This is a genomic window from Cupriavidus sp. 05T42, assembly GCF_056396345.1.
In genome coordinates this window covers 278,876-334,381 of record NZ_JBFTLH010000005.1, presented here as the reverse complement: position 1 = coordinate 334,381, position 55,506 = coordinate 278,876, and the positions used below count along the sequence as shown (strand labels likewise).

Annotated in this window: 52 protein-coding genes, 1 tRNA gene and 1 riboswitch; of the genes, 24 read left to right on the top strand and 29 right to left on the bottom strand. The window is 67.1% G+C overall.

Annotation, left to right across the window (positions count from 1 at the left end; all coding sequences use genetic code 11):
* The first annotated feature begins 97 nt into the window (after positions 1-97).
* Together AC1EJR_RS09500 and AC1EJR_RS09495 are read left to right on the top strand one after the other, a co-directional pair.
* Positions 98-1,207 carry an acyltransferase family protein gene (locus AC1EJR_RS09500; RefSeq protein WP_441591920.1) on the top strand — a complete coding sequence of 370 codons (1,110 nt, stop codon included), beginning with the start codon at positions 98-100 and terminating at the stop codon, positions 1,205-1,207.
* Between the two features lie 55 nt (positions 1,208-1,262).
* Entirely contained in the window at positions 1,263-1,856 is a 594-nt protein-coding gene (locus AC1EJR_RS09495) for a DUF1415 domain-containing protein (protein WP_092292271.1), read from the top strand.
* A 24-nt stretch (positions 1,857-1,880) separates the two neighbouring features.
* Here the strand turns inward: AC1EJR_RS09495 and AC1EJR_RS09490 are convergent, their stop codons facing one another.
* A complete protein-coding gene (locus AC1EJR_RS09490; RefSeq protein ID WP_092292273.1) occupies positions 1,881-2,723 on the bottom strand; it encodes a class I SAM-dependent methyltransferase in 843 nt (280 codons plus the stop codon).
* Positions 2,724-2,985: 262 nt separating this feature from the next.
* On the opposite strand from AC1EJR_RS09490, the gene AC1EJR_RS09485 reads away from it, so the two are divergent.
* From AC1EJR_RS09485 to AC1EJR_RS09470, 4 genes are all read left to right on the top strand, one after another.
* On the top strand, positions 2,986-4,599 hold the full coding sequence (locus AC1EJR_RS09485; RefSeq protein WP_092292275.1) for a DUF342 domain-containing protein: 1,614 nt from the start codon (positions 2,986-2,988) through the stop codon (positions 4,597-4,599).
* A 190-nt stretch (positions 4,600-4,789) separates the two neighbouring features.
* Positions 4,790-5,245 carry a response regulator gene (locus tag AC1EJR_RS09480; RefSeq protein WP_441591923.1) on the top strand — a complete coding sequence of 152 codons (456 nt, stop codon included), beginning with the start codon at positions 4,790-4,792 and terminating at the stop codon, positions 5,243-5,245.
* A gap of 296 nt (positions 5,246-5,541) precedes the next feature.
* On the top strand, positions 5,542-5,820 hold the full coding sequence (locus AC1EJR_RS09475) for a type II toxin-antitoxin system RelE/ParE family toxin (RefSeq protein ID WP_454756900.1): 279 nt from the start codon (positions 5,542-5,544) through the stop codon (positions 5,818-5,820).
* Between the two features lie 13 nt (positions 5,821-5,833).
* Positions 5,834-6,124, top strand: a complete 291-nt coding sequence (locus AC1EJR_RS09470; RefSeq protein ID WP_092292279.1) for a HigA family addiction module antitoxin — start codon at positions 5,834-5,836, stop codon at positions 6,122-6,124.
* A gap of 101 nt (positions 6,125-6,225) precedes the next feature.
* Here AC1EJR_RS09470 and AC1EJR_RS09465 read toward each other — a convergent pair.
* Together AC1EJR_RS09465 and AC1EJR_RS09460 are read right to left on the bottom strand one after the other, a co-directional pair.
* Positions 6,226-6,301: transfer RNA gene (locus AC1EJR_RS09465), tRNA-Thr, on the bottom strand.
* A 179-nt stretch (positions 6,302-6,480) separates the two neighbouring features.
* Positions 6,481-7,548, bottom strand: coding sequence for a porin (locus tag AC1EJR_RS09460; RefSeq protein ID WP_092292281.1), 1,068 nt, complete (start codon positions 7,546-7,548; stop codon positions 6,481-6,483).
* Between the two features lie 680 nt (positions 7,549-8,228).
* Here AC1EJR_RS09460 and AC1EJR_RS09455 point away from each other — a divergent pair.
* The 6 genes from AC1EJR_RS09455 to AC1EJR_RS09430 all read left to right on the top strand — a co-directional run bounded on the left by AC1EJR_RS09455 (position 8,229) and on the right by AC1EJR_RS09430 (position 13,873).
* Complete coding sequence (locus AC1EJR_RS09455; protein ID WP_092292283.1) at positions 8,229-9,065, top strand: NAD-dependent epimerase/dehydratase family protein; 837 nt, start codon at positions 8,229-8,231, stop codon at positions 9,063-9,065.
* A gap of 52 nt (positions 9,066-9,117) precedes the next feature.
* Entirely contained in the window at positions 9,118-9,975 is an 858-nt protein-coding gene (locus AC1EJR_RS09450) for an SMP-30/gluconolactonase/LRE family protein (RefSeq protein WP_255370759.1), read from the top strand.
* Positions 9,976-10,106: 131 nt separating this feature from the next.
* Entirely contained in the window at positions 10,107-11,075 is a 969-nt protein-coding gene (locus AC1EJR_RS09445) for a TRAP transporter substrate-binding protein (protein WP_369823397.1), read from the top strand.
* A 148-nt stretch (positions 11,076-11,223) separates the two neighbouring features.
* Positions 11,224-11,673: a TRAP transporter small permease gene (locus AC1EJR_RS09440; protein WP_092293275.1), complete on the top strand. Its 450-nt coding sequence runs from the start codon at positions 11,224-11,226 to the stop codon at positions 11,671-11,673.
* Positions 11,664-12,947 carry a TRAP transporter large permease gene (locus AC1EJR_RS09435; protein ID WP_092292289.1) on the top strand — a complete coding sequence of 428 codons (1,284 nt, stop codon included), beginning with the start codon at positions 11,664-11,666 and terminating at the stop codon, positions 12,945-12,947. The genes AC1EJR_RS09440 and AC1EJR_RS09435 overlap by 10 nt, the downstream gene beginning before the upstream one ends.
* Positions 12,920-13,873 carry an aldose 1-epimerase gene (locus AC1EJR_RS09430; RefSeq protein WP_477113004.1) on the top strand — a complete coding sequence of 318 codons (954 nt, stop codon included), beginning with the start codon at positions 12,920-12,922 and terminating at the stop codon, positions 13,871-13,873. The genes AC1EJR_RS09435 and AC1EJR_RS09430 overlap by 28 nt, the downstream gene beginning before the upstream one ends.
* Positions 13,874-13,940: 67 nt before the next feature.
* Here the strand turns inward: AC1EJR_RS09430 and AC1EJR_RS09425 are convergent, their stop codons facing one another.
* A complete protein-coding gene (locus AC1EJR_RS09425) occupies positions 13,941-14,957 on the bottom strand; it encodes a class 1 fructose-bisphosphatase (protein ID WP_092292291.1) in 1,017 nt (338 codons plus the stop codon).
* A 93-nt stretch (positions 14,958-15,050) separates the two neighbouring features.
* A complete protein-coding gene (gene pepN / locus AC1EJR_RS09420; protein ID WP_477146988.1) occupies positions 15,051-17,762 on the bottom strand; it encodes an aminopeptidase N in 2,712 nt (903 codons plus the stop codon).
* A 183-nt stretch (positions 17,763-17,945) separates the two neighbouring features.
* On the opposite strand from pepN, the gene AC1EJR_RS09415 reads away from it, so the two are divergent.
* Positions 17,946-18,671, top strand: coding sequence for a DUF4136 domain-containing protein (locus AC1EJR_RS09415; RefSeq protein ID WP_441591933.1), 726 nt, complete (start codon positions 17,946-17,948; stop codon positions 18,669-18,671).
* Between the two features lie 183 nt (positions 18,672-18,854).
* Complete coding sequence (locus AC1EJR_RS09410; protein WP_092292297.1) at positions 18,855-21,176, top strand: NADP-dependent malic enzyme; 2,322 nt, start codon at positions 18,855-18,857, stop codon at positions 21,174-21,176.
* 130 nt (positions 21,177-21,306) lie between these two features.
* On the opposite strand, the gene AC1EJR_RS09405 is transcribed toward AC1EJR_RS09410, so the two are convergent.
* From AC1EJR_RS09405 to AC1EJR_RS09370, 8 genes are all read right to left on the bottom strand, one after another.
* A complete protein-coding gene (locus tag AC1EJR_RS09405) occupies positions 21,307-21,552 on the bottom strand; it encodes a hypothetical protein (protein WP_092292299.1) in 246 nt (81 codons plus the stop codon).
* A 183-nt stretch (positions 21,553-21,735) separates the two neighbouring features.
* Positions 21,736-22,353: a hypothetical protein gene (locus AC1EJR_RS09400; protein ID WP_477113002.1), complete on the bottom strand. Its 618-nt coding sequence runs from the start codon at positions 22,351-22,353 to the stop codon at positions 21,736-21,738.
* 49 nt (positions 22,354-22,402) lie between these two features.
* Positions 22,403-23,080, bottom strand: coding sequence for a VIT1/CCC1 transporter family protein (locus tag AC1EJR_RS09395; RefSeq protein ID WP_092292303.1), 678 nt, complete (start codon positions 23,078-23,080; stop codon positions 22,403-22,405).
* A gap of 236 nt (positions 23,081-23,316) precedes the next feature.
* The gene (locus tag AC1EJR_RS09390; protein ID WP_092292305.1) at positions 23,317-24,432 is read right to left on the bottom strand and encodes a porin; all 1,116 of its coding nucleotides are present in this window, start codon (positions 24,430-24,432) and stop codon (positions 23,317-23,319) included.
* A gap of 145 nt (positions 24,433-24,577) precedes the next feature.
* Positions 24,578-25,099: a 2-oxo-4-hydroxy-4-carboxy-5-ureidoimidazoline decarboxylase gene (gene uraD, locus AC1EJR_RS09385; protein WP_092292307.1), complete on the bottom strand. Its 522-nt coding sequence runs from the start codon at positions 25,097-25,099 to the stop codon at positions 24,578-24,580.
* Positions 25,096-26,040 carry an allantoinase PuuE gene (gene puuE, locus AC1EJR_RS09380; RefSeq protein WP_092292309.1) on the bottom strand — a complete coding sequence of 315 codons (945 nt, stop codon included), beginning with the start codon at positions 26,038-26,040 and terminating at the stop codon, positions 25,096-25,098. The genes uraD and puuE overlap by 4 nt, the downstream gene beginning before the upstream one ends.
* Positions 26,041-26,268: 228 nt before the next feature.
* Positions 26,269-27,675 carry a nucleobase:cation symporter-2 family protein gene (locus AC1EJR_RS09375; RefSeq protein WP_092292311.1) on the bottom strand — a complete coding sequence of 469 codons (1,407 nt, stop codon included), beginning with the start codon at positions 27,673-27,675 and terminating at the stop codon, positions 26,269-26,271.
* Between the two features lie 171 nt (positions 27,676-27,846).
* Positions 27,847-28,593, bottom strand: a complete 747-nt coding sequence (locus AC1EJR_RS09370) for a GntR family transcriptional regulator (RefSeq protein WP_441591938.1) — start codon at positions 28,591-28,593, stop codon at positions 27,847-27,849.
* Positions 28,594-28,948: 355 nt separating this feature from the next.
* Between AC1EJR_RS09370 and uraH the strand changes: the two genes are divergently transcribed.
* Together uraH and AC1EJR_RS09360 are read left to right on the top strand one after the other, a co-directional pair.
* Entirely contained in the window at positions 28,949-29,302 is a 354-nt protein-coding gene (uraH, locus tag AC1EJR_RS09365; protein ID WP_092292315.1) for a hydroxyisourate hydrolase, read from the top strand.
* Between the two features lie 31 nt (positions 29,303-29,333).
* On the top strand, positions 29,334-30,542 hold the full coding sequence (locus AC1EJR_RS09360) for a urate hydroxylase PuuD (RefSeq protein ID WP_092292317.1): 1,209 nt from the start codon (positions 29,334-29,336) through the stop codon (positions 30,540-30,542).
* A gap of 128 nt (positions 30,543-30,670) precedes the next feature.
* Here AC1EJR_RS09360 and AC1EJR_RS09355 read toward each other — a convergent pair whose 3' ends face one another.
* The 7 genes from AC1EJR_RS09355 to xdhA all read right to left on the bottom strand — a co-directional run bounded on the left by AC1EJR_RS09355 (position 30,671) and on the right by xdhA (position 40,282).
* Entirely contained in the window at positions 30,671-31,249 is a 579-nt protein-coding gene (locus AC1EJR_RS09355) for a TMEM165/GDT1 family protein (protein WP_092292319.1), read from the bottom strand.
* A 63-nt stretch (positions 31,250-31,312) separates the two neighbouring features.
* A riboswitch (yybP-ykoY riboswitch) is annotated at positions 31,313-31,520 on the bottom strand.
* 68 nt (positions 31,521-31,588) lie between these two features.
* Positions 31,589-32,758, bottom strand: coding sequence for a fatty acid desaturase (locus tag AC1EJR_RS09350; RefSeq protein ID WP_092292321.1), 1,170 nt, complete (start codon positions 32,756-32,758; stop codon positions 31,589-31,591).
* A 150-nt stretch (positions 32,759-32,908) separates the two neighbouring features.
* Positions 32,909-34,231 (bottom strand): guanine deaminase, encoded by a 1,323-nt coding sequence (gene guaD, locus AC1EJR_RS09345; RefSeq protein WP_477110257.1) that lies wholly within the window; start codon positions 34,229-34,231, stop codon positions 32,909-32,911.
* A 57-nt stretch (positions 34,232-34,288) separates the two neighbouring features.
* Complete coding sequence (locus AC1EJR_RS09340) at positions 34,289-35,344, bottom strand: adenosine deaminase (protein ID WP_092292325.1); 1,056 nt, start codon at positions 35,342-35,344, stop codon at positions 34,289-34,291.
* Positions 35,345-35,392: 48 nt separating this feature from the next.
* A complete protein-coding gene (gene xdhC, locus AC1EJR_RS09335; RefSeq protein ID WP_454756907.1) occupies positions 35,393-36,403 on the bottom strand; it encodes a xanthine dehydrogenase accessory protein XdhC in 1,011 nt (336 codons plus the stop codon).
* Between the two features lie 13 nt (positions 36,404-36,416).
* Positions 36,417-38,762, bottom strand: a complete 2,346-nt coding sequence (gene xdhB, locus AC1EJR_RS09330; protein ID WP_092292327.1) for a xanthine dehydrogenase molybdopterin binding subunit — start codon at positions 38,760-38,762, stop codon at positions 36,417-36,419.
* Positions 38,763-38,776: 14 nt separating this feature from the next.
* The gene (gene xdhA, locus AC1EJR_RS09325; RefSeq protein ID WP_092292329.1) at positions 38,777-40,282 is read right to left on the bottom strand and encodes a xanthine dehydrogenase small subunit; all 1,506 of its coding nucleotides are present in this window, start codon (positions 40,280-40,282) and stop codon (positions 38,777-38,779) included.
* A gap of 277 nt (positions 40,283-40,559) precedes the next feature.
* Here xdhA and AC1EJR_RS09320 point away from each other — a divergent pair, with 277 nt between their 5' ends.
* Complete coding sequence (locus AC1EJR_RS09320) at positions 40,560-41,507, top strand: LysR substrate-binding domain-containing protein (protein ID WP_092292331.1); 948 nt, start codon at positions 40,560-40,562, stop codon at positions 41,505-41,507.
* A gap of 13 nt (positions 41,508-41,520) precedes the next feature.
* Here the strand turns inward: AC1EJR_RS09320 and AC1EJR_RS09315 are convergent, their stop codons facing one another.
* On the bottom strand, positions 41,521-42,351 hold the full coding sequence (locus AC1EJR_RS09315) for an ABC transporter substrate-binding protein (protein WP_477113000.1): 831 nt from the start codon (positions 42,349-42,351) through the stop codon (positions 41,521-41,523).
* Positions 42,352-42,496: 145 nt separating this feature from the next.
* Here AC1EJR_RS09315 and AC1EJR_RS09310 point away from each other — a divergent pair, with 145 nt between their 5' ends.
* The 7 genes from AC1EJR_RS09310 (at position 42,497) to AC1EJR_RS09280 (ending at position 49,292) form a co-directional block, all read left to right on the top strand.
* Positions 42,497-43,594 (top strand): substrate-binding domain-containing protein, encoded by a 1,098-nt coding sequence (locus tag AC1EJR_RS09310; RefSeq protein ID WP_477112999.1) that lies wholly within the window; start codon positions 42,497-42,499, stop codon positions 43,592-43,594.
* Positions 43,595-43,677: 83 nt separating this feature from the next.
* Positions 43,678-44,259 (top strand): DUF4126 domain-containing protein, encoded by a 582-nt coding sequence (locus AC1EJR_RS09305; protein ID WP_092292335.1) that lies wholly within the window; start codon positions 43,678-43,680, stop codon positions 44,257-44,259.
* Between the two features lie 30 nt (positions 44,260-44,289).
* On the top strand, positions 44,290-46,854 hold the full coding sequence (locus AC1EJR_RS09300) for an ABC transporter permease (RefSeq protein WP_092292337.1): 2,565 nt from the start codon (positions 44,290-44,292) through the stop codon (positions 46,852-46,854).
* A 30-nt stretch (positions 46,855-46,884) separates the two neighbouring features.
* Entirely contained in the window at positions 46,885-47,307 is a 423-nt protein-coding gene (locus tag AC1EJR_RS09295; protein WP_092292339.1) for a group II truncated hemoglobin, read from the top strand.
* Complete coding sequence (locus tag AC1EJR_RS09290; protein WP_477112998.1) at positions 47,294-47,893, top strand: DUF924 family protein; 600 nt, start codon at positions 47,294-47,296, stop codon at positions 47,891-47,893. Before AC1EJR_RS09295 ends, AC1EJR_RS09290 begins: the two co-directional genes overlap by 14 nt.
* 104 nt (positions 47,894-47,997) lie before the next feature.
* The gene (locus tag AC1EJR_RS09285; RefSeq protein ID WP_092292343.1) at positions 47,998-48,711 is read left to right on the top strand and encodes a TetR/AcrR family transcriptional regulator; all 714 of its coding nucleotides are present in this window, start codon (positions 47,998-48,000) and stop codon (positions 48,709-48,711) included.
* Positions 48,708-49,292, top strand: coding sequence for an LOG family protein (locus AC1EJR_RS09280; protein ID WP_441591958.1), 585 nt, complete (start codon positions 48,708-48,710; stop codon positions 49,290-49,292). Before AC1EJR_RS09285 ends, AC1EJR_RS09280 begins: the two co-directional genes overlap by 4 nt.
* 51 nt (positions 49,293-49,343) lie before the next feature.
* On the opposite strand, the gene AC1EJR_RS09275 is transcribed toward AC1EJR_RS09280, so the two are convergent.
* From AC1EJR_RS09275 to AC1EJR_RS09240, 8 genes are all read right to left on the bottom strand, one after another.
* Positions 49,344-49,799, bottom strand: coding sequence for a diacylglycerol kinase (locus tag AC1EJR_RS09275; protein ID WP_092292347.1), 456 nt, complete (start codon positions 49,797-49,799; stop codon positions 49,344-49,346).
* Entirely contained in the window at positions 49,756-50,844 is a 1,089-nt protein-coding gene (locus tag AC1EJR_RS09270) for a glycosyltransferase family 4 protein (protein WP_092292349.1), read from the bottom strand. The genes AC1EJR_RS09275 and AC1EJR_RS09270 overlap by 44 nt, the downstream gene beginning before the upstream one ends.
* Before the next feature lie 53 nt (positions 50,845-50,897).
* Positions 50,898-51,893, bottom strand: coding sequence for a UDP-2,3-diacylglucosamine diphosphatase (locus AC1EJR_RS09265; protein ID WP_092292351.1), 996 nt, complete (start codon positions 51,891-51,893; stop codon positions 50,898-50,900).
* A gap of 72 nt (positions 51,894-51,965) precedes the next feature.
* On the bottom strand, positions 51,966-52,982 hold the full coding sequence (locus AC1EJR_RS09260; protein WP_477105061.1) for a lipase family alpha/beta hydrolase: 1,017 nt from the start codon (positions 52,980-52,982) through the stop codon (positions 51,966-51,968).
* Positions 52,979-53,548 (bottom strand): RDD family protein, encoded by a 570-nt coding sequence (locus AC1EJR_RS09255; protein ID WP_454756912.1) that lies wholly within the window; start codon positions 53,546-53,548, stop codon positions 52,979-52,981. Before AC1EJR_RS09255 ends, AC1EJR_RS09260 begins: the two co-directional genes overlap by 4 nt.
* Positions 53,549-53,628: 80 nt before the next feature.
* Positions 53,629-54,438: a DUF3106 domain-containing protein gene (locus AC1EJR_RS09250; RefSeq protein WP_441591965.1), complete on the bottom strand. Its 810-nt coding sequence runs from the start codon at positions 54,436-54,438 to the stop codon at positions 53,629-53,631.
* A gap of 1 nt (position 54,439) precedes the next feature.
* Entirely contained in the window at positions 54,440-54,880 is a 441-nt protein-coding gene (locus tag AC1EJR_RS09245; protein ID WP_092292359.1) for a DUF3619 family protein, read from the bottom strand.
* The gene (locus AC1EJR_RS09240; protein ID WP_092292361.1) at positions 54,877-55,443 is read right to left on the bottom strand and encodes an RNA polymerase sigma factor; all 567 of its coding nucleotides are present in this window, start codon (positions 55,441-55,443) and stop codon (positions 54,877-54,879) included. Before AC1EJR_RS09240 ends, AC1EJR_RS09245 begins: the two co-directional genes overlap by 4 nt.
* Positions 55,444-55,506: the final 63 nt, after the last annotated feature.

Genomic DNA, 55,506 nt, shown 5'->3' with positions numbered 1-55,506 from the left:
ACAGCGCCCCGGCACCACGACCGTGCGCGGACGTGCGGTGGCGCACAGCGGGCGCTCCCGGCGCCGGCCAGACTCGTGCGAAACAGGGGAGGCTTCCATGAGCTCAGCACCGCGCAATCCCACCATCGACATGTGCAGGGGCATCGGCATCGCGCTGGTGGTCTTCAGCCATGCCTGGGCCTTGCCCGATCCGGTGTATCGGGCGATCTACTCGATGGCCTTTCCCGCCTTCCTGCTGCGGGCCGGGCTCGTGTTCCAGCCCTCGCGGGCGGTGGCCGCGCCGGCCTCGCACCTGTGGGGCAAGTTCATGCGGCTGGTGGTGCCGGCCTGGGGCATGGGGCTGGTGCTGGCGGTACCTTACATCGTCGCGTGGGCGCTCGGCCGCTTTCCCCACGATGAGTTCACCATGCGCTTTGTCGGCACCATGACCGGGTCCGCCATCAACGAATGGAATTTCCTGAGCACGCCGCTGTGGTCGCTGTTCTGCCTGTTCTGGCTGGACGTGGTGGCCACCGCGCTGTCGCGGCTGGGCCCGAGCGTGGCCGGGGCGCTGATGACCAGCGTTGGGCTGGTCTGGATCGTCTTCACGCAGGGTGGCGGTACGTGGTCGGACGTGAACCCGGTGGAGTGGCCGTTTTCGCTGCGCAACGTGGGCTGCGCCATGGTGTTCTACGGCGCCGGGCTCTGGATGGGCGGCGGCAAGGGGCCCCGTGCCGCGGCGGTGGGGCCGATGCAGTTCACGCCGGCCTCGCTGACCATGCGGCGCGCCCTGCTGCTGGTGGTCACGCTGGCGGTCTGGGTGCTGGCCGTCCGGCATGCGCCAGATGTATTGAATGTGTCGCGCAACCGCATCGGCACCACGCCCATGGCGATGGCGATGACGTTGCTCGCAGCCTTCGCCGGCACCGCGCTGCTGTGGCAGGTGGTGGTGCTGCTGCCGACCTCCCGCGCGGTGGTTTGGCTCGGCACGCATACGCTGCCCGTGTTCGGCTTCAACTACCTCGTCAACAAGATCGTGTTCGAGACGGCCACCCGCGCCGGCGTGGAAGTGGCGCGGCTGGGCAACTGGTGGTGGGTGCTGGCGCTGATCGAGCTGGGGCTGCTGTGCGCCATCGCCTGGATGCTGGATCGCATGGGGCCCATCGGCGACCTGTTCAATGGCCGGCCGCTCAAGCGGGTGGGGCGAGAAAAGGCGCGCATGGCCTGACTTGGGAGGCAGGGGCGGGGCGTAGAATGGCGCTTTGCCAGCCGCTGTCCCCGCCATGCCTGCCTTTCCTGATTCCGCCGATGCTGCCGATGCCACCGATGCCCAGATCGTCGAGGCCGTGCGCCATTGGCTGTCGCGCGCCGTCATCGGCCTGAACCTGTGCCCGTTCGCCAAGAGCGTCTATGTGAAGGATCAGGTGCGCTACGTGGTCAGCCCGGCCATGGGGGCGGAAGACCTGCTCGAGGAACTTGAGGGTGAACTGCGCGGGCTGGCGGACGCCGATCCGGCACAGACCGACACCACGCTGCTGATCGTGCCGCACGCGCTGGCGGACTTCCTCACCTACAACGACTTCCTGTATTTCGCCGAGCGCCTGCTGCGCAGCCTGCGGCTGGCCGGCACACTCCAGATCGCCAGCTTCCACCCGGACTACCAGTTCGAAGGCACCGAGCCGGACGACATCGAGAACTACACCAACCGCGCGCCGTATCCGATCCTGCACCTGCTGCGGGAAGACAGCATCGCGCGCGCCGCCGAGGCGTTTCCGGACGCCGCCGATATCTACGAGCGCAACCAGGCCACCATGCGGCGGCTGGGCGTCGACGGCTATCGGCAGTGGATGTCGGAAAAATCCCAAGACGAAGGCTGACCCCAGCCTGCCCGGGCGGCCCCGTCAGGGCGCGGTGAAGAACCGCTCGCCCATTTCCTCGAGTCCCAGCGTTTCCAGCACGTTCTGGAGCCGGTCGGCCGCCCGCTTGCGCGGCAGGTCCTTGTACTGGGCGATGATCAACTCGTTTTTCATCGAATGTTCCCAGCCCACCAGTTCGGTCACGCTGACCTGGTAGCCGTGCGCCTCGAGCTGCAGGCAACGCAGCACATTGGTCACCTGACTGCCGAACTCGCGCGTATGCAGCGGATGGCGCCAGATCTCCGTCAGCGGATTGCCGGCCAGCAGCTTGCCCTTGTGCTTGCGCAGCACGCTGGCCACCTCGGCCTGGCAGCACGGCACCAGCACGATGTGGCGTGCCTGCCGGGCCAGGGCGAAGCGGATGGCATCGTCCGTGGCGGTGTTGCACGCGTGCAGCGCGGTCACCACGTCCACCGTGGCGGGCAGGGCGGGCGAGGTGATGGATTCGGCTACCGACAGGTTCAGGAACGACATGCCCGGGAATTCCGCGCGCGCGGCCAGCTCCTGTGAGCTTTTCACCAGCTCCTCGCGGGTCTCGATACCGTAGATGTGCGAGTTCTTGCCCTGTTCCTCAGGCAGATCCTTGAAGAACAGGTCGTAGAGGATGAAGCCCAGATAGGACTTGCCGGCGCCATGGTCCACCAGCGAGACGGCGCCGCGCGCGTCCGCCACCTCGCGCAGCAGCGGCTCGATGAACTGGAACAGGTGGTAGACCTGCTTGAGCTTGCGGCGGCTGTCCTGGTTCATCTTGCCGTCGCGCGTCAGGATGTGGAGTGCCTTGAGCAGCTCGATGGACTGGCCGGGACGGACTTCGTAACTATTGGACATGGAGGGCAAAACCTGCGGCGGGGGACATCGGAGGGCGACAGTTTACCGAAATCCCGCCGCCCGGCCCGTCATCGCCCGATTTCCGGGGGGCTCAGCAGGAGTGATACCCCACTTTTGTGGGCTAAAGTTCACTCCGCCCGCTGCCGTTGATCAAAGATCGACGACAAGCAGAGTTGGCGGCAGCAAACGGCGATCCTTGCGGAAGGATCGGGGCCACGGCCCGGCCGGACTGCCATCGCCTGCCACACAGAAGCGGGGACACATGACAGCCGACGCCGGACTACGCCTGGAACTGAGCCAGCCAGGGGACCACGTACGCGCGTGCTTTGCACCGGAGCCGGGACGCCTGCCGCCCGACCGCGCCACCCTCGAAGCCAGCCTCGAGGAACATGGCTGGCGCGGCGCGCGGCTCGACCAGGGCGCGGTGAACGCCTTCCTGACCCAGTGCCAACTGGCTGACGGCGAGGTCGACGGCGTGATCGGCAGCCTGCTCGACGGGGCCTTCGAACTCGAAATCACTGCTGACAAGCTGTCCCTGCTGCTGACGCTGATGCCGCCCGAGGGCGGCCGGGCGATCAATATCGAGGACATTGCCGCCGCGGCGACCTCGATGAACGTGGTGGCGCTGCTCGACAAGGCGGCCATCGAAGTGGCGCTGGAGGCCGGCAGCTGCGAAGGGCGCGAAATCGCGCGCGGTGTGGCGCCGGTGCAGGGCCAGGCAGCGCGCTTCGACAGCCTGGTGCAGCCGCGCAAGCCCGCGCAGACCGAGAACGAGGACGACCGCTTCGACCTGCGCGACCTGGGCAGCCTGCTGCTGGTGAACCCCGGCACGGCGCTGATGCGCCGCACCCCGGCCCGCCCGGGCCAGGACGGCATGGACATCCTGGGTAAACCGATCCCGGCTGACCCGATGATCGATACGCCGTTCGCCGCGGACCTGACCGGCGTGGCCATCGACCCCAACGACCCGCTGCTGCTGCTGGCCGTGATCGCCGGATCGCCGCGCGTCCTGCCGAGTGGCGTGATCGTGAGCCCCGTAGTGGACGTGGAGGCGGTGGACCTGCACTCCGGCAACGTCACGTTCGACGGCTCGCTGCGCGTGTCGGGCGACATTCGCACCGGCATGTCGGTCCGCGTGACCGGCGACGTGGTGGTCAGCGGCACGATCGAGGCGGCGCACGTGGAAGCCGGCGGCGACGTCATCGTCAAGGGCGGCATCATCGGCAAGGCCGAGACCGCGCACGGCGCCGATTCTGGCGAGATTGCGAGTGTGCGCAGCAAGGGCGCGGTGCATGCGCGCTATATCCAGAATGCGATTGTCGAGGCGGCTACCGAGGTCGTGGTGGAAAGCGGCATCCGCCAGAGCGACGTCTCGGCGGGCGAGCGCGTCACGGTGGGCAGCCCGACCGGCCAGGGCAGCATCAGCGGCGGCCGCACACGCGCGCTGGCCAGCGTCAGCACCGCCATGCTAGGCGCGCCAGCCGGCACGGCCACGACGGTGCAGGTGGGCCTCAACCCGTTTGCCGACCAGCAGAAGGCGGAGTTGGAGGAGCAACGGCGCAAGATCCTGGAGGAGCAGGCCAAGCTCCAGCAACTGGCCGCGTTTTTCGCGAAACATCCAGAGCGCGCCGTCGGCGACATCCGCGAAAAAGCGCGCGCGACGATGTACAAGATCAACCGAGATTTGTTCGAACTGGACGCCGAGATCGCCAAGCTGACCGAGCAGATGAAGCCATCCGACGAGGCGGTGATCGCCGTGGGACGGCGCATTCATGGCGGCGTGACGATGCAGGTGGGCCACAAGATCCTCAAGGTGATGGAGGACAAGACCGGTGGCCAGGTGCGCGTGGTGGACGACCGGATCTCGGTGACCTGACCGGCGTGGTGTTACGGCGGATTGGGCGGACGTTACGGCTGTCGTAACATCGGTACGGCGCCGCCGGCGCGCTTTCCCGGCGGCGGTCTTCCCTTGTCCGGCAAGGGTTTGCGGGCCGATCGGCTTGCCCTTCTTCCTTTGGCATGGCCCTTGCGGATGGCTCCCCGGCAAGACCAACGGGGAGACAGCCATGCGCGCGATCATCATCGACAGCCAGCCGCTGGTGCGGATCGGCATCCTGCGGATGCTGGAGCACCTGCCGGACATCGGTCCCGTCCTCAGCATCGACCCGGAGGCCGTGGGGACGCTGGCGGTGGCCGACGAGCGGGTGCTGGTGGTGTACGGCATGTCGAGCGAGTCCACCGACAACTGGGCGCTGCTGCGCCGGCTGCATCGCAGGATGCCGCAGGCGCGCATCCTGCTGCTCTCCGACAACATCTGGCTGCACGTGCCGTCATCGCTACAGGTCTGCGGGGTGATGGCGCACGCGCCGAAATCGGCCTCGATCGAACGGCTGGAGGCAAGCATCCGGCACCTGCTGGGCGACACGGGCGCCATGCCCCAGCCGGCACCCCGCTCGGAAGCCTGGCAGCCGCTGCATCCACCCCACGCCATCGTCGTCCCGGCGGCGCGCCGAGCATGCTGAACGACGCCCGCTGAACCACGCTCACCATGGCGGGAAATCTGGACTAAGCTGGAAGCGTGTCCTGGGGTGCCGCAGGATCCGCGACAGCTAGTTCCGGGCAGCGAATGAAGACGCGGTCCAGCACACTGCGAAGGCGTTACGCGGAACCGGATCACGAGGCACTGGAATCAGAAAAGCCAACCTGCTAGCGGGTTGGCTTTTCTTTTTGGCGGGTCGCGAACGTGGCGATTGAGAGGAGATCTTTGCGTTACGTAACCCTAGGGGTTACACTCTCCGCCGACGATTGCCGTCTCACCATGATTCGCTCATTTGCGCACAAGGGTCTCGAACGCTTCTTCACCACAGGCAGCACGGCGGCGATTCCCGCGATGCACGCCAAGCGGTTGCGGCTGATCCTGGCGCTGCTGGACGGGGCAGCCTCGGCGCGCGATATGGATGCGCCCGGCTTGCGACTGCACGCGCTCAAGGGCGACCGCGCGGAGCTTTGGGCCGTGACGGTGCAGGCGAACTGGCGGGTGACCTTCCGGTTCGAGAACGGGGACGCGCACATCGTCAACTACATTGACTATCACTAGTGAGAGGGGCGCCATGCGCATGCACAATCCACCGCATCCGGGCGAGTTGCTTGCGGAGCTTTGGCTCGAACCGCTGCGGCTGACGATTACCGATACCGCCGCGGCGCTCGATGTTTCGCGGAAGACGGTTTCCGAGATCGTGAATGGCCGGGCTGGCATCACGCCGGAGATGGCGGTTCGGCTTGAACTGGCGTTCGGCAAGAGCGCCGAGTCTTGGCTCGCGCATCAGGCCGCGTACGACCTGTGGCAGGTGGACCAGTACCGCAGCGAGCTGCGCGTGCGCTCGCTCCAGCCCGCGACCTGAGCTTCGCCCCAAGTGCGCCGCCCATGAAAAAACCCGCAGCGCTTGCGCGGTGCGGGTTTTTGAAGGCGACGCGGAAAAACTGGCGTCGCCGGTAATGCTGTTGGTGCCGAAGAGAGGAATCGAACCCCCGACCTTCTCATTACGAATGAGCTGCTCTACCGACTGAGCTACTTCGGCAACACCGTTGAGTGTTTGCAGCGCCTTGCGTTGCTTGCGAAACAATCGAACTGAGCCCGCAATCTTAGCGGTGAGTTTTGGGTTTGGCAAGACCCCTGTGCAGATTTTTTGCGCGATTCTTGCTGTGGCAACGCCGCCGGAACAACACGGAAAGCCGGCGGCGCGCCACAGGCGTCACATCAGAACTTGTGGCGCAGGCCTGCCATCACGCCAACCCGGCTGCCGTGGCCGTAGAAGGGGGTCTGGAAGGTGGACTGGCCGCCCAGCGTGCGCCAGGCGTCGGTCAGGTTCGTGTAGTCGGCTTCGAGGTACACGTCCGTGCGCTTGCTGAACGCGTAGTCGAGCATCAGGGCGCCGGTGAAGCGGTTGCCGGAGTCGTCGCCGTGCTTCAGGTGGTCGTAGGTGCCGGTCGCGATCACGGACCACGCGTTGGTGAACGCGTATTGCAGGCCCAGGTAGCCGGCTTGGTTCTTGTAGCCGGCGTTGTCGACGTTGCTGTTGGTGTAGCCGAGGTAGACCGTGGCCGGGCCGACCTTGTAGGTGCCGCCGAGCGTCCAGACCTTCTGGTCGCTTACGGGTACGGCCACGCCGTAGTACGCCGCCGTGTCGCGCATGATCTGGTAGCCGCCGCCGACCATGAACGGGCCCGAGGCGTAGCTCACGCTGGCGCCCGTGGAGGACGAGTTCGAGAAGCTGCCCGCCACCTCGCCGAAGGCGTGCTGCGCCGCGATCGAGAACCCGCCGAACCGGCCCGAGTACTTGATCATGTTGTCCTGGCGCACGCCGCCGGTGTAGTTGCCGCCCTGGAAGCCGACGATGGCGAGGTTGGCCAGCGCCATCGCGTCGTAGCTGGCGATGACTTCGTGGATCACGGTGAACTGGCGGCCCAACGTGACCGTGCCGAAGTCGCCCTGCAAGCCGACGTATGCCTTGCGGCCGAACAGGCGGTTGCCTTGCAGGCTCTGGCCGGCGTCGGGCGAGAAGCCCGATTCGAGCACGAACAGCGCCTGGTAGCCGCGGCCCAGGTCTTCCAGGCCGTACATGCCCCAGCGGCTGCCGGTAAGCACGCCGTCGGTCATCTGGACCTTGCCGTTGCCGGCGGCGGATTCGTTCGAGGTGTAGCGGATCGTGGTATCGACAATGCCGTACAGCGTGACATTGGATTGCGCGTGGGCGGGCGCCGTGGCGCCCAGTGCGGCGGCGCCGAGTGCTGCGGTAGTGAAGAAGGGCGCGAGGGCTCGCTTCATGGTTTGCGTCTCCATCCTGGCTCGTTATCGGTTGTTGTTGCGGAATGGCCGGTGCCTGTTTCTTTGTGGACTTCTGCGACGTCCTTGGCTCAGGCGTTGACCTGCACCGGCGTGGCGTGAAGGCAGCCCCGGACTGGCTATCCGGGGCGCCGGGACCGCTGATTTCCGGGGTTGGGAAAGGCAACCCAAGTCGTCAGATGTCCTATGACATCGTACCTTACAGAAAAATAACATCGCAAGACATAGGACGAGACATTAGTCAGCGCGCAACACTAGAGCCGCCTGTCAGTTTTGCGGGAGGATGGTCGGATGGCAGACATTTCGGCATCTCCGTCGAGATGCCGTCGTCGATGCAGGGACGATGCACGAAAGCCTGGACGCTGCCGATGGATTTGAGCCAACCCATATGGATGGCCGATCTCCGGTCGATGGGTCTCGCCGGCCCCTGTCAAAAGACACCGTTTTCAAAGCACCAAAATCATCCTAAACCCCAATACGCGCCAATCCGTTTCAGTTGTCTGCAAACTAAAACTTCTAGGGAATTCACTGACGTTGCACCGCCTTGACCGCAGGTTGACGGACGATTAGATTCCAGTCACGTTGTATGACGACAGATCAATCAACCTATCCACATATCCCGCGAGGCCCTTGGCGGGGCCACGCCAGCGCATCCCGAACCTATGTCCCTCGCCCCCAAAGATCCGCTCGACGGTGTCGTCACCCGTTGCCATCGCATCCTGCTGACCGGCGCGGCCGGCAACCTCGGCAAGGTCCTGCGTGACCGCCTGAAGCGCTATGCCGATGTGGTGCGTATCTCCGATATCGCCGACCTCGGCCCGGCAGGCGCGCAGGAAGAAGTCGTGCCCTGCGATTTGTCTGATCCCAAGGCCGTCCACGCGCTGGTGGCGGGCGTCGATGCCATCGTCCATCTGGGTGGCGTGTCGGTGGAGCGTCCGTTCGAGGAGATCCTGCCGGCCAATATCCAGGGCACCTACCACCTCTACGAGGCGGCGCGGCGCCATGGCGTGCGGCGCATCGTGTTCGCCAGCTCCAATCACGTGATTGGCTTCTACAAGCAGGGCGAGGTGCTCGACGCCGATTCGCCGCCGCGCCCGGACGGCTATTACGGCGTGAGCAAGGCGTTCGGCGAGCAGCTGGGCAGCTTCTATTTCGACCGCTACGGCATCGAGACCGTGGCGCTGCGCATCGGCTCGTCGTTCCCGGAGGCGAAGGACCGCCGCATGCTGGTCACCTGGCTCGGCTACGACGATCTGGAGCAGCTGATCAAGCGCGCGGTCTTCGTGCCGGAAGTGGGCTTCACGATCGTCTACGGCGCCTCGGCCAACCGCGATAGCTGGTGGGACAACAGCAAGGCGGCGCGGCTCGGTTTCCGGCCGGTGGAGTCGTCGGAGCAGTTCCGGGCCAAGGTGGAATCGGTGCCGCCGCTGCCGGCGGATGATTCGGCGGGCTGGTACCAGGGCGGCGCCTTCGTCAAGGCCGGCCCGTTCGGGGACTGACGCCGTGAGCGACCAAGTTTCGCAAGTCACCCCGATCGAACGCATCGGCAACATGCGCTGCGGCGTGGGCGAAAGCCCCGTCTGGCACGCCGCCGAGGCCGCGCTGTACTGGACCGATATTCCCGGCCGCACGCTGTGGCGATACGACCCGGCCAGCGGGCAGACCGACCACTGGAGCCTGCCCGAGATGGCCGGCTGCATGGCGATGACGCCGGACGGCGGCTGGCTGCTGGCGATGGAGACCGGGCTGTTCCGTGTGGCCCGGCTGGTGCCGGGGCAGGCCACACCGTCGCTGCAACGCGTGGCCACGGTCGACCATGCGCGCGCCGGCATGCGTTTCAACGATGGCCGCTGTGACCGCCAAGGCCGCTTCTGGGCCGGCACGATGGTCATGGACATGTCGCTGGCCGCGCCCGACGGCAAACTCTATCGCCATGACCCCGCCACCGGCGCACTGGACGTCATGCGTGACGAATTGATCACCCCCAACGGGCTCGCCTTCAGCCCCGATGGCCGCACCATGTATCTGTCCGATTCGCACCCCGCGCGGCAGGCCGTGTGGGCGTACGACTACGACACCGACACCGGCACGCCGACCAACCCGCGCCTGTTCATCGACATGAACCGCTACCCGGGCCGCCCCGACGGCGCCGCCGTGGATGCCGAGGGCGGCTACTGGATCTGCGGCAACGACGCCGGGCAGGTCCACCGTTTCACGCCCGACGGCCGGCTGGACCGGTCGCTGGCGGTGCCCGTGGCCAAGCCGGCGATGTGCGCGTTCGGCGGCGCCGGGCTGGACACCCTCTATGTCACGTCGATCCGCACCGATGACACCGATCCGCTCTCGGGCGCGGTGTTCGCGCTGCAACCGGGCGTGCGCGGCCTCGAGGAGCCCACGCTGCGCGCCTGACACCCGTATTGCCGTATCACCGCATTGCTTGCCCGCAAGCCCCAAGTCTTGAAGTCTTGATCGAAAAACTACAAATCCGGAGGCACTTCATGTTTTCTACCCAACTCCCGCGCGCCCGCCTGGGCGCCCTGATGGCCGCCATGGCCGCCGCTGCTGCCACCTTGGCCACCGTGGCGATGCCGATGGCCGCGCAGGCCGCGGACATGCGCTCGGCTGACATCCACCCCGAGGACTACCCGACCGTGCAGGCCGTGCGCCACATGGGCGAGTTGCTCAAGCAGCGTTCCAATGGCCGGCTGACGGTCAAGGTGTTCGCGCAGGGTTCGCTTGGCAGCGAGAAGGATGCGATCGAGCAGACCAAGATCGGCGCGCTCTCGATGGTCCGCGTGAACTCGGCGGCCATGAACAACATCTGCGAGGCGACCATCGTCCCGACGATGCCGTTCCTGTTCCGCTCTACCGACCACATGCGCCACGTGCTGGACGGCCCGATCGGCGACGACATCCTGAAGTCGTGCGAGAAGAACGGCTTTATCGGCCTGGCCTGGTATGACAGCGGCTCGCGCTCGATGTACACCACCAAGCGCCCGATCCGCACGCTGGCCGATGCCAAGGGCATGAAGATCCGCGTGCAGCAGTCGGACCTCTGGGTCTCGCTGTTGGAGGCGATGCACGCCAACGCCACGCCGATGCCGTGGGGCGAGGTCTACACCGCGCTGAAGACCGGCCTGGTCGATGGCGCCGAGAACAACTGGCCCAGCTACGAAAGCTCGCGCCAGTTCGAGGTGGCCAAGTACTACTCGCTGACCGAGCACTCGATGGCGCCCGAAATGCTGCTGTTCTCGAAGGTGATGTGGGACCGCATGTCCAAGGATGACCAGGCGATGGTCCGCCAGGCCGCCAAGGACTCGGTGCCGTACATGCGCAAGCTGTGGGACGAGCGCGAGCTGAAGTCGCGCAAGATGGTGGAGGCCGCCGGCGTGCAGATCATCAGCGTCGACAAGACCTCGTTCCAGGCCGCGATGAAGCCCGTCTACGACCGCTTCATCACCAGCGCCCAGATGAAGGACCTCGTGCGCCGCGCGCAGGATACGAAGTAAGGGCCCCATCATGCTTTCGTCTTCCCCCACCCCGGCCACGCCGGTGGACGGCACGCCGGGGCCCGCTCCGGCGCCTGTCACCAGCCCCGCTGGCCCCGCCGGCGTCAACTTCTACACCCGCTTCTGCGCCACGCTGGCCCGCGCCTGCATGGCGCTGGGCGTGACCGGGCTCGTGCTGCTGGTCCTTGCCGTGCTTACGCAGGTGTTCGGCCGCTACGTGCTGAACGACACGCCCACCTGGGCCGAAACCATCGCCATGCTGCTCGTGCTCTACGTGACGATGCTCGGTACGGCCGTGGGCGTGCGCGACGCCGGCCACATCGGCCTGGAGTCCCTGCTGGTGCTGCTGCCCGAACGCATCCGTACCAAGATCGAGCTGCTGATCCACGTGCTGGTCGGCACCTTCGGCGCGGTCATGGCCTACAACTGCGCGCTGCTGGCGCTGTCCGTGGCGGACTACAAGCTGCCCACCCTCGGCATCTCCGAGGGCTGGCGCTATCTGCCGCCGGTGATCGCCGGCGCGCTGATCGTGCTGTTTTCGATCGAACACATCATTGCGGTGCTGAAAGGCACGGAAGTGGAGCCGGCATGGCACTGATCATTCTCTCCATCAGCTTCTTCGGCCTGCTGGTCCTTGGCGTGCCGGTGGCGTTCTCGATCGGGCTGTCGGCGGTCATCACCATCCTGTACGAGGGCCTGCCGCTGGCCGTGGTGTTCCAGCAGATGACCTCGGGCATGAACGCGTTCTCGTTCCTGGCCATCCCGTTCTTCATCTTCGCCGGCGAGCTGATGCTGTACGGCGGCATCGCGGACCGCATCGTCAACTTCGCCAAGTCGATGGCCGGCCATGTGCGCGGCGGGCTGGGCATGTCGAACGTGCTGGCGTGCACGCTGTTCGGGGGCGTCTCCGGCTCGCCGGTGGCCGATGTGTCGGCCATGGGCGCGGTGATGATCCCGATGATGAAGCGCGAGGGCTACCACGCCGACTACGCGGTCAACGTGACCACGCACGCGGCGCTGGTCGGCGCGCTGATGCCGACCAGCCACAACATGATCATCTACACGCTGGCGGCGGGCGGGAAGGTGTCGATTGCCGCGCTGATCCTGGCCGGCGTGCTGCCGGCGCTGATCCTGACGATCTGCAACCTGGCCGCCGCCTACTTCGTGGCGCGCAGCCGGGGCTATCCGGCGGGCAAGTTCCCGGGCTGGGACATCGTCGGCCACTCGCTGGCGGCGGCGCTGCCCGGGCTGTTCGTGGTGGTGCTGATCCTGGTGGGCATCCTGTCGGGCGTGTTCACGGCGACGGAGTCGGCGGCGGTGGCGGTGCTCTACGCGCTGGCGCTGACTGTGCTGGTCTACCGCTCGCTGACGCGCGAGCAGTTCGTCAAGGCCGCGGCCAAGGCGGTCAAGACCACCGGCGTGGTGCTGCTGCTGATCGGCATTTCCGGCACCTTCGGCTACCTGATCAGCCTCTATGGCGTGGCCGAGCTGACCGGGCAGTTCCTGAGTTCGCTGTCCACCAGTCCGTGGATGATCTTCCTGATGGTGAACGTGATGCTGTTCATCCTCGGCACCTTCCTGGACATGGCCGCGACCATCCTGATCTGCACGCCGATCTTCCTGCCCATCTGCCAGCACTTCGGCATGGGGCCGGTGCAGTTCGGCATGATGATGCTGATCAACTGCGCGCTGGGGCTGAACACGCCGCCGGTTGGCACGACGCAGTTCGTCGGCTGCGCCATCGGCGGGGTGTCGGTGGGGCAGGTGATGAAGACGATCTGGCCGTTCTACGGGGCGCTGCTGGCGGCCCTGCTGATGGTCACCTACGTGCCGGCGTTCTCGATGTGGCTGCCGGACCTGCTGCTGAAGTGAGCGGCTGGCTGACCCCCGGCGCACTGCACACCGTGCGCGCGGGCGCCCACGTCCTGACCGTGGCGCCCGCCGCCGGTGGCCGCATGGCCGCGCTGACCACCACGCGCGCCGATGGCACCGCCATCGACTGGCTCGCACCCATGCCGGCCGAGGCGCTGCGCGAGGGCTTCGAGGCCCGCGCCTGGCCCAAGGCCGGCAGCTATCCGCTGCTGCCGTATTCGAACCGCATCCGCGATGGCCGCTTCCGCTGGCAGGGGCGCGAGGTCCAGTTGCCGCCGCATCCGGGCCAGCCGCACGCGATGCATGGCTTCGGGCACGTCCGGCCGTGGCAGGTGGTGGAATCTCAGGAAAATGCGATCACGCTGGCGCTCCAGCATCCGCCCGGCACCGACTGGCCCTGGGCCGTGCTGGCGCGGCAGTCGCTGGTGCTGGACGAGGCGGGCCTCGCCGCCGCGCTCGACATCCGAAACGTGGGGGATACGCCGATGCCGGTGGGCGGCGGCTTCCATCCGTTCTTCGCCCGGCCGCCCGGTCTGCGTATCCAGTTCGATGCGGCCCACGTCTGGCCGGCGGACGGTGACGGGGTGGCCACGGGCCGTGCGGCCATCGGGCGGCGCGAGGCCTTCCTGCGCGAGCGTCATCTGCCCGATGCGGACCTCTCCGTCTACTACAGCGGCTGGAAGCGCCAGGCCACACTGCGACGCGCGGACGGCGCCACGCTGACCCTGCGCGCCGCCGAGCCGCTCGAGCATCTGATCCTCCATGCGCCCGGCGGGTGCGACTTCGTCTGCCTGGAGCCGGTCTCGCACGTGGCTGACGCCGTCAACCTGTGCGCCCGGGGCTGGGAGGGCACCGGCCTGCGCGCGCTGGCGCCCGGGGAGTCGGTCACGTTCCGCATGCAGTGGCTCATCGAGGTGCCGCGCTGATATGCAAACAGGGCGCCGGAGCGCCCTGTCTTGTCCTGCATCCCCCTATATATAGAGAGGGACTGGCTTACGCCTTGCCTTCGGCTTCCCGGTGGGCGCGCGTGATGCGGTCCACCTCGTTCTTCGAGCCGAGCACCACCGACACGCGCTGGTGCAGCTGCGTCGGCTGCACGTCCAGGATGCGGTCGTGGCCGTTTGTGGCCGCGCCGCCGGCCTGTTCGACCAGGAACGCCATCGGGTTGGCCTCGTACATCAGACGCAGCTTGCCCGGCTTCTCCGGCTCGCGCTTGTCCCACGGATAGAGGAACACGCCGCCGCGGGTCAGGATGCGGTGCACATCGGCCACCATCGACGCCACCCAGCGCATATTGAAGTTCTTGCCGCGCGGGCCTTCCTCGCCGGCCAGGCATTCGTCGATGTACTCGCGCACGGGCGGGGCCCAGTGACGCATGTTCGACATATTGATCGCAAATTCCTTGGTGTCTTCGGGAATCTGCACGTCCGACTGGGTCAGCACGAAGCTGCCAGCCTCGCGGTCCAGCGTGAACATGTGCACGCCGTTGCCGACCGTCAGCACCAGCGTCGTCTGCGGGCCGTACACGGCATAGCCGGCCGCCACCTGATGCGTGCCTGGCTGCAGGAAGTCCTGCTCGGTCACGGTCTGGCCCGGCTTGGGCATGTGCAGTACCGAGAAGATCGTGCCGATCGACACGTTCACGTCGATATTCGACGAGCCGTCGAGCGGATCGAACAGCAGCAGGTACTCACCCTTCGGATAGCGGTTCGGGATCTCGTAGAACGAGTCCATTTCCTCCGAGGCCATCGCCGCCAGGTGGCCGCCCCACTCGTTGGCGTCGAGCAGCACTTCATTGGCGATGACGTCCAGCTTCTGCTGGGTCTCGCCCTGCACGTTGCCGGTGCCGGCCGAGCCGAGCACGCCCGCGAGGGCGCCCTTGCTCACGGCGTTGGAAATGGCCTTGCAGGCGCGCGCCACCACCTCGATCAGCAGCCGGAGCTCCGGCTGGATCGTGTTGTGCTTGCGCTGCTCCTCGACCAGATAGCGGGTGAGGCTGATGCGTGTCATGTGGTTCTCCTTCGATGGCCGCAATTCTACATGTCTGCCGCTACGGACATGGCAGTTTTACGAATGGTTGCCGCTCCGTCCTCACCCCCGGGGTCAGGCAGCCAGCGACTTGCCGACGATCTCCCGCACGTCGCGCGAGAGCGTCTGGCACGCCGCCACGCGCTCCAGCGCGGCGCGCATGCGGTCCCGCAGCGGCAGCGCGTATTTCTGCCAGCGATCCATCACCCGCGCCAGCCGGGCGGCCACCTGCGGGTTGATGGCGTCCAGCGCCAGCACCTGATCGGCCCAGAATTCGTAGCCGGAGCCGTCCTCGGCATGGAACTGCGCCGGATTGCCCGAGCAGAAGCTGAAGATCAGCGAGCGCGCCCGGTTCGGGTTGCGCAGGTTGAAGGCGGGATGGTCCATCAGCGCGCGCACAGTGTCGATGGTGCGCTTGCCGGCGTGCGGGCCCACGTCGCCACGCTGCATGCCCTGGAGCGAGAACCATTTGTCGATGACCAGCGCATCCTGCTCGAAGCGCTGGTAGAAGTCCGCCAGCGCGTGCTCGCGGCCCGGCGCGAAGCTGTTGACCAGCGCCGAGAGCGCCGCGGCGCGGTCGGTCATGTTGTCGGCCTGCTGGTAGTGGGTGTCGGCCAGCGCCTGCATGGCGGCGTCGCCGCTGTCGGCCAGATAGCCAAGCGCGAGGTTGCGCAGCGCGCGGCGGGCCATCGCGTCCGCATCGGGGCTGTACGGCCCCGGAGTGGCGTTGGCTTCATATGCGGCCAGCCACTCGCGTTGCAGCGCGCTGGCCAGGCCTTCGCGCATGAACAGGCGGGCATGGTGGATCGCGGCCGGGTCGGCCACGCCCATCCGCTCGGCCAGATAGGCTTCGGCGGGCAGCATCAGCGCCTGCTCGCGGAACGCCGGGCTCAGCGAGCCGTCCGTCAGCACAGCGCGGAAGGCGGCCACCAGCGCCGGATCGAGCTTCAGTTCGCGGCCGGCCTGCACCTCGCCCACCAGTTTCAGCAGCGCGCGCGTGGCCAGGCGCTGGCCGGCTTCCCAGCGGTTGAAGGCGTCGCTGTCGTGGGCCAGCAGGAAGGTCAGTTCGGCATCGGAATATTCATAGTCGACGATGACCGGCGCCGAGAAGTCGCGCAGCAGCGAGGGCAGGGGCGCCTTGTCGCCGCGCGGCAGCCCGGTGAAGCGGAAGGTCTGCTCGGCCTGCGTGAAGTCGAGCACGCGGGTGGTGCCACGCGGGGTGGCTTCCCCGGCGGACTCGCCTTCGAGGTGCAGCGGCAGGTCGGCGCCATCGGCCCCGATCAGGCCCACCGCGAACGGGACGTGGAACGGCTGCTTCTCGGGCGTGCCCGCGCGGGTCTCGATGCCGACCTTGGGGCAGCGCTGGGTCAGCGTCAGCGCCAGCGTGCCGGCGGCGCCGTCCCACGCGGTCTTCACGCTGACCACCGGCGTGCCGGCCTGGCTGTACCAGAGCCCGAACTGGGTCAGGTCGCGGCCGTTGGCGTCGGCCATGGCGGCGCGGAAGTCGTCGCAGGCCACGGCCTGGCCGTCATGGCGCTGGAAGTACAGGTCCATGCCCTTGCGGAAGCCGTCGCGGCCCAGCAGGGTCTGGTACATCCGCACGACTTCGGCGCCTTTCTCGTAGACCGTGACGGTGTAGAAGTTGTTGATTTCCTCGTAGCTGTCCGGGCGCACCGGGTGGGCCATCGGGCCGGCATCCTCGGGGAACTGCACCTGGCGCAGCACGCGGACGTCCTCGATCCGCTTCACCGCGCGGCCGGATTCGGAGCCCATCATGTCCGCCGAGAACTCCTGGTCGCGGAACACCGTCAACCCTTCCTTGAGCGAGAGCTGGAACCAGTCGCGGCAGGTCACGCGGTTGCCGGTCCAGTTGTGGAAGTACTCATGCCCCACCACCGACTCGATATTGGCGAAGTCCACGTCCGTGGCCGTCTGCGCATTGGCGAGCACGTACTTCGTATTGAAGATGTTCAGGCCCTTGTTCTCCATCGCGCCCATGTTGAAGTCGCTCACGGCGACGATCATGAAGCGGTCGAGATCGAGTTCCAGGCCGAAGCGGCGCTCGTCCCAGCGGATGGCATGGATCAGGGAGTCCATGGCGTGGCGGGTCTTGTCGAGGTCCTGCGGCTCCACCCAGACCTGCAGCAGCTTTTCCTTGCCCGATGCGGAGGTGATGCGTTCCTCGATGCAGGCCAGCTTGCCGGCCACCAGCGCGAACAGGTAGGACGGCTTGCGGAACGGGTCTTCCCAGACGGCCTCGTGCCGGCCATCGGGCAAGGCGCGCTCGGACAGCAGGTTGCCGTTGGAGAGCAGCACCGGACTGGCGGCGCGGTCGGCGCGCAGCGTGACGCGGTAGGTCGCCATCACGTCCGGGCGATCGAGGAAATAGGTGATGCGGCGGAAGCCTTCGGCTTCGCACTGGGTGAAGAAGTTGCCGTTGGAGACGTAGAGGCCGGACAGCGTGGTGTTCGCCGCCGGATTGCAGGCAGTGGTAATGACGAGTGTGCCTTGCGCCGGCAGGCCGGTCAGCGTGAGCGTGCCGGCGTCTTCCTTCGTGCTGGCGAACGGCTGGCCGTCGAGGGTCACGCCGAGCAGTTCCAGCGCTTCGCCGACCATGACCAGCGGGGCGTCGCCGGCCGCGCCGGGCGCGCGCTGGAAGGTCAGCGTGCTGGCGACGACGGTGCGTTGCGGGTCCAGCTCCAGCACCAGGTCGACGTGGTCGATGGCGAAGGCGGGCAGAGTATAGTCCTTGCGATAGACGGTAACGGGCGTATCGGTGCGCAGCATGGGGAATCCTGTCTTCGGAGTGACCGGGGGCGGGCGCCACGGCGGGTGGCGGTGCGGAGGTTCCGCGGAAGTCCCCATTGTAGCCAAGGGCGGCGGGGAATTCCGGGAGAGCGCCCGTGTCTGAAGTCTGGTAGGACGAACGAACAAGAACGAGGTATCGCGATGTGGAATGCCGTGGCAGGGATGGGTCGACGGGCCGTGGTGGCGCTTGGAGCGCTGGGGGTATTGGGTTTGGCTGGCTGCGCCAGCACGGTGACCACCGAGGTCACCGCCTTCCGGCAGGCCGGGTGGCAAAACGACGCGCCGCGCACCTACGCCTTCGAGCGTGCGCCGATGCCGGCACCGGCCGGTCAGGCAGGGCAGGCCGGGCAACCCGCCGCCCAGCAGCCGCAGGCCCAGCAGTTCTCCGCGCAGGACTCCCAGCTCGAATATGAGACCTACCAGGCGTGGCTGGCCGACGCGCTGGCCGGCGTGGGCTTCGAGCAGAAGCCGCCGGCGCAGGCGCGCTACCTCGTCAGCATGGACTACGGCGCCGTGCCCGGCATGGTGCGCGTGGCCGAAACCTACTATTCCGATCCCTGGTACGGCCCGTGGGGACCGTACTGGGGGCCGTACGGCGGCTACTACCGGCCCTATGGCCCGTGGGGATGGGGGCCGGGTTATCCGGGCTACTGGCCGCCGCAGACCGTGGTGCGCGACGTGCCGGTGACGTTCTCCAGCCTGCGCATCTTCTTCAAGGACGCCGCGAGCGGCAAGCGCGTGTACCAGATCACGGCGCGCAACACCACCGAGGGCGGCAGCCTGGCGGGCGTGATGCCGTACATGATCCGCAGCGCGCTGACCGAATTCCCGTCCGAGAGCGGCCGGCCCCGGCGCGTGACGCTGGAAGTCGACAAGGACAAGAAGTAATCCCCGGCGCGGCGCATGGGACGCGCGCTGGTTCATCCATAAGACAAGGCGATTGCCTACCGTGCGGTAAAAGGAGTTTTGCGCGTGAATCGCGCAAAAACCCCCGCCAGCACGCGGCAAAGCGCAACCAGCCGCGAAATGGCTGGGCTAGAATGGCTCCTCGATTTTTTCCGGTACGAGCAAATGAGCAGCAAGACAAGCGGTGATGCACCGCAACATGCCCCCAATAGCCCTGAAGCGCAGTTGCGTCTCGCCGCGCTGGAATATCACCGCAGCCCGACCAAGGGCAAGATCCAGGTAACCGCCACCAAGGCGCTGTCCAACCAGCGCGACCTGTCGCTGGCCTACTCGCCGGGCGTGGCCTACGCCTGCGAGGAGATCGCCAAGGATCCGTCGATGGCCGCCGAGTACACCTCGCGCGCCAACCTCGTGGCCGTGATCACCAACGGTACCGCCGTGCTGGGCCTGGGCGACATCGGCCCGCTGGCCGGCAAGCCGGTGATGGAAGGCAAGGGCTGCCTGTTCAAGAAGTTCGCCGGCATCGACGTGTTCGACATCGAACTCGATGCCCGCGACCCGGACAAGATCGTCGAGATCGTCGCCGCGCTGGAGCCCACGCTCGGCGGTGTGAACCTCGAGGACATCAAGGCGCCCGAGTGCTTCTATATCGAGAAGAAGCTGCGCGAGCGCATGAACATCCCCGTCTTCCACGACGACCAGCACGGTACGGCCATCATCTCGGCCGCGGCGCTGCTGAACGGCCTGAAGGTGGTGGGCAAGGAAATCGGCAGCGTGAAGGTGGCCGTGTCGGGCGCCGGCGCCGCTGCCATCGCCTGCCTGGACACCATGGTGAGCCTGGGCCTGAAGCGCGAGAACATCTCCGTGGTGGACTCGAAGGGCGTGATCTATGTGGGCCGCGACGCCAACATGGAAGTCAACAAGGCCCGCTACGCGCAGGACACGTCCAACCGCACGCTGGCCGACATCGTCAACAACGCCGATGTGTTCCTGGGCTGCTCCACCGCCGGCGTGCTGACCGGCGAGATGGTCAAGACCATGGCCAACAAGCCCATCATCCTGGCGCTGGCGAACCCGGAACCGGAAATCCGCCCGGAAGTGGCCAAGGCCGCGCGCCCGGACTGCATTATCGCGACGGGTCGGTCGGACTATCCGAACCAGGTCAACAACGTGCTGTGCTTCCCGTACATCTTCCGTGGCGCGCTGGACTGCGGCGCGACGAAGATCACCGAGGAAATGAAGCTGGCCTGCGTAAAGGCGATTGCCGAGCTGGCCGAAGCCGAGCTGAACGACGCCGTGGCCGCCGCCTACGGTGGCCGTGAGCTGAAGTTCGGCCCGGACTACATCATCCCGACGCCGTTCGACCAGCGCCTGATCGAGAAGATCGCGCCGGCCGTGGCGAAGGCCGCCGAGGAATCGGGCGTGGCCACGCGTCCGATCCAGGACCTGGAAGCCTATCGCCAGCAACTGACGCACTACGTCTACCACACCGGCCTGATCATGAAGCCGGTGTTCTCGGCCGCCAAGGCTGCGCCGAAGCGCGTGGCCTACGCCGAGGGCGAGGAAGAGCGCGTGCTGCGCGCCGTGCAGGGCGTGGTGGACGAGGGCCTGGCCAAGCCGATCCTGATCGGCCGTCCGCACGTGATCCAGATGCGCATCGAGAAGGCCGGCCTGCGCCTGCGCCCGGGCGTGGACTTCGAGCTGATCAACCCCGAGGATGATCCGCGCTACCGCGCCTATCACGAGGCCTACCACACGCTGCGCGGCCGCGATGGCGTGACGCCGGACATGGCCAAGGTGGCGCTGCGCCGCTCGAACACGCTGATCGGCACCATGCTGATGCATATGGGCGATGCCGATGCACTGCTGTGCGGCACCGTGGGCCGCTTCGAAGCCCACCTGGAGCACGTGCGCGACGTGATCGGCCTGGCGCCGGGCGCCAAGGTGTTCGCCGCGATGAACGCGCTGATGCTCGAGAAGTACACGCTGTTCATCACCGACACGTTCGTGAACGACGACCCGAGCGCCGAGGAACTGGCCGCCATCACGCAACTGGCCGCCGAGGAAATCCAGCGTTTCGGCCTGCACCCGAAGGTGGCGATGATGTCGCACTCGATGTTCGGCTCGTCGAACCGCCCGTCGGCACGCAAGATGCGCGACGCCGCCGCGATCCTGGCCAAGGTGGCGCCGCAACTGGAAGTGGAAGGCGAGATGCAGGGTGATGCCGCCCTGGTCGAGGACGTGCGCCGTCACTTCCTGCCGAACACCAAGCTGGCCGGCAGCGCCAACCTGCTGGTCATGCCGACGCTGGATGCCGCCAACATCGCCTTCAACCTGCTCAAGATCACGGGCGGACAGGGCGTGACGGTGGGCCCGATCCTGCTGGGCGCGGCCAAGCCGGTGCACATCCTGAACCCGCAGGCCACCACGCGGCGTATCATCAACATGACGGCCGTGGCCGTCGCGGAGTCGAGCGCGGTGCGCTAAGCCGCGCTACCTGCCGAAACCGCCGGTACCAAAGAAAAACCGGGCCTGAGGAAACTCAGGCCCGGTTTTTTCATGTCGGTGCGCTGGCAGCGTCTGCCGGGGTTGCCAGCGCGTCGGCGGGGCGATTGCACTATTGCAGCACGTTGTACTGCTCCCGCATTACCACGATGATCGAGCGTGCCGCTGCCATGCGATGGGACAGGTCGTCGAAGGTATCCTCGCGAAAATCAACCTCAGCGCTCCAGTTGCAACCCGTATGGTCCGGCTGGTGCACGCGCATCGCGTGAAGTTCCGCCTCGCCGCATTCAGGGTTGTTGTCCAGGCACTGGCTCAGGATAGCCATCAATTCCGACCGGGTCTTCGCATAGCGCCTCATGAGTCACCTCTTTGGTTCGCCGCGGGATTCGCGCTGGTTCGTGGTCCGGCCCACAGTCCGGACAATTAATCTATGCAGCGGGCGGGGCAGTCGCCAATTGAATCCGCCTATGGAGCGCCGGCTTCCGATCCTGGCATCTATCCCGCAGCGCAGCAATCGCCGCCGTCCTGGCCATCCGCTGCGCTAGAACGCGATCCCCATCGACACCACCACCACCTGCGCCGACGAAGCAGGATTGAACCAGTACACGCCCGCGGTGACCCGCTTGAACGTCACCTGCGCAAACGGACCGCGTTGAATGTCGCGATCCGACTGATAGGCGCGCGTCCGCTGCACCGCCAGGCCGAGCCGGAGCCAGTCCGCCGGCCGATAGGCGAGTTCGCTCCACGCGTAGACGTAGCTCGATTCGCGCTCGCGCTGGTCATGCACGTATTCGATCTCGATGTAGTAATCGAACTTCCGCCAGGCAAGACTGGCCTCCAGGCCGCCGATCGGGCCTCGGACGTCGCCGCCGACCCAGCCCACGATCGGCGTAGCGGAGTAGGTGAGGGCTTCGCCGCCGGCGAACGTCCACCCGACGAAGGCCGACATCGCGCGTCGCGCCTCGTAGTTGACCCGCGTCTCCAGACGCAGCGCGCCAACATTCGCGCCGACGATGCCGGTCACATACTGCTCGCCATGACGCGGTATGTTCCAGTAGGCCGTGGCGGCGAGGCTTTTCTCCGGGCCGCCGGCTTCCGTCTCGTTTTCCCCCGCTTCGGCATGCGCGTCCTGGCAGGCCATGGTGATCGCCATTGCCATGCCGACGCCGCCGACGCCGCCGACTATCGCCCGGCATCGGGGGCCCATGTCAGCCACCCAGTGCGATGACCGCCATGGTCAGCGCCAGACCCAACGCCAGCATGCCGATGCCAGCGCGTATGGCGCCAAAGCCTGCATAGTGCCCGAGCGCCATGCCACCCACGAACAGCATGATCATCGAGAGCGCGCGTGAGATCAGCAGCGCAAGCGGCACGTGGTCGATCAGAACGAACGGCAGTGCCACCGGGAACGTCGACAGCACGACGATGAAGAAAATGCGCACCGCGCCAAGCCAGTCGGCGGCGTCGAGGGCGGGGCGCGACGGCAGGGTGGTCGCGCCGGCCAGCCGGGTGCGGATGGCTTCGAGTTCGGCGTCGTCGACCAGCGTCCTCATCACCGGCGGCAGCGTGTCGCGGATGATCCGCACGGCTTCCGCGGGATCGGCGGCGTGCTGCACCGCCAGCGCCAGCTTGATCCGCTGGCCGCGGTTGGCCAGCGTCCGCACGAGGAACATGACCGCGTCGACGAGCCCCCAGGCAAGGTTGCAGCCCAAGGCCGCGCGTAGCATCAGGTGCCCTGCGTCTGGACCGACCGAAGTGGAGACGGCGCCCACAAACGTCAGGGCCATGAACAGTCCAAACAACATCTCTGACACGCGATCGACGACATCGAGCACGGGCTCGCGTGTTTCCGCTGCGTTCTCGATGGCGATCTGATTCGGATTCATGAGGCGTCGTTCCTCGCAAAGTGCCGCCAGCCTGACCTATTTATAGGCGGATTTTTGCAAGGATTCGCTTGGCCGAAAGGCCCGATCGCGCCAATCGCCGCTGGTAGCCGGAATGAGGACGCGATGGGGCGTGCATCATGATGCACCGTCCGTGTGCGGCCCAAAAAAAATGCCGTCCAGCACCTGGCTGGACGGCATCGCCGCCGAAACGGCCTCTTACTGACCGGTGACCCGGATCAGAACTTGTGGCGCATGCCCACGCCAAAGGTATCGCCGTGCTCGAGGCCGGTGATCTTGTCGTAGAAATACGCTGCGTACACGTCGGTGCGCTTCGACAGGTTGTAGTCGTAGGCCACCGCGAACGTGTTGCGCTTGAAGCTGGCCACTTCGTTCAGCGTCTTCACGTAGCCGTACGACGCCAGCACGTTACCCGCGCCCACCGGCACCGAGACGCCGGCCTGGCCGTCCATGTGCTTGATGTCGCCGTTGACGTTGGCGTTGACGTCGCTCTTGATGTACTGGCCCTGCGCGAACACCTTCACGACCTTGAAGTCGTACGACAGGCCGACCTGCACGGCGTTCTGCTTGTCGAAGCCCTGGATGTACGGGCTGTTGGGGCTACCGGTGGAGCCGGTCAGGTCGCCCGGCGTGCTGTCGAACTTGACCTGCTGGTAGGCCACCGTCGCGGCGAAGTTGCCGGCGAAGTACGTCAGGTTGGCGCCGAACTTGTTCTTGCTGTTGTTGCCGGCCGACTCACCCAGGCTGTAGATGAAGTTGGCGGTCAGGCCGCCGAACGTCGGCGTGGAGTAGACGATCGAGTTGTTCCAGCCCGAATCGCCGATGATGCCCGGATCGTACAGCCGGCCGTTGTTGACCGTGAAGTACGTGTGGAAGATCTGCGGCGAGAACACATACGAGTCGACGAGCGGGTTGAACAGGATCGTCGAGACGAAGTACGGCGTGGTGTTGCGGCCGAGCTTGACCGAGCCGTAGGTGTTGTTCTGCAGGCCGACGTAGGCATTGCGGCTGAACATCGAGTCGCCGTTGAAGCGGCCCATCGAACCGGTGTCGGTGCGGAAGAAACCGTTCAGGTCGAAGATGGCCTTGGTGCCCATGCCCAGGTCCTCGACACCCTTGATCCCCCAGTACGACGTCTGCATGCCGCCCGAATTGGCCACAAAGGCCCGGTCGCCGTTGCCCGGGCTCTTGACGCCACCGACGAACATGTCGGCCTGGCCGTACAGCGTGACGCTGGACTGGGCCATGGCCGCGCCGGAAAAGAGCATGGCGGCGACGGCCGCCAGCTTGATCGCCGGCTTGGACGCCGGCTTGTAGTTGTACTGCTTCTGCATGGTAAAGACCTCCGTGGTTGTGATGCCTGCTCAGAACGTTTCTTGTGTGTGCCGGAACCCTTCTGGGTCTCTCTGGTGTGCCGAACGTTGCTGCCTATCTTTCTCTCTCTCTTCTCCAGTTGCCGCGCGATGGGTGACGCGGCGACTAAGTCGCGGATACTAAGTCGTTCAGCCGGAACTGCGCAATGCGATGAATCTGATTGATGCAACTTTGCAACTCCACCTCGGGCGGGTTTTCGAGGCGGCTTGCAAAAGCGTCGATGATGCCGTGGCGGTCATAGCCGCGAACGGCCAGGATGAACGGGAAGCCGAATTTCTGGTTGTAGGCGGCGTTGAGCGCCTGCAGTCGTTCGAACTCCTCGGCCGTGCATTGGTCGAGTCCCGCGCCGGCCTGCTCGCGCGTGGATTCCGCAGTCAGCTCGCCGCGCACCGCGGCCTTGCCGGCCAGCTCCGGGTGGGCGCGCACCAGCTTGAGTTGGGCGGCCTCGCCCGCGGCATCGACGGCACCGCGCAGCGCAGCGGCCAGCGCGGCGGCATCGGCGAACGGGCGCTGCCGTGCGGCCGTCTCGGCGAACCAGGGCGAATGCTCGTAGATGCCGCCTAGTACTTCGACGAATTCGGCCTCGGGCATCGTATTGAGTTGGGCGAGGGTGTAGGTCGTGCTCATGCCTGGCTCCCGTGCGGATGGGTCTCGATCCAGTGTCGGGCGATGTCCACGCGCCGGCAGATCCATACCTTGTCGTGCGCTTGCACGTAGTCGAGGAAGCGCTGCAGCGCGCGGAAGCGCCCCGGGCGGCCGAGCAGCCGGCAGTGCATGCCGATCGACAGCATCTTGGGACGGTCCTGGCCCTGGGGGTCGCCCTCGGTATAGAGCACGTCGAACGCGTCCTTCAGGTACTGGAAGAACTGGTCGCCCGTGTTGAAGCCCTGCGGCGTGGCGAAGCGCATGTCGTTCGAGTCGAGCGTGTACGGCACCACCAGATGCGGCTTCTTCTTGCCGCCGGTGACTTCCACCTCGGTCCAGAAGGGCAGGTCGTCGCCGTAGTAGTCGGCGTCGTATAGCAGGCCGCCGTGCTCGACCACCAGCCGGCGCGTGTTGGGGCTGTCCCGGCCTGTGTACCAGCCGAGCGGCATTTCGCCAGTCAATTCCTTGATGATTTCCATCCCGATGCGCATGTGCTCGCGCTCGGTGGCTTCGTCGATGTTCTGGTAGTGAATCCAGCGCCAGCCGTGGCAGGCGATCTCGTGGCCCAGCTCGACGAACGCGCGCGTCAGCTCAGGATGGCGCTGGAGCGCCATCGACACGCCGAAGATCGTCAGCGGCAGCTTGCGCTGCTCGAACTCGCGCAGGATGCGCCAGACCCCGGCGCGCGAGCCGTACTCATACACGCCTTCCATGCTCATGTGCCGCTCGGGATAGGCCGCGGCACCGATGATCTCGGACAGGAACTGCTCGGAGCCGGCGTCGCCGTGCAGCACGTTGTTCTCGCCGCCTTCCTCGTAATTGAGCACGAACTGCAGCGCGATGCGCGCGCCGCCCGGCCAGCGGGCGTGCGGCGGGTGGGCGCCGTAGCCGATGAGATCGCGTGGATAGTTATCGTGTGTCATCTCTTATATGTCTGCTTCAGGAGAAATCTGCTGCTCGCATGAGCGAAGGTTTCGATTGTTGTCATCGCCCCTGGCTGAAGCGACTTCACTTACGCAAAGCGCGTGCCAGAGGCGTCTCATGCGAGTCCGGCGTTGTTGACATGTTTTAGCGATGGTTGCGTACCAAATACCGTCAAGAACTGTCGGACAAAAATGTTGAATACGATTGTTGGATCAGGATTGTCGGGCTCACTCCGTGCCGTGGGAGTTGGCCGCCGCGTTGCGCATGGCCTCGTCGGCGGACTGCATGCCGTTGAAGAACAGGTTCAGCACGACCGCGACGATGGTGCCCAGCACGATGCCGCTGTGCGTGAACGGATCGGTCCACTTGGGCAGGTACTGGAACAGCGTGGGCGAGAGCGTCGGGATCATGCCGAAGCCGATGGAGATCGCCACGATGAACAGGTTGTGCCGGTTGCGCGTGAAGTCGCAGCTACCCAGGATGCGGATGCCCGATGCGGCCACCATGCCGAACATCACGATGCCGGCGCCGCCGAGCACGAACTGGGGCACCGACGCCACGATGTGCGCCATCTTCGGGAACAGGCCGAACGCGATCAGGATCACGCCGCCAGCCGCCGCCACGTAGCGCGAGCGCACGCCGGTCACGGTGACCAGGCCCACGTTCTGCGAGAACGAGGTATACGGGAAGGTGTTGAAGATGCCGCCGATCACGGTGCCCAGGCCGTCGGCGCGCAGGCCGGCGGTCAGGTCGTTGCGGCTCAGCTTGCGGCCGGTGATGTCGGAGAGGGCCAGGAACATGCCGGTGGACTCCACCAGCGTGATCAGCATCACGATGCACATCGACAGGATGGCCGTGATCTCGAACGTCGGCATGCCAAAGTGGAACGGCGTGATGACGGCCACGAAGCTGGCGTCGCCCAGGCCCTCGAACGAGACCTTGCCGAACGCCGCCGCCACCACCGTGCCGATCACGATGCCGAGCAGCACCGCGCAGTTGGCGATCAGCCCCCGGCCATAGCGCGAGAGCAGCAGGATCACCAGCAGCACTAGGCCGGCGATGGCCAGGTTGCCGAGGTCGCCGTAGGCGAGGTTGGGCACGTCCTTGACCACGCCGTCGATCACGCTGCGCGTGGTCGGCTGCCCGCCGCCGGCCCAGTTGATGCCCACCCGCATCAGCGACACCCCGATCAGCGTGATCACCGTGCCGGTCACCACGGGCGGAAACAGCCCGAGCATGCGCCCCATCATCGGCGCAATCAGCACGCCGAACACCCCTGACGCGATCACCGCGCCGTAGATGCCGAGCAGGCCCACGTTGGGGTCGTTGCCGATGGCGATCATCGGCGCCACCGAGGCAAACGTCACGCCCATCATCACGGGCATGCGGATACCGAACTTCCAGAAGCCGATGGCCTGGATCAGCGTGGCGAGCCCGGCCGCGAACAGGTCGGCATTGATCAGGAACGCCAGCTGGTCCTTGGGCAGCTTGAGCGCCCCGCCGACGATGAGGGGCACGGCAACGGTGCCGGCGTACATCACCAGCACGTGTTGCAGGCCCAGCGCCAGCAGGCGCCCGGAGGGCAGCCGCTCGTTGGTGAGGTCCGTGGGGACCGTGGTGCTTGCGGAAGTCATGGGTGTGTCTCCTCTCCTTTGGTTTTGATGGGAACGCGCGCCGGGGTCCATGGCCTCTTGTTGTTATGAGGGTCTCGCGCCGTGCCTCTGTCGGGCGTTGCGGGCGTCGAGATTTGTGGGCCTGGCATCGGCAACAGGGGTGTGCTGTTGTCCGGCGGCGGGAACATCGCGCTAGGTGGAGCGGCCCAGCACGCTGCGAAGATCGAAATTGCCGGGTTCGTCCGGCTGCACGCGGTCCGCGCAGGCGCCAAGGTGGTGCGCCATGCGTGACTGGGCGAGGGCGGCGTCGCCCTGTTCCAGTGCGTCGAGAATGTCGTCGTGTTCGTCGAACGAGCACGCGTTGTGGCCGGGGGCCTCCACGCTGGCGATCATCAGCGTGGTGCGCGAGACCAGCCGGCGCATCATCGTCACCAGCAGGGCATTGCCGGACAGCTCGGCCAGCGCGGTGTGGAATTCAGCCGAGAGCCGGATCCAGCGCGGGCGCTCATGCGTCAGGAAGGCCTGCCGTTCGGACTCCACCATCTTGCGCAGCGGGGCGATCACGGTGCGGACGTTGGGCAGGCTGGCGAGCTTCTCCAGCACGGCGCGCTCGAGCATCTGGCGCAGCTCGAACATGTCGTGCGCCTCGTCGGTGGACGGGCTGGCGATGAAGGCGCCCCGGTTCGGTTCGAGATCGACCATGCCGTCCGCGGCCAGCCGGGAGAGCACCTTGCGCACGGTGTGGCGCGCGGTGGCATAGATCTCGCAAAGCGAATGCTCGGTCAGCTTGGTGCGGGGCGGCAGCCGGTGCTCCATGATCGCGTCGTAGATCTCGTGGTACATGCGCTCCTCCACGGAGCCCTTGCGGGCTGGCTTGTTGTCGGAGGGGGTGGACTGGGCTTCGGCCACGGCGGCAATCAGTTTGAGATTCTTGGACATCCAGGGCACTCGCAAGGGAGACAGAGGGGATGATCGGGAGGCGCAACGATCCTGGCGAGTGGGTATCAAGCCGACATCAGGCGTCTTGACACTGGTCATGTCATCGCGTGGATCTAAAAATTGTTGACAATTATTTGGATATGCAAGCACTATTGTCAACAAAACCTGAGAAGGTTTTCGACAAGTACGGGAAATCCCCGAGTTGTCATCCGGGTTGGGCGGGCGCATTGTCGCCACGCACCAATCCAGCGCCGGGATGCGTTAAATGACGTACCGAGCGGGCATCATTCCCACAAATGGTGCTAGTGAAGGCAGCGGCGCCCCTCACAACCCACACCCGCAAAGGAAGAACAGGATGGGACGCTTGACCACTCACGTTCTCGACACGGCCGCCGGCACGCCCGGCAAGGCGATGTCGGTCACCCTTCATAAAATTGTCGACAATCGCCGCGAGACGCTCAAGCGCCTCGTGACCAACCACGATGGCCGTTGCGACCAGCCGCTGCTGGAAGGCGATGCGCTCGTGGCAGGCGTGTACGAACTCGAGTTCGGCGCCGGCGACTATTTCCGTGCCCAGGGCGTGCAGTTGCCCGAACCGGCATTCCTCGACGTGGTGACGCTACGCTTCGGCATTGCCGACACCGCTGCGCACTACCACGTGCCCCTGCTGGTGTCGCCGTGGTCGTACTCGACCTACCGCGGCAGCTGAGTACCAGGCGGACGGGAAAAGGAGACAAGTCATGGAAGGTTACATTCTCGACTGGGCCAACATGCTGTTGCGCTGGGTGCACGTCATCACGGCCATCGCGTGGATCGGTTCCTCGTTCTATTTCGTCTGGCTCGACAACAGCCTGACGCCCCCCGGCGATCCGGCCCTGAAGGAGAAGGGCGTCGGCGGCGAACTTTGGGCCGTGCATGGCGGCGGGTTCTACAACCCGCAGAAGTACATGACCGCGCCCAAGTCGCTGCCCGAGAACCTGCATTGGTTCTATTGGGAGTCCTACTCCACGTGGATGACCGGCTTCGGCCTGCTGGTGGTGCTGTACCTGTTCAACGCCAGCACCTACCTGATCGACAAGAACGTGTTCGACATGTCGCCCGGCGCGGCGGTCGGCTTCGCGGTCTCGTACCTGATCATCGGCTGGGTGGTCTACGACTCGATCTGCCGGCTGTTCGGCAAGAGCGACCGCCTGGTGGGCATCCTGGTGGCGGTGTTCGTGGGCGTGGCGGCGTATGCGGCCTGCCACATCTTTTCGGGCCGCGCGGCGTTCCTGCTGACCGGCGCGATGATCGCCACGATCATGAGCGGCAACGTGCTGATCTGGATCATCCCGGGCCAGCGCAAGGTCGTGGCGGCGCTGAAGGCCGGCCAGCCGGTGGACCCGATCCACGGCAAGCGCGGCAAGCAGCGTAGCGTGCACAACACCTACTTCACGCTGCCGGTGCTGTTCGCGATGCTGTCGAACCACTACAGCATGACGTACGCGCACAAGCAGAACTGGCTGGTGCTGATCCTGATCATGCTGGCCGGCGTGCTGATCCGCCAGTTCTTCATCCTGAAGCACAAGGGCAAGATCAACGTGGCGTGGCCGGCTGCCGGCGTGGCGCTGCTGGGTGTGGTGGCGGTGATGATTGCGCCGCAGCCGCGTCCGCAAGTGGCCAGCAACGCCGCGGGCGACGCCGCCAACGCGGTGAGCTTCGCCAAGGTGCAGGAAATCGTGAACGCCCGCTGCGTGCAGTGCCACGCGGAGGCGCCCAAGATGATGCCGACTGCCGCCAAGGGCATCAAGCTCGATACCGTCGACGAAATCAAGGCGCATGCGCAGCTGATCTACCAGCAGGCGGTGCAGCAGAAGGCCATGCCGCTGGGCAACGTCACGCAGATCACGGAAGACGAGCGCGCGCTGCTGGGCCAGTGGTTCGAGGGCGGCGCGAAGACCACCAACTGAATTTGACCGGGCATCGGTGATCGACGGTCCGGGGCTGTGCAGTCCCGGCGGCCGGCAGTACCGGACCGGCGAGGGTTTGAACGGGGCGCAAGCCCCGTTTTTTTATAGCGCGACGACTCTGGCTTGTCTCAGTGGCCGCCGACGTTGAACAGCGCCAGCAAGCCGAGCACAAGGAAGATCACCGCGGCGATCTTGTGCACGAGGGCGATCGGCATCCGGTTGGCGAAACGGTCGCCGAGCAGCACGGCGGGCGCGTTGGCCAGCATCATGCCGAACGTGGTGCCTGCCACGACGGCCAGCACTTCGCCATGGAAGCGTGCTGCCAGGGCCACAGTGGCGATCTGCGTCTTGTCGCCCATTTCGGCGAAGAAGAAGGCGACGATCGTGGTGCCGAGGATGCTCAGGGCACCGTTGGCCGGCTTGGCTTCCTCTGCCTCGTCGAGCTTGTCCGGAATCAGCATCCAGCCGGCCATGGCGATAAAGCCGAGGCCGAGGATCCAGCGCAGCAGGTTGGCGCCGAGCACCTGCGTGATCCAGCCGCCGAGCGCGCCGGCGAAGCCATGGTTGACGAGGGTGGCGATCAGGATGCCGGCGATGATCGGCAGGGGTTTGCGATAGCGTGCGGCCAGCACGAGCGACAGCAATTGCGTCTTGTCGCCCATTTCTGCGAGCGCGACGATACCTGTGGAGACGAGGAACGATTCCATTCTTATAGGATTGATACCGGGCCGCACACGCATCGCGAGATGCCAATGACGCACACCTTTCCCGGCCCGGCCAGAAAGGTATGGTCATCGGTCTCGCCAGGCGTTGGACATAGGAGTCAGGCACGAAGCCCGCTCGGGTCCTGCGCTGCGTACGCCATAACCGTTGATGCTGGACACCACGGTCAAGTCTGTTGACGTACGCCCCTGTCTGCCGTGTGCCGCATTGCGCGGCGCGGTGAGACGAGGGCGGCTACTCCCCAATGGAAGTCGTAATTGTACTAAAAGGCGGCGGACACTGTCCACCGCCTTTGGCATGGCTGTTGGGAAATGCGGGTCAGGTCAGACCGGCACGGGCGAGTTGTCGCTGGTCTGGCGGCCGCGGAAGTCGGTCCAGCACAGGGCCTTGAAGTCGTACAGCTTGCAGCGGCGCGCCGTGCGGAAGTACCAGCGCCACGAGAAGTTCTCGATGATGATGCGGCCCGGCAGCGCATGCTCCAGCAGGGCCTGGGCGCGCTTGAGCCGGTACAGCGGCACGCTCATGTCCACGTGGTGCGCGGTGTGCTCCATGATGTGGTGGAGCGCGGCGCCGATGCCGAAGCGGAAGCGCAGGTGCACGGTGGTCGAGACGAACGGCTGGGCCTTGGCCCACATCGGCTTGGTGTCGTACCACGCCACGCTCGTGTGCGTGTGGTGGACATACAGCACGAAGCCCACGGTCAGGTTCCAGATCAGGAAGGGCAGCACGAAGCCGGCGCCGACCAGCCCCAGGACCGACTGGTCCGTGGCCACGGCCAGCCAGGCCAGCGCACCGATCCAGATGGCGCCGAAGGTGGCCACCAGCGTGCAGTCCCACATGAAGATCGCGCGGCGCGTGGCCATCTGGCGCTTGCTCGGGAAGAACAGCTTGAACCACCAGATCTCGATCAGGTAATAGAGTCCGGCGCCGAAGCCATTGCGGTAGACCCGCTCCATCACCCGGCGCCAGCGCGGCAGCGCGCGGAATTCCTCGAGCGAGTAGGGCGCCCAGACGAAGTCGAAGCCCTTGAGGTTGGTGTACCCATGGTGGACCACGTTGTGGCCGACTTCCCACAGGCTGTAGGGCGTGAGCGACGGCAGGAACGTCAGCCGGCCGAGCCATTTGTTCAGGCCACGGCGGTCCGTCAGGCTCTGGTGGCAGGCATCGTGGCCGATGATGAACAGCCGGGCGATCACCAGACCCAGCAGCACGCCGAGGCCGAGCTTGGCCCACCACTGCGGCGCCAGGACCACGCCGGCCAGCACCGCGGCGAAGATCGCGTAGTCGAGCGCGAACAGCGTCAGCGCGCGTGCCACGCTGCGCTCGCCGAGCGGAATCAGCCAGCCACGGATGGTCTTGCGGTTAGGGAAGGGGGCCTCGAAGGCGATGGGTTCCGGCAGGGGAACGCCGGCGAGCTTGCGGGGCGGGTGGGCAGGGTGGGAAGCCGGCTCAGCAGTCTGGGCCGGCGATACATCCAGAGATCGGGCAGTCATGTCAGTCTTTTTGGGTCTGTCTTGGCGCACCCGATAGCCGGGGGCGGGCAATGCGACAGCCTAGAAGGCTTTGATGACGGTTGTGTTGATGCTGGTCAAGGCGGACGGGCGACAACACGTATTTGCCTGCTGTCCGTCGCCCAAAAGCGATCAACCCGCCAGTTCCCGCGTGGCTTCGCCCATGATGTAGACGTTGTCCACTACGCGGTCGTCGCCGAGCATGGCGAAGGCGAACAACTGCTCTTCGAGCGTCTCGGAGCGGCTGCTGCGGCGGGCGATCAGCGGCGTGGCCTCGGGGTCCAGCACCAGGAAATCGGCCTCGCAGCCCACGGAGAAGCTGCCGATGCGGTCCGCCCAGCCCAGCGCCTCGGCCGCGCCGCGCGTGGCCAGGTAGAACATGCGCAGGGCGGTCAGGTGGTAGCCGCCCATGCGCGCCACCTTGTGTGCCGCGTTCATGGTGCGGAACATCGAGAACGAGGTGCCGCCACCCACGTCGGTGGCCAGTGTCACGTTCAGGCGGTGGGCATCGGACTGGTGGAAGTCATAGAAGCCGCTGCCCAGGAACAGGTTCGAGGTGGGGCAGTGCGCCACGGCGGCGCCGCTGTCGGCCAGCCGGCGGCGGTCGTCCTGGTCGAGGTAGATCGCGTGGCCGTAGAACGCGCCGGGGCGCAACAGGCTGTAGCGGTCGTACACGTCCAGGTAGCTGCGGGCGTCGGGGAACAGCTCGGCCACCCATTTCACCTCGTCGCGGTTCTCGGCCACGTGGGTCTGGATGAAGGCGTCCGGATGCGCGCGCGCCAGTTCGCCGCAGGCGGCCAGTTGCGCCTCGGTGGAGGTCGGCGCGAAGCGCGGCGTGATCGCGTAGGCGAGCCGGCCCTTGTTGTGCCACTTCGAGATCAGGTCGGCGGAGTCCCGCGCGCCGCTCTCGGCCGTGTCGCGCAGGAATTCGGGGCAGTTGCGGTCCATCATCACCTTGCCCGTGATCATGCGCAGGTTGCGGTCCTGGCTCGCGGCGAACAGGGCGTCGGCGGAGGTGGCGTGCACCGTGCTCCAGACCATCGCCGTGGTGGTGCCGTTGCGCAGCAGTTCGTCGGCGAAGAACTCGGCCACGGCCCGCGCGTAGGCGGGCTCGCTGAAGCGGCGTTCCTCGGGGAAGGTGTAGGTGTCGAGCCAGTGCAGCAGGCCCGGCGACGGCGACGCGATGATGTCGGTCTGCGGATAGTGCACGTGCGTGTCGATGAACCCCGGCACGAGCAGCTTGCCGCGATGGTCGACCACCTCGGCACCGGCCGGGATGTCGCGCGCCAGGTCCTCGTACAGCCCCACGGCGGCGATGCGGCCGTCCGTGACGAGCATCAGGCCATCTTCCCAATATTGATACGCCTCCTCATGGAACTGCGGATCGCGCAGGAAGTGGAGGATGCGGCCGCGAATGGCGCGGGTCTTGGCGGGATTGGGGGAAGTGGTGGTCATCTTCTCGTCTCAGGGGCGGCCGGAGCTGGGGGTCCGGCGTCTTGTTTATGCGCCCGGTCAGGTCGTGGGAGCCGTCGCGGGCGGGTTCTCGGGCGTGGCGGACCAGAAATGGTCCACCTCGGCCAGGTAGTCAGCCTTCTGCTTGGCGGGCAGGAAGGCCGCTTCGAAGCTGTTGCGGGCCAGCTTGTAGGCGTCGGCGGCGTCCAGCGGCAGCGCGGCGAACGAGGCTTCCCAGTTGGCGTTCATGTAGCCGCCGAAATAGGCCGGATCGTCCGAATGCAGCGTCACGGCCACGCCGGCATCGAGCAGGCGCTTCATCGGATGGTCGCGCAGGTCGGGGTAGACCATCAGCTTCTGGTTCGACAGCGGGCATACCGTCAGCGCGATGCGCTCGCGCGCCAGCCGCTGCACCAGCGCCTCATCCTCGACCGCCCGCACGCCATGGTCGATCCGTTCCACACCGAGGATGTCGAGCGCATTGATCACGTACTGCGGCGGGCCCTCCTCGCCGGCATGGGCCACGCGATGCAGGCCGAGCGCCTTGGCGCGGGCGAACACGCGCGCGAATTTCTCGGGCGGATGGCCCTTTTCGGACGAATCCAGCCCCACGCCGACAAAGCGGTCGCGGTAGGGCAGGGCCGCCTCGAGCGTCTCCAGCGCGGCGTCTTCGGACAGGTGGCGCAGGAAACAGAGGATCAGGCTGCTGGAGAAGTCGTACTCGGTGCGGGCCTGCGCCAGCGCGTCGGCAATGCCGTCGATGATCACGCCCATCGGCACGCCGCGCTCGGTATGGGTCTGCGGATCGAAGAATATCTCGGCATGGCGGACGTTGTCGGCGGCGGCGCGCTTGACGTAGTCCATCGTCATGTCGAAGAAGTCTTCCTCGGTCAGCAGCACGCTGGCGCCGGCGTAGTAGATGTCGAGGAAGGACTGGAGATCGGTGAACGCGTAGGCTGCGCGCAGCGCCTCCACGTCGGGGTAGGCCAGCTTGACCTGGTTGCGCTGGGCCAGCCGGAAGATCAGCTCGGGTTCGAGCGTGCCTTCGATATGCACGTGCAGTTCGGCCTTGGGAGTACGGCGGATGCTGTCCGCGAGCGCGGCATCGATGGTCATGGGGCCTCTTTTATGTCTTGGGCGGCTGCCGGATCGCGGCGGCCGAAGTTACGGATGCATCGCTTCCGCCTGGCTGGCGGCCAGCGCCGCAGCGCGCTGGTCGCGCACCTGAAGCAGCTGGGCGACGATGGCTACCGCAATCATAGCCGGTGCCTTGTCCGTAATGCCGGAGACTCCCATGGGACACGTCATTTCCGGGAAGCGGGCCGGGTCGATCCCGTGCTCCGCCATCCGGTGTTCGAACTTCGCGCGCTTGGTTTTCGAGCCGATCAGGCCGAAGTAGGCGTAGTCCGTGCGGCGGAAGATGCGCTCGCAGAGCGCCTGGTCCAGCGCGTGGCTGTGGGTCATGACCAGGAAATACGCGCCGGGCGGGGCCTGGTCGACCACGGCCTCGGGGGTATCGGAAGCCTCGGCCTCGACGTTCTCGGGCAGCCCGCCCGGGAACAGCGTGTCGCGCTCGTCCACCCAATGCACGCGGCAGGGCAGCGTGGCGAGCACCTTGACCAGCGCATGGCCGACGTGGCCGGCGCCGAACAGCACCACGTGCATGTCGTCGGGCACCAGCGTGTCGGTCCATCCCCCGTCGGGGCGCAGGGTCACGGACGGCAGCAGCGCGCGGCTCGGCGCCACGGTGACGGGGCCGGCGGCCTGCACGGTCCGCTCCAGCGCCTTGCCACTGGCGAAGGCGGCCTCCACGGCCTCGAGCCAGCCCAAGTCCTCGGCGCCGAGCACCTCGAACGCCAACTGCACCACGCCGCCGCAGCACTGGCCCAGCGACGGGCCGAGCGGAATCCGCTCGATGCGGCGGGCGGCGGTGCCGGCGCCATGGGCACCCTCGGCGGCCATCATCGACCGGGCGATGTCCATCCCGCGCCATTCAAGGTGCCCGCCGCCGATCGTGCCGACCAGATCGCCGGCCGTGACCAGCATGCGGATGCCGGGCTCGCGCGGCGCGGAGCCCTTGACCTCGACGATGGTGACCATCGTCACAGGCACGCCGGCGCGCACCCAGCGGGCGGCGTCGGCGAAGCGGAAGGGTTTGAGCGGGGCGTCCTGCATGATGATGGCCGCCTCAGGCGCGCGCCGCCTGCACCGCTTCCACGGCATCGAGGATGGCCTCGCTCGTGGCCGGGGCGCGCAGCGGCGGGTTGATGCGATAGTCGCCTACCGCCGCGATGGCGTCGCGGATCGCGAAGAACACCGAGAACGGCAGCAGCAGCGGCGGCTCGCCGACGGCCTTCGAGCGGTGGATGCTGTCCTCCACGTTGCTGTTCTGGAACAGCCGCACGTTGAAGTCCTCCGGGCAGTCGTTGATGGTCGGGATCTTGTAGGTGGACGGCGCGTGCGTCATCAGCTTGCCGTTCGGGTTCCACCACAGCTCTTCGGTGGTCAGCCAGCCCATGCCCTGGATGAATGCGCCCTCCACCTGGCCGATGTCGATGGCCGGGTTCAGGGACTTGCCGGCGTCGTGCAGCGCATCGGCGCGCAGCAGCTTCCATTCGCCAGTCAGCGTATCGACGAGCACTTCCGAGCACGCCGCGCCGTAGGCGTAGTAATAGAACGGCCGGCCCTGCAGGGCCTTCTGGTCCCAGTGCAGCTTGGGCGTGGTGTAGAAGCCGTCCGACCAGAGCTGCACGCGGGCCACGTAGGCTTCGCGGGCCAGGTCGCCGAAGGACAGTCGCAGTTCGCCGGCCACCACGAGGTCATCGCCGAAGCGCACCGTGTCGGCGTCCACGCCGGCTTTGCGCGCCGCGAAGGCGGCCAGCCGCTCGCGGATCTGGCGCGCGGCGTCCTGCGCGGCCTTGCCGTTCAGGTCGGCCCCGGTGGAGGCGGCCGTCGCCGAGGTGTTGGCCACCTTGCTGGTATCGGTGGCGGTCACGCGCACGCGTTCCAGGCGGATGCCCAGCTCGTGCGCCACCACCATCGCCACCTTGGTGTTCAGGCCCTGGCCCATTTCTGTGCCGCCGTGGTTCACCAGTACCGAGCCATCGTTGTACACGTGCACCAGCGCGCCGGCCTGGTTGAAGTGCGCCACGTTGAACGAGATGCCGAACTTCACCGGCGTGATGGCGATGCCCTTCTTGAGCACCGGGCTCGTCGCGTTGAACGTGCGTGTGGCGGCGCGCCGGGCCTGGTACTCGCTTGATGCCACCAGCTCGTCGATCAGCTCGTGGATCACGTTGTCTTCCACGGTCTGGCCGTACGGCGTGACGTTGCGCTCGCCCTTGCCGTAGAAGTTGGCGCGGCGCACGTCCAGCGAGTCCTTGCCGACGTTGCGGGCGATGTTGTCGAGGATGTATTCCACCGCGAACGCGCCCTGCGGGCCGCCGAAGCCACGGAAGGCGGTGTTGCTCTGCGTGTTGGTCTTGCCGCAGTAGCCGTCGATCTGCACGTTCGGCAGCCAGTAGGCATTGTCGAAGTGGCAGATCGCGCGGGTCATCACGGGGCCGGACAGGTCCGCCGAGAAGCCGGCGCGCGACACCATCTCCACCTGCACGCCCTCGATGCGGCCCGCGTCGTCGTGGCCGACCTCGAAGTCGAACACGAAGTCATGGCGCTTGCCGGTGATCATCATGTCGTCGTCGCGGTCCGGACGCAGCTTCACCGGGCACAGCAGCTTCCAGGCCGCCAGCGCGGCGCAGCAGGCGAACATGGCCGACTGCGATTCCTTGCCGCCGAAACCGCCGCCCATGCGCCGGCACTCCACCAGCACCTGGTGCGCGTGCCAGTTGAGCATGTGCGCCACGGCGTGCTGCATTTCGGTGGGGTGTTGCGTCGAGCACCAGACGTGCATGCCGTCGTTCTCGCGCGGCGCGGCGTAGGCGATCTGGCCTTCGAGGTAGAACTGCTCCTGCCCGCCGAGCTGGATCTTGCCGGCATCGCGGTGGGTGGCCCCGTCGATGTGCGCGCGCGGCGCGCCACGGGTCAGGTGCATCGGCGGCAGCACATAGCTGCCGGCGGCGTGGGCGGCCTCGGGCGAGAGCAACGGCGGCAGGTCTTCGTAGTCGATCTCGGCCAGGCGGGCGGCGCGGCGCGCGGCGTCGTGCGACGACGCCACCACCACGAAGATCGGCTGGCCGATGAACTGCACCACGTCGCGCGCCAGGATCGGGTCGTCGTGGATGATCGGGCCGCAGTCGTTCACGCCGGGGATGTCATCCACGGTCAGCACGGCCACCACGCCGGGCGCGGCGCGCACCTTGTCGAGCGACATGGCGCGCAGCCTGGCATGGGCGCGGGCGCTCATGCCCAGCGCGGCGTGCAGCGTGCCGGCCAGCTCGGGGATGTCGTCGGTATAGGTGGCGGTGCCGGCCACGTGCAGGTGGGCGGATTCGTGCGGGCGCGAGATGCCGACTTGCGGCGAGGCTTCGGCGGCCACGCTGGCGTCGAGCAGGAAGGGTTCGGTCTGCTTGTTCATGGTGCGGGCTCTCCTCAGGCGCTCACGGGTTCGCCGGCGCCGAGGGCGCGGACGTTGACCACGGCGGCGGGCAGCGCGTCGGCGCGCGTTTCCAGCCAGAAGCGATAGAGCAGGTTGGCGGCGCCGCGCGCGCGGTAGGCGGCGGTGGCGCGCATATCGGTCAGCGGCTGGTAGTCCTGGCCGAGTGCGGCCATGCCGGCGCGGGCGGTGGCTTCGTTCCACGGCTGGCCGACCAGGGCGGCTTCGGTGAGGGCGCCGCGCTTGGGCGTGGCGGCCATGCCGCCGAAGGCGACGCACGCCGCCGTGACGATGCCGCCCTCCACGGTGATGGCAAACGCGGCGCAGACGGCCGAGATGTCCTCGTCGAACCGCTTCGACAGCTTGTACGTCCGGAAATGCTGCGGGCCCCGGGAGCCCTTCGTCGGCACGCGCAGCCCGGCAACGAACTCGCCCTCGGCCATCGCCGTCTTCTGGTAGGCGAGGTAGAGGTCCTCGAGCGGCATGGTGCGGCGCGTCTCGCCGCGCTGGAGCACCACCTCCGTGCCGAGCGCGATCAGCGCCGGCATCGAGTCGCCGATCGGCGAGCCGTTGGCGATATTCCCGCCCAGCGTGCCGGCATTGCGGATCGGCAGCGAGGCAAAGCGCTTCCACATCTCGTCGAGTTCCGGGTGGGCGGCGGTCAGCGCCGCGTAGGCGCGCTCCAGCGTCACGGCGGCGCCGATCTCGAGGAAGCCGTCGCGCTCGGCCACGGTGTTCAGGTCTTCCACCTGCCCCACGTAGAGCAGGTTGCCGAGTTCACGGAACTGCTTGGTTACCCAGAGACCCACGTCGGTGCTGCCGGCCAGGATGCGGATGCCGGGCTCGGCGGCCTTGATCGCCCCGAATTCGGCGGCGGTGCGCGGGGCGTAGAAATGCTGGCCGCGCACGCTGTAGTGGAAGGTCTCGCCGCGCTTGAGGTTGCGCAGCGTGTCGGCGATCTGCTTCGGATTGAGCTTGCTGGCGGCGGGCGCGGGCAGCGCCATCATGCGCTGGCCGGCGTCGATGATCGGCCGGTAGCCGGTGCAGCGGCACAGGTTGCCGGTCAGGGCGTCGCAGATCTCCTGGCGCGCCGGGGGCTCGCCGCCGGGCGTGTGCTGCTGGTACAGCGCCCACAGTGACATCACGAAGCCGGGCGTGCAGAACCCGCACTGGGAGCCGTGGCACTCCACCATGGCCTCCTGCACCGGGTGGAGCGTGCCGTCCGCCTGGCGCAGGTCTTCCACGGTGATCAGGGCCTTGCCGTCGAGCGTGGGCAGGAACTGGATGCAGGCGTTCACGGCCTTGAAGGCCACGTCGCCGCCATCCTGCAACTCGCCGATCACGACGGTGCAGGCACCGCAGTCACCTTCGGCGCAGCCTTCCTTGGTGCCGGTGCAGCGCACGTCCTCGCGCAGGTACTGCAGGACCGTGCGGGTCACCGGGGCGTCGGACACTTCCTGGACCTGGCCGCGGTGGAAAAAGCGGATGGTTTGCGTCTCCATGGTCTTCTCTCTTTCGGGGATGGCGGAAACATAGCACCGGCCACTTTCATGCAATATTCGGCCCAGGTGATATGCCCCATCAATGCGCGACCGCTGGCGCGGTCCGGCGCCGTCTTCCCCGCCTGGAACCCAGCGCGGGCGCGGCTTGCCGGCGGACTCCGGGTCTTCCCGTAGTGCGCCGGCATTTGACCGCCCGTGGGGTGCCTGACATACACTATGCGCCGTTCCCATCCCCCACGCCAGCCACGCCCGCCCCCGGGTGCCGCCGGTTCTCGCCATGCACGGACGCGACCATCTCGATACCTATTTGCTGCGGGTGCTGCACACCCTGCTCACCGAGCAGAGCGTGACCCGCACCGCCGTGCGCCTGGGCCAGTCGCAGCCAGCCATCAGCAACACGCTGAAGCGGCTGCGCGAGATCACCGGCGACGCCATTCTGGTGCGCGGCAAGAGCGGCATGGTGCCGACCGAGCGCGGCCGCGAGCTGCTGGCGCTGGCCGAGCAGAGCCTGGCGGCGATGGACCGCATCGCCCGGCCGCCGCAGCAGTTCGACCCCGCCACCACCACGCGCACCTTCCACCTGGGCGCGCCCGATTATCTGGATGCCTTCTTCCTGCCGAATATCGTCGAGCGGGTGCGGCGGCTGGCGCCGGGGGCCAAGCTGTTCGTGCATCCGATGACGCAGGCGAGCGATTTCCTCGATGCGCTGGAGCAGGGCCATCTGGACATCGTGGTCGGCAACTGGCTGTCGCCGCCCGAGCACCTCCATATCTCGCCGCTGTTCGACGACGAAGTGGTCTGCATGCTCGGCGCCCAGCACCCGCTGGCCCGCAACGGGCTGACGCTGCGCCACTACCTGGAGATGCCGCACCTGGCCCCGGCGCCGTACGCGTCGATGCAGCGCAGCATGATCGACCAGGCGCTGGCCGAGCAGGGCTACAAGCGCAACATCCAGGTCACGCTGCCGTACTTCGGCCTGGTGCCCTACGTGCTGATGAAGACGGATATGGTGTTCACCACGGGCCGCCAGTTCGCCGCGCATTACGCGCAGTACCTGCCGATCCGGATGGTGGCGTCGCCGGTGCCGTTCCCGCGCATGCGGTTCTACCAGCTATGGCACGAGCGCTGCCACGCAGCGCCCGATGTGATGTGGATGCGGCGGATGATCGCCGAGGTGGCCGCCGACCTGCCGCAGCTGCCGCGGCTGGAGGCCACGGCAGTCTGAGCAATGGGTGGGTTTACTTCCCTTCGTAGCTCGGGAAGAACAACTGTTCGCCGTCCACCTTGTAGCTGGCGATGGTCTGCTGGCCTTCCTTCGATGTGACCCACTCCACGAACTTCATCGCGTCCGTGTAGTTCGTGCCCGGGTGCTTGGCCGGGTTCACGGCGATCACGCCGTACGGGTTGAACATCTTCGGATCGCCCTCGATGGCAATCGCCAGCCCGGTCTTGGCGCGATAGGCGCCATAGGTGGCGCGGTCGCTCAGGGTGTAGCCGGGCATCTGCGCCGCCATGGTCAGCACCTCGCCCATGCCCAGGCCGGCATTCACGTACCACGGCTGGCCCTTCGGCTCGATGCCGGCACGCTTCCAGTAGTCCTTTTCCATCACATCGGTGCCCGAGTTGTCACCGCGCGAGATGAACTTGCTGCCGCTGGCGGCCAGCTTCTTGAACCCGGCGATGACGTCCTTGCCGCCCTTGACGTGTGCCGGGTCGCCGGCCGGGCCGACGACGATGAAGTCGTTGTACATCACGTCGCGCCGGTTCACGCCGTAGCCGGCGGCCACGAATTCATCCTCCATCTTGCGGGCGTGCACCAGCAGCACGTCCACGTCGCCCATCTCGCCCATCTTCATCGCCTTGCCGGAGCCCACCGCGATGACCTTTACGTTGACGCCGGACTTCTGCTCGAACTTCGGCAGCAGGTATTTCAGCAGGCCGGAATTCTCGGTACTGGTGGTGGTGGCCATCTTGAGTTCGCCGGCCTGCGCAGCGGAAAGTGCCGACGCCAGCACAAGCACGGCGGCGACGTGGATCGCGCGGGGGAGGGGGAAGCCAGTGCGGGACATCGATCGTTCCTTTATTATGTTTTCGAAAACACAATTGCCACGACGCTGATGCTTCGTGGAGAATGCGTGGACAAACATCGTGAAACACAGGGCACACGATTGTTATCCGGCCACATCGTTCCTGTAAATATGCAAGGTATTTCATATGACGTTCAGGTTTGACCTGTTCCCGGTCATTGCCGCCGATGACAATCCGCGTGCCAACGGCAAGGTGTTCCAGTTGCTGAAGGCCGTACGCGAGACCGGCTCGCTGCACCGCGCCGCGCAGGAGATCGGCCTGTCGTACCGCCATGCCTGGGGCGTGATGCGCAACTGGGAAGAGATGCTCGGCCGCAGCATGCTCGACATGGAGCGCGGGCGCGGCGCCTCGCTGACGCGCTTCGGGGAGCGGCTGCTGCGCGCCGAATCGCGGCTGCGGGAGACCATCGATCCCGCCGTGCAGAAGGCCATGGCCGATTTCCTGCTCGAACTCGACGACGCCGTGCAGCCGCAAACTGTGGTGCATTTCTCCGGCAGCCACGATCCGGCCATGGAAGTGCTGTCGACGGCACTAAAAGAGGCGCCTACCGCTCTCCAGCTCGACACCGTGTTCTGCGGCAGCGTGGAAGGGCTGATCTGCCTCCAGGAGCGCCAGTCGGAATTGGCCGGCTTCTATGTCTCGCCGATCCAGACCGCCGGGTCGGTCGCCCATGTGACGCTGCGCAAATGGCTGCGGCCCGCCACGGTGCGGCTGGTACGGCTGGCGTGGCGCGAGCAGGGGCTGATCGTGGCGCCCGAGGTGGCGCGCGAGATCCGCGACCTGCGCGACCTCGTTCGCACCGGTGCACGCTTTATCAACCGCCAGCGCAGTTCGGGCACGCGCATGCTGTTCGACCAGCTGCTGGCCGCGCAGGGGCTCTATCCGGACCAGATCACCGGCTACGAAGACCCCGAATTCAGCAATGACAAGGTGGCCGAGGCCGTGCAGGCCGGCCGCGCGCAGGTGGGTTTCGGTCTGCGGATGAACGCCGAGCAGCACGGGCTGGGCTTCGTGCCGCTCACGCGCGAGGCGTACTACCTGGCCCTGCGCAAGAACGATGCGACCGCGCCGTGGATGGGCGCGCTGCTGGCGCTGCTGGCCGATCCGGCCTTCGCGCGCCGCATCGAGGCGCTGCCCGGCTACACGGCTGCCGAGCCGGCCGGCATCCTCACCCCGCAGGAAGCGCTGCCCTGGTTCGGCGCGGACGGCAAGGAAGGCGCCTGAGCGGGGCCATCGCCCGGTCCGCCGATCCCCATTCCCCGACCGTATTACACTCCTCCCCAATTACCCACGAGGAGTCCCGCCCCATGCTGGAAACCGCCGCGCTGGCTGCAGGCATGTCCTGGGCCAGCGGCCTGCGTCTCTACCTGGCCGTGCTGGCGGCCGGGGTACTGGCGCGCCTGGGCTGGCTGGACCTGCCCACGGGGCTCCAGGTGCTGTCGTCGTGGTGGGTCATCGGCGTGGCCGGCGTGCTGGCCCTGGCCGAGTTCATCGCCGACAAGGTACCCGGCTTCGATACCGCCTGGGACGGCATCCAGACCTTCATCCGCATTCCCGCCGGCGCGATCCTGGCCGCCGCGGCGTTCGGCGAACTCGATCCCCAGTGGATGGTGGCCGCCGGGCTCGTGGGCGGCACGCTGGCCGGGGCGGCGCATGCCACCAAGGCTGGCACGCGGGCGCTGATCAATGTCTCGCCGGAGCCGTTCTCGAACTGGGCGGCCTCGTTCACCGAGGACGTCGGCACCATAAGCGGCCTGCTGCTGGCATTTTTCCTGCCCGTGGTGTTCCTGATCCTGCTGGGCGTGTTCCTGATCCTGGCGATCTGGCTGATCCCGAAACTCTGGCGCGGCGTGCGACGCCTGCACGCCAGCCTGCGCGGCCCGCGCTGACTCCCTCTCTGCCTCCTTAGCGATTTTCCGATGCCGACCGACTCCCCCGCCGTGCCCGCCGCTCACCGTTTCTCCGCCTGGCACCATGCGCTGCGCATGGCCCGGCGCGACTGGCTGGCCGGCGAGCTGACGCTGCTGCTGTTCGCGCTGGTGCTGGCCGTGGCCGCGCTGACCAGCGTCGGCTTCCTCGCGGATCGCATGCGGCTGGGCTTGGAGCGCGACGCGCGCCAGATGATCGGCGCCGATGTGCTGCTGGTATCCGACCAGCCCTTCGACCCCGCATTTGCCGAGCGGGCCCGGCGCGACGGCCTGCGCGTGGCGCAGACGGTAACGTTCCCCAGCATGGCCACCGCCCGCATCAACGGTGCACCCACGAACGGGGAGGCACCGAGCCAGCTTGGCGCCCTGAAGGCGGTGACCGATGGCTATCCGCTGCGCGGACGGCTCAAGGTGCTGCCGCCCGATGGCGGTCCGGAGCAGGAGGCCGAAGGCATCCCCGCGCCGGGCACGGTCTGGGCGGATCAGGCGCTGCTGGACGGCCTCGGCTTGCGCCTGGGCGATAGCGTCCAACTCGGCAGCAAGACCTTCCGCATCGAGCGCGTGATCACGCAGGAGCTGGACCGTGGCGCGGGCTTCATGAACTTCGCGCCGCGCGTGATGCTGCCGCTGTCCGATCTCGACGCCACCAAGCTGATCGGCTGGGGCAGCCGCGTGACCTACCGGCTGCTCGTGGCCGGCCCGGACGCCGGCGCCGCCGCCTACCAGCGCTGGGCGACCGACGAGATCGAGCGGCGCCACCTGCGCAACACGCGCGTGGAATCGCTTGATTCCGGCCAGCCGCAGATGCGCGCCACGCTGGATCGTGCCGAGCGCTTCCTGTCGCTGGTGGCGGTGCTGTCTTCGATGATCGCGGCGGTGGCCATCGCCATGTCTGCGCGCCGATACATGCAGCGTCATACCGATGCGTGTGCTGTATACAAATGCCTGGGTCTGTCGCGCGGGCAGCTGCTGGCCGCGTTCGGCATCGAATTCCTCCTGCTTGGCGCCGGAGGCGCGCTCGTTGGCGTGGCGCTCGGCTACCTCGCGCATTACGGGCTGCTGCTGTCGCTGGGTGGATTGCTGCGCGTGTCTCTGCCGCAGCCCTCGGTCATCCCGGCGCTGACCGGCGTGGCGGCGGGGCTGGTGCTGCTGGTGGGCTTCGCGCTGCCGCCGCTGCTGGCGCTGACGCGCGTGGCGCCGCTGCGCGTGCTTCGGCGCGACATCGGCCTGCCGCCGATCTCGGCCTGGGTGGCCTACGCGCTGGGGCTGGGCGCCTTCGTGGCGTTGTTGATGGTGGCCGCGCGCGACCTGAAGCTCGGCCTGACCACGGCAGGCGGGTTTGTCGGCGCGGGGGTGGCCTTCGCGGTGCTGGCCCTTGGGCTGCTGCTGGCGCTCTCGCGCGGCATGCGCGGCCGGGCGCGCGGCAGTGTGGGGTGGCGCTTCGCGCTGGCCGTGCTCGAACGCCGGCGCGGCGTGACCGTGCTCCAGACCGTGGCACTGGCCGTGGGGCTGATGGCGCTGCTGCTGCTCGGCATGACGCGCAACGATCTGGTCGATTCCTGGCGCAACGCCACGCCGGCCGACGCGCCCAATCGCTTCATCATCAATATCCAGCCCGACCAGCGCGACCCGCTACGCGCGATGCTGGCCACCAATGGCATCCGCGACCTGCTCTACCCGATGGTGCGCGGCCGGCTGACGCATATCGACGATCGCCCGATCCAGGCCAGCACCTACCCGGACGGCCGGGCGCGCAATCTGGTCGAACGCGAATTCAACCTCTCGTATACAGACAAGCTGCCCGAGGGCAACGAAGTGATTGCCGGGCGCTGGACCGGCGACGCGGGCGGGGCATCGGTGGAGGAGGGCATCGCCAAGACGCTCCATATCAAGCTGGGCGATACGCTGCGCTTCGACGTGGCCGGCCAGAGCGTGGAGGCGCCGGTCACCTCGCTGCGCAAGCTCGACTGGGGCTCGATGCGCGTGAACTTCTTCGTGATCCTGCCCACGGACAAGATGCAGGGCCTGCCCGAGACCTACATCACCGCCTTCCACCTGCCGCCGGCCAAGGCGGCGCTCGGCAACCGGCTCACGGCCAGCTTCCCGAACATCACCGTGGTCAACACGGATTTGATCCTGCGGCAGATCCAGGCCGTGCTCGATCAGGTGATCGCCGCCGTGGAGTTCCTGTTCGTCTTCACGCTGCTGGCTGGGGTGACGGTGCTGTATGCGGCGCTTTCCGGTGCGCGCGACGAGCGCAAGCGCGATGCCGGCCTGCTCAAGGCCCTCGGCGCGACGGCCGCCACGGTGCGCCAGACGCAATACGCCGAATTCCTGGTCGTGGGCGGGCTGGCGGGGCTGCTGGCCAGCTTCGGCGCCATCGTGGTGGGCTGGGCGCTATCCCAGTTCGTGTTCGATTTCCCCTACCGCTTCAACCTGTGGATCGTACCGGTGGGGGTGGTTTCTGGCATGCTGTGCGCTTTTGCTGGCGGCTACCTGGGCCTGCGCGAGGTGCTGCGGCAGCCTGCGCTGGCCACGCTGCGCGATGTGCAGTGACCGCCGAGCCGCGAATTCTCTCGAATTGACATGATTACCGAACCTTCCGAACCCACCGACGCCACGACCCAGGAGGTGACCGCCTACGAACTGGTCGGCGGCGAGGCCCGCGTGCGCGAGCTGGTGGACCGCTTCTATGACCTGATGGACCTGGAGCCCGAGTTCAAGCAGCTCCGCTCCATCCATCCGCCGTCACTCGATGGCTCCCGCGACAAGCTGTTCTGGTTCCTGTGTGGCTGGCTGGGCGGCCCGAACCACTTTATCGAGCGCTTTGGCCACCCGCGCCTGCGCGCGCGCCACATGCCGTTCGAGATCGGCACGACGGAGCGCGACCAGTGGATGCGTGCCATGGCGCTGGCGATGCAGGACATCGGCCTGCCCGAAGACCTGCAGATGCGGCTGATGCAGGCGTTCTTCCAGACCGCCGACTGGATGCGTAATGTGCAGCGATAGGCGCATTTTGGGCGCGCGGGATGTACTGGACTTCTGGTTCGGCACGCCCGACGCGGCCATCTGGAATACGTCGCGGCGCGAATGGTTCACCAAGCGCGACGCCTTCGACGCCACCGTCCGCGACACCTTCCTGCCGACCTGGCAGGCCGCACATGAGGGCGCGCCGGACGACTGGTCCGCCACGCCCGAAGGCACCTGCGCCCGCCTGATCCTGCTCGACCAGTTCCCGCGCAACATGTTCCGGGGCGATCCGCGCAGCTTCGCCACGGACGCGCAGGCCCAGGCGCTGGCCCGCCGGATGCTCGCCCAGGGCTGGGACCGCGAACTGCCCACGCCGTGGCATCGCATGTTCTGCTACCTGCCGTTCGAGCACGCCGAGTCGCCCGAGGCGCAGGACATCGCCGTGCGCGAATACACCGCGCTGCGCGAAGACACCGGCGGCGAGGTCGATGGCGTGGAATGGGCCATCAAGCATCAGGAAATCATCGCGCGCTTCGGCCGATTTCCGCATCGCAATGCCGTACTGGGCCGCGCCAGCACGGACGACGAACTGGCGTTCCTGAAGCAGCCCGGTTCCTCGTTTTGAGGGGTGCCGGCCCGCCAGTGGCGTTTTCGCCGCTTGGCGGGTCGGCCGCCCGACCCGATTGCTTATAATCCCAATCCTGCCGATTCGAGAGTCCGCCCGACCCCATGGAAGCCAAACCGCAAGCCGGCCCGCGCCGAACCCGAGACCGCATCCTCGACGTCTCGCTGCGCCTGTTCAATGAGCTTGGCGAGCCCAACGTCACCACCACGACGATCGCGGAAGCCATGGAGATCAGCCCCGGCAATCTCTACTACCACTTCCGCAACAAGGACGACATCATCAACTCCATCTTCGTGCGCTTCGAGCAGGAGATGGAGCGCCGCCTGAAGATGCCGGAGGACCACAAGGCCACGCTGGGCGAAAGCTGGGGCTACCTCCAGTACATGTCCGAGTTCCTGTGGAACTACCGCTTCCTGTACCGCGACATCAACGACCTGCTGGCGCGCAACCGGATGCTGGAAACCAACTTCAAGCGCATCGTGGAGCAGAAGAAGCGCTTCGCGCTGGAGATCTGCCGCCAGTTCCAGGAAGACGGCGACATGGAAGCCACGCCGGAGCAGGTGGACGCGATTTGTACCAATATTGTTGTGATTGCCACGTACTGGCTGTCGTTCCAGTTCGTGCAGCATCCGCGCCAGTACAACGATCCCGATCAGATCCGGGGCTACCTGCACGGCTCGAGCTATCACATCTTCTCGATCCTGGCCCCGTACCTGCGCGGCAAGGCGCGCGAGGCATTCGATCAACTGGCGCGCGAATATGCCGTCACCAAGGCGGAGGCCGAGGCCGCCGCTGCCGCGAAGAAGGAAAGACAGTGAAATCGGTTTGTGTCTATTGCGGGTCCAGCCCCGGCTTCCGTCCGGAATACGCCGAGGCGGCCCGTGCGCTGGGCGCCACCATGGTTGAACAGGGGCTGGCGCTGGTCTACGGCGGCGGCAAGGTCGGGCTGATGGGGATCGTGGCGGACAGCGTGCTGGCGCACGGCGGCACGGCCATCGGCGTGATTCCCGATGCGTTGATGCAGAAGGAAGTCGGCCATCGCGGCCTGACCGAACTGCACGTGGTGCGTAACATGCACGAGCGCAAGCAGATGATGGCGGACCGCTCGGACGCGTTCATCGCCATGCCGGGCGGCGTCGGCACGTTCGAAGAGCTGTTTGAAACGTTCACCTGGGCCCAGCTCGGCTACCACGACAAGCCCGTGGGCCTGCTGAACGTGGCCGGCTTCTACGACGGCATGCTGGCTTTCCTGAACCACGCCGTGGGCGAAGGGTTCCTGAAGCAGGTGCACGCCGACATGCTGCACGTGTCCGACACGCCCAACACGCTGCTCGGCAAGCTGGCCGCCGCGCCGCGCGTACGCGTGGACAAGTGGATCGAGAAGCGCGAAGAGACCTGACCCGCCGGGACTGGCGCCCGCCAGTCCCGACTCGCCCTGATTAGCGGCTAACTAACCCAGCCAGCCGCCGATCCACCGCACCACGTGCGGCCCGCCGATGGCGATCCAGGTGCCGCCGCACAGCACGAGCGCCAGCATGACCGCCGCGCTGCCAAAGTCCTTGGCGCGCTTCGACAGGCTGTGCCGCTCGAGCGAAATCCGGTCCACGGCGGCCTCCACGCTGGAATTCAGCAATTCCACGATCAGCACCAGCAGCAGCGTCCCCAGCAGCAATATCCGTTCGACCGCCGAGATCGGCAGCAGGAACGCGCATGGCGTGAAAATCACCACCAGCGTCAGTTCCTGCCGGAACGCGCTCTCTTCGAGCACCGCGTAGCGCAGGCCGGACAGCGAGTTGATCGCCGCGTGCCAGGCGCGGCGGATACCGCGATTGCCTTTGTGGGGGTTGTTCTCGACCGAGTACTCAGTCTCCGGAGCGGACGGCAGCGGGGGATGCGGTTTTGGCATGATCGTGCGCAGCGGTGGGAGCCGTGGTGTCTTGGGGGGCTGCCGACGCTGGCAACGGCCGCAGGTGAGCGAGGAACTGCTCGGACGCCGCGCGCCACGAGAACTTCTCGGCGTGGGCGCGAGCGGTGACGCGGTCGATGCGCAGCGCCTCGAGGCAGGCTTCGCGCAAATCCTCGTGCATCACGCCGGCCGGGCTGTCGCCCAGCACATCGATCGGCCCGGTAACCGGGTACGCCGCCACGGGCAGGCCGCTCGCCAGCGCTTCCAGCAGCACCAACCCGAAGGTATCGGTGCGGCTCGGGAACACGAAGACATCGGCAGAAGCATACACCTTGGCCAGATCGGGCTGCTCGAGCACGCCGAGATAGCTGGCGGACGGATAGCGCGCCTTCAGGCCGGCCAGCGCCGGGCCATCGCCCACCACCCATTTCGAGCCGGGCAAGTCGAGTTGGAGGAAGGCCTCGACGTTCTTCTCCACGGCCACGCGGCCCACGTAGAGGAAGATCGGGTGGGCGGTGTTGAGCACGTTGGCGCGCTCGGCGGTGAAGACGTCGAGGTCCACGCCGCGCGTCCACAGCACGCCGTGGGTGATGCCGTACTGGTGCAGGTCGTGCAGCACCACCGGCGTGGGCGCCATCACAGCACGCGCTGGACCATGGAACCAGCGCAGGAAGCGGTAGGTCCAGGCCAGCGGAACGCCGAAGCGGGCCTGCACGTACTCCGGGAAGCGCGTGTGGTAGGCCGTGGTGAACGGCAGGCCGTGGCGCATGGCGTAGCGGCGCGCGGCCAGGCCGAGCGGGCCTTCGGTGGCGATGTGCAGGGCCTCCGGGCGGAAGGCGTCGATGCGGGCGCGTACCTTGGCCGTCGGCAGCAGCGACAGGCGGATTTCCGGGTACGTCGGGCATGGCACGGTGCGGAATTCCAGCGGCGTCAGCAGGTCCACCGTGTGGCCCATCGCCTCCAGTTCGCGGCGCGTGGACTTGAGCGTGCGCACCACGCCGTTGACCTGGGGCTCCCAGGCATCCGTGACAATCATGACTCGCATCGAATCTCCTTGCGGCAGTGTGGCCGGGTGAGGTGTCGTGGGGGCGGGGCGTGTCAAAGCGCCATCTCGGTGGCGCGGCGGCGCCGGCGTCCCACTGGCTCGGGCGGATCGAGCAGCGTGGTCCAGTAGACGATCTTGAGCTCGCCTTCCATGGTCTCGACCAGCGCCGAGAGGCTTTCCACCCAGTCGCCGTCGTTGCAGTAGAGCTGGCCGTCCACCTCGCGGATCTCCGCCTTGTGGATGTGGCCGCAGACCACGCCGTCGCAGCCGCGCCGGCGCGCCTCGTCCACCATCGCGTGCTCGAACGAGTTGATGTAGCTGACCGCGTTCTTGACCTGATGCTTCAGGAATTGCGAGATCGACCAGTACTCGAAGCCGAGCCGGGTGCGGATGCGGTTGAAATGGCGATTCAGCGCCAGGATCATCGTGTACAGCGAGTCGCCCAAGTACGCCAGCCAGCGCGCGTGCTGCACCACGCCGTCGAACAAATCGCCATGCACCACCCAGAGCCGGCGGCCGGTGGCGGTTACGTGGATGGCGTCCTCGCGCACGGTGATGTCGCCGAAAGCCATGCCGTCGAACTGGCGCGCCACTTCGTCGTGGTTGCCGGGCACGTAGATCACTTCCGTGCCCTTGCGCGCCTTGCGCAGCAGCTTCTGCACCACGTCGTTGTGGCTCTGCGGCCAGTACCAGCCACGGCGCAGCTGCCAGCCGTCGATGATGTCGCCTACCAGATAGAGCACGTCGGACTCGTTGTGCTTCAGGAAATCGAGCAGATACGTGGCCTGGCAACCGGGCGTGCCGAGATGGATATCGGACAGCCAGATGGCGCGGTAGCGATGCGTGGGAGGTTCCGAAGCGGAGGCGGGGCGGTTGCCCGATTCGGCGTGGAAGGCTGGGGCGGCGGGAGCGGCCGGTGACAGTTCCGTCGGCGGCGGCATGAAGGCCGCCAGTGCGGCGGACAGCGAGAGCGTGGTGTCAGGCTTGCCGCGCAGGCGTTGCGCGGCCCTCGACAGACGCCCCCGAGCAAACTGGAGAGCTTGAACCATGGCGGCCCCGGTATCGGCGATGGGTGCATTGAGCCCTTGCCGCGTGACGGTGCCGTGACGGAAACATGAATGTCACATGAAGATCGAGGTGCGTTGTGGGGTTTGTTGTGGGGTTTGTTGTGGCGCCGGGGTGCGTAGCGAGGCGAGGGCGGCCAGCGTGGCGTCCACGGCGCGCGGGTGGCGCAGCAGGGAAACATGGCCGATGCCGGCCAGCGGCACGTTGCGCGCGCCGTCGAGCCAGGAGGTGCCCGGGGGGCCGGCGATGGAGTCGTGCCAACTGAACACCGAGACGATGCGCGCGCGCAAGGCCGGCGTCTCAGCCAGCGCCAACGCCTTCAGCCACGGGCTGTGCCAGCGCATCTGCCGCGCATTGCGGCCGCCGCCGAAGCGGGCGAGGGCGCAGCCGTGATGGGGCGAGCCAAGGGTGACGATGCCTGAGCAGGGCGGATCATCGCTCTCCCGCAACGCTAGCACCTGCGCGGCCCGTGCGGCGAGTCCGCCCATGCTGTGGCAGACCACGAGCGGCGCCTGGCCCGTGCGCGCGGCGATCCCGCGCATGCGGGCGAGCAGGGTCGGCGCGTAGTCGTCGATATCGCCCAGCACGGGTTCGAGGTCGATCCCTTCGCAGCGATAGCCGGCGGCGGCCAGCGTGGGCGCCATGTCAAGCCAGATCGCGTGATTGCAGCCGTAGCCGTGTACGAGCAGCACCGTCGGCGCGTCGGCATTGGCGGGCGAGTCAAAGGTGATGCGCGAGCGGAATGGCTGGAGCCAGTTGAACATGCGGAAGACCGCGCGGCATTCCGAAAGATAGCAGGCGAGCGCGCCGGAGAGGCCGAGCGGCTGGCGCGGGGGCGTGTCGGAGGGATGGGGAAGGCGTGCATCCAGCGCGATGCCGGCGCCGCCCAGCGTGGCGATAAAGGCAACCCCTACACCGATGCCGAAGCCCATTACCACCGTCAGCAGCGCCGCGCCAATGGCGAGCGGCCACGGCCAGCCCGCCCATCCGGCCAACCCTGCCGCGAGGCCGCCGGCCGCCAGCGTCTGCGCGGCCACAGCCACGCGGCGCAGGGCGGCCGCCGTCAGGCTCATGACTTCGCGGCCGGGCGCGGGTCGCGCAGATCACGCAGGTCAATCAGGCGCGTGCCGGCCAGCCGGTCATGCAGGAACTGGCGGCGCGGGTCGAGCCACGCCAGCGCAATCCACACCAGCAGACCGGCCACCAGCGCGCCGACGAACGGCCCGCGCGTGAGCCCGAGCGCATGGCCGACCGCCGCCGCGGGCGGCAGCCACAGCCAGGCCAGCACATAGCGCAGCAGCGCGCGGGTCCAGTGCGGCGGCTGGCCGGCAGCCGTCTCGAGGCGGATGCGCCACGTCTGCATCGCCAGCGTCTGGCCGTTGCGCTGCCAGAACCACGTGAAATAGCAGGCCAGTACGACGAACATCCAGGCCTGATCGACATAGGGCTGGTCGATACCGAGGCGCTGGAGCAGCGGGCGCGCCAGCAGATAGACCGCGCTGGCGGCCATCAGCACCCCGAACAGCAGCACGCCCTCATAGAGCATGCAGGTCAGGCGGCGGCGCAGCGTGGGCGTGCGCGGGGCGCGCGACGGCATGGAAGCGGGAGAAGCGGGGGAGGCAGGGCTGGCGGCAGGCATGGCGCGGGTTCCGGGTGAGCGGCAATTATGCCAAATCCGGGGCGGCGCGCCGCGCGGCCGGGAAGGTGGCCGGGAAGGTGTTACTGGCGGGGGGAGTCGGGCGGACTGATCGGGATGTCGGTCGCCGCCTCGCCGGTGACCGGCGGCGAAAGCGACTCGGTGGCCGGTTGTGCTGCGGGTGCCGAAGCCGCAACTTCCGGCGGCGTTGCGGGCGTGACCGGCACGGGTGCGGCGGCGACCGGTGCCGAGGCCGGCGACGCCGGTGTCGATGCTGTCAGCGCTGGGGGCAGCGCGGCGGCACCGCTGGCGGGTTTATTGACGCGGATCTGGTGGCCGGAATCGGTCGGCAGACGCTTGCCGGAAGGCAGGCCGCTCACTGCGCCGGGGCGGCGCGGCACCTTCTCGGCTGCCGCCAGTTCCTTCTTCTGCGCCTCGGGAAGCTGTTGATAGCGATCCCACGCATCGGCCTTCTTCTCGGCCGGCACCGTACGGGTGATCTGGTAGTTCTCGCGCGCCACGCGGCGTTCCTGCGGCGTCATCTTGACCCATTCGGCCATCCGTTCCTGCAGCCGCGCCTGTTCCTCGGGCTTCAGCGACGGGTAGCGATCGGCAATACGCTGCCACTTGCGGCGGTTGAGTTCGGGGATGGTGTCCCAGAGCGGGCGCAGCGGGGCGAGGATCTGCTGGTGCGTCGGGGTCAGTTCGACCCAGGTCGGATGCACATGGACCACGGCCGGCGCCGAGGCGCCCGCACGGACCTCGTGGGCTTCGGCGGCCTGCGTCAACTCGCCCGAGGCCAGCGCAACCACGGCGCCAAGGCTGGCGCACAGCGCGGTGAATCGGGCCAGCCGGCGCGGGGCGGCGTCGGAGCGGAAGTGAGCGCGCGCCATCCTATTGATCGCGGTCGTGCTTGAGGAACACGTGGAAGCCCTGGTCGGCGTAGGCCGTGGGCGGCAGGTCGTCCAGCAGCATGGCGGCGTCCACGTCGGCCAGCTCCTCCACGCGCTTCTGCTGCTGCCACTGGTAGATGCCGGTCACGCCGACCACCAGCGCCACCAGCGTCCAAAGCAGGGCGAGCCGGCGCAACCATGCGCCAGCGCGGTGCAGCGGCGAGTCGTCTTCATCGTCGAAGATGGCGCCATGGCCGCCGGGCAGGGCGAATTGTGGCACCGTGGCCGGTGCGGCGGCTTTCTTCGCGGCCAGCGCCATGCGCCGCGCGGCGGCGAGCCGTTCGGCAATGTCCGCCGGCACGGCATCCGCCGAGGCATCGAGTGCCGAGCGGATCTCGCGGGCGAAGCGGCGTTCCTGTATATCTCGTTCGTTTCGGCTCATAGTCGGACCCCCCGTGCGCGCAAGGCCTGCGCCAGTGTGTGCGTTGCACGGGAACAGTGCGTCTTGACGCTGCCTTCCGAGCAGCCCATCGCGGCTGCCGTCTCGGCCACGTCCATATCCTCCCAGTAACGCATCAGGAAAGCTTCGCGTTGACGCGTGGGCAGACGCTGGATTTCCTGCTCGATGATGTGCATGACCTGTGCCCGCTCGACCTTGTCGGCGCTGCTTTCCGCGGATTCTGACCCAGCCTGGGCCTCGAGAGTTTCCAGCAGGTCGTTGTCATCGCCTTCGCGGTCGTCGCGCAGGTTCGAGAACAGGGTTACCCACGTGTTGCGTACTTTCTGGCGGCGGAAATAGTCGTGGATCGTGTTCTGCAGGATGCGCTGGAACAGCGGCGCCAGCTCGGCGGCATGCTTGTCGCCGTACTTTTCGGCCAGCTTGATCATGGCGTCCTGCACGATGTCCAGCGCGGCTTCGTCATCCCGCACGGCGAATACGGCCTGCTTGAAGGCACGTCGTTCCACGCTGGAGAGAAAGTCTGAGAGTTCCTGGTCAGTGGCCATGCAGGCAGGAATGTGCCGCGAAAGTCGCGCGGCGGGTCGCAAATGTCTGCGATGCTAGCAAAA

What these genes read in the sequence shown, in the direction of transcription:
- AC1EJR_RS09500 (WP_441591920.1), top strand. Translation starts at nt 98, where the DNA reads ATGAGCTCAGCACCGCGCAATCCCACCATCGACATGTGCAGGGGCATC.
- AC1EJR_RS09495 (WP_092292271.1), top strand. Translation starts at nt 1,263, where the DNA reads ATGCCTGCCTTTCCTGATTCCGCCGATGCTGCCGATGCCACCGATGCC.
- AC1EJR_RS09490 (WP_092292273.1), bottom strand. Translation starts at nt 2,723, where the DNA reads ATGTCCAATAGTTACGAAGTCCGTCCCGGCCAGTCCATCGAGCTGCTC.
- AC1EJR_RS09485 (WP_092292275.1), top strand. Translation starts at nt 2,986, where the DNA reads ATGACAGCCGACGCCGGACTACGCCTGGAACTGAGCCAGCCAGGGGAC.
- AC1EJR_RS09480 (WP_441591923.1), top strand. Translation starts at nt 4,790, where the DNA reads ATGCGCGCGATCATCATCGACAGCCAGCCGCTGGTGCGGATCGGCATC.
- AC1EJR_RS09475 (WP_454756900.1), top strand. Translation starts at nt 5,542, where the DNA reads ATGATTCGCTCATTTGCGCACAAGGGTCTCGAACGCTTCTTCACCACA.
- AC1EJR_RS09470 (WP_092292279.1), top strand. Translation starts at nt 5,834, where the DNA reads ATGCGCATGCACAATCCACCGCATCCGGGCGAGTTGCTTGCGGAGCTT.
- AC1EJR_RS09460 (WP_092292281.1), bottom strand. Translation starts at nt 7,548, where the DNA reads ATGAAGCGAGCCCTCGCGCCCTTCTTCACTACCGCAGCACTCGGCGCC.
- AC1EJR_RS09455 (WP_092292283.1), top strand. Translation starts at nt 8,229, where the DNA reads ATGTCCCTCGCCCCCAAAGATCCGCTCGACGGTGTCGTCACCCGTTGC.
- AC1EJR_RS09450 (WP_255370759.1), top strand. Translation starts at nt 9,118, where the DNA reads ATGCGCTGCGGCGTGGGCGAAAGCCCCGTCTGGCACGCCGCCGAGGCC.
- AC1EJR_RS09445 (WP_369823397.1), top strand. Translation starts at nt 10,107, where the DNA reads ATGGCCGCCATGGCCGCCGCTGCTGCCACCTTGGCCACCGTGGCGATG.
- AC1EJR_RS09440 (WP_092293275.1), top strand. Translation starts at nt 11,224, where the DNA reads ATGGCGCTGGGCGTGACCGGGCTCGTGCTGCTGGTCCTTGCCGTGCTT.
- AC1EJR_RS09435 (WP_092292289.1), top strand. Translation starts at nt 11,664, where the DNA reads ATGGCACTGATCATTCTCTCCATCAGCTTCTTCGGCCTGCTGGTCCTT.
- AC1EJR_RS09425 (WP_092292291.1), bottom strand. Translation starts at nt 14,957, where the DNA reads ATGACACGCATCAGCCTCACCCGCTATCTGGTCGAGGAGCAGCGCAAG.
- pepN (WP_477146988.1), bottom strand. Translation starts at nt 17,762, where the DNA reads ATGCTGCGCACCGATACGCCCGTTACCGTCTATCGCAAGGACTATACT.
- AC1EJR_RS09415 (WP_441591933.1), top strand. Translation starts at nt 17,946, where the DNA reads ATGGGTCGACGGGCCGTGGTGGCGCTTGGAGCGCTGGGGGTATTGGGT.
- AC1EJR_RS09410 (WP_092292297.1), top strand. Translation starts at nt 18,855, where the DNA reads ATGAGCAGCAAGACAAGCGGTGATGCACCGCAACATGCCCCCAATAGC.
- AC1EJR_RS09405 (WP_092292299.1), bottom strand. Translation starts at nt 21,552, where the DNA reads ATGAGGCGCTATGCGAAGACCCGGTCGGAATTGATGGCTATCCTGAGC.
- AC1EJR_RS09400 (WP_477113002.1), bottom strand. Translation starts at nt 22,353, where the DNA reads ATGGCAATGGCGATCACCATGGCCTGCCAGGACGCGCATGCCGAAGCG.
- AC1EJR_RS09395 (WP_092292303.1), bottom strand. Translation starts at nt 23,080, where the DNA reads ATGAATCCGAATCAGATCGCCATCGAGAACGCAGCGGAAACACGCGAG.
- AC1EJR_RS09390 (WP_092292305.1), bottom strand. Translation starts at nt 24,432, where the DNA reads ATGCAGAAGCAGTACAACTACAAGCCGGCGTCCAAGCCGGCGATCAAG.
- uraD (WP_092292307.1), bottom strand. Translation starts at nt 25,099, where the DNA reads ATGAGCACGACCTACACCCTCGCCCAACTCAATACGATGCCCGAGGCC.
- puuE (WP_092292309.1), bottom strand. Translation starts at nt 26,040, where the DNA reads ATGACACACGATAACTATCCACGCGATCTCATCGGCTACGGCGCCCAC.
- AC1EJR_RS09375 (WP_092292311.1), bottom strand. Translation starts at nt 27,675, where the DNA reads ATGACTTCCGCAAGCACCACGGTCCCCACGGACCTCACCAACGAGCGG.
- AC1EJR_RS09370 (WP_441591938.1), bottom strand. Translation starts at nt 28,593, where the DNA reads ATGTCCAAGAATCTCAAACTGATTGCCGCCGTGGCCGAAGCCCAGTCC.
- uraH (WP_092292315.1), top strand. Translation starts at nt 28,949, where the DNA reads ATGGGACGCTTGACCACTCACGTTCTCGACACGGCCGCCGGCACGCCC.
- AC1EJR_RS09360 (WP_092292317.1), top strand. Translation starts at nt 29,334, where the DNA reads ATGGAAGGTTACATTCTCGACTGGGCCAACATGCTGTTGCGCTGGGTG.
- AC1EJR_RS09355 (WP_092292319.1), bottom strand. Translation starts at nt 31,249, where the DNA reads ATGGAATCGTTCCTCGTCTCCACAGGTATCGTCGCGCTCGCAGAAATG.
- AC1EJR_RS09350 (WP_092292321.1), bottom strand. Translation starts at nt 32,758, where the DNA reads ATGACTGCCCGATCTCTGGATGTATCGCCGGCCCAGACTGCTGAGCCG.
- guaD (WP_477110257.1), bottom strand. Translation starts at nt 34,231, where the DNA reads ATGACCACCACTTCCCCCAATCCCGCCAAGACCCGCGCCATTCGCGGC.
- AC1EJR_RS09340 (WP_092292325.1), bottom strand. Translation starts at nt 35,344, where the DNA reads ATGACCATCGATGCCGCGCTCGCGGACAGCATCCGCCGTACTCCCAAG.
- xdhC (WP_454756907.1), bottom strand. Translation starts at nt 36,403, where the DNA reads ATGCAGGACGCCCCGCTCAAACCCTTCCGCTTCGCCGACGCCGCCCGC.
- xdhB (WP_092292327.1), bottom strand. Translation starts at nt 38,762, where the DNA reads ATGAACAAGCAGACCGAACCCTTCCTGCTCGACGCCAGCGTGGCCGCC.
- xdhA (WP_092292329.1), bottom strand. Translation starts at nt 40,282, where the DNA reads ATGGAGACGCAAACCATCCGCTTTTTCCACCGCGGCCAGGTCCAGGAA.
- AC1EJR_RS09320 (WP_092292331.1), top strand. Translation starts at nt 40,560, where the DNA reads ATGCACGGACGCGACCATCTCGATACCTATTTGCTGCGGGTGCTGCAC.
- AC1EJR_RS09315 (WP_477113000.1), bottom strand. Translation starts at nt 42,351, where the DNA reads ATGTCCCGCACTGGCTTCCCCCTCCCCCGCGCGATCCACGTCGCCGCC.
- AC1EJR_RS09310 (WP_477112999.1), top strand. Translation starts at nt 42,497, where the DNA reads ATGACGTTCAGGTTTGACCTGTTCCCGGTCATTGCCGCCGATGACAAT.
- AC1EJR_RS09305 (WP_092292335.1), top strand. Translation starts at nt 43,678, where the DNA reads ATGCTGGAAACCGCCGCGCTGGCTGCAGGCATGTCCTGGGCCAGCGGC.
- AC1EJR_RS09300 (WP_092292337.1), top strand. Translation starts at nt 44,290, where the DNA reads ATGCCGACCGACTCCCCCGCCGTGCCCGCCGCTCACCGTTTCTCCGCC.
- AC1EJR_RS09295 (WP_092292339.1), top strand. Translation starts at nt 46,885, where the DNA reads ATGATTACCGAACCTTCCGAACCCACCGACGCCACGACCCAGGAGGTG.
- AC1EJR_RS09290 (WP_477112998.1), top strand. Translation starts at nt 47,294, where the DNA reads ATGTGCAGCGATAGGCGCATTTTGGGCGCGCGGGATGTACTGGACTTC.
- AC1EJR_RS09285 (WP_092292343.1), top strand. Translation starts at nt 47,998, where the DNA reads ATGGAAGCCAAACCGCAAGCCGGCCCGCGCCGAACCCGAGACCGCATC.
- AC1EJR_RS09275 (WP_092292347.1), bottom strand. Translation starts at nt 49,799, where the DNA reads ATGCCAAAACCGCATCCCCCGCTGCCGTCCGCTCCGGAGACTGAGTAC.
- AC1EJR_RS09270 (WP_092292349.1), bottom strand. Translation starts at nt 50,844, where the DNA reads ATGCGAGTCATGATTGTCACGGATGCCTGGGAGCCCCAGGTCAACGGC.
- AC1EJR_RS09265 (WP_092292351.1), bottom strand. Translation starts at nt 51,893, where the DNA reads ATGGTTCAAGCTCTCCAGTTTGCTCGGGGGCGTCTGTCGAGGGCCGCG.
- AC1EJR_RS09260 (WP_477105061.1), bottom strand. Translation starts at nt 52,982, where the DNA reads ATGAGCCTGACGGCGGCCGCCCTGCGCCGCGTGGCTGTGGCCGCGCAG.
- AC1EJR_RS09255 (WP_454756912.1), bottom strand. Translation starts at nt 53,548, where the DNA reads ATGCCTGCCGCCAGCCCTGCCTCCCCCGCTTCTCCCGCTTCCATGCCG.
- AC1EJR_RS09250 (WP_441591965.1), bottom strand. Translation starts at nt 54,438, where the DNA reads ATGGCGCGCGCTCACTTCCGCTCCGACGCCGCCCCGCGCCGGCTGGCC.
- AC1EJR_RS09245 (WP_092292359.1), bottom strand. Translation starts at nt 54,880, where the DNA reads ATGAGCCGAAACGAACGAGATATACAGGAACGCCGCTTCGCCCGCGAG.
- AC1EJR_RS09240 (WP_092292361.1), bottom strand. Translation starts at nt 55,443, where the DNA reads ATGGCCACTGACCAGGAACTCTCAGACTTTCTCTCCAGCGTGGAACGA.